Here is a 55422-nt window from a genome sequence, read left to right as displayed (position 1 = left end):
GACCCCGATGCTGCGCGCGAGCTCGCGCGCACCTTCAAGGCCCTGGCGGACCCGACGCGGGTCCAGCTCCTCGCGATCGTCGCTGCCCAGGAGGGGCACGAGGCGTGCGTGTGCGACCTCACCGGGCCGGTCGGGCTCTCCCAGCCGACCGTCAGCCACCACCTCAAGATCCTGGTCGACGCCGGCCTGCTGACCCGCGAGCAGCGCGGCCGCTGGGCGTACTACTCGCTCGTCCCGGGCGCCCTCGCCCGCGTCGCACGGTCGCTCACGGAGACCGCGGGGAGCTGAGCGCCGCTTCGCCGCGCGCTCCCGTCCTCCTGTCCCTACGCTCGCCCCTGTCGGTGGCGCCGTCCGCACCGACCGGCCGTCGGCGACGGTCGTCCGACGACGAGCGAGGCACACGATGACCGAGCTGACCGGATCGATCGAGGAGGCCGGCCCCCGGTCCGGCTGGCAACGGTTCTGGGACCGCGGCGGCTGGTGGCGGGCCTTCCTGTTCGCGGTCCTCTACATCGCGGTGTATCTGGGGGTCGGGTGGCTCGTCGGGCTCACCCGGCTGGGGCCGGGCAGCGGCGAGGAGCTCCTCGACTCGTCCGGCACCGTGTTCTTCGGGCTGCTGCTGCCGATCCTCGTCATGGGCCTGCTGCTCGTCGTCTTCCTGCGGACCGTCCGGTGGCGACGCGAGGTGTTCGGGCCGCAGCCGGTCGCGGGCCGACCGTGGATGTGGGTCGCGGTCGTCCTCGTGCTCGTCCCGGTCGCGCTCCATCTCGCGGCGACGGACTGGGGCGCCTACGACGTCACAGTCGTCCTCACCGTCCTCGCGCTCGGCCTGTGCGTCGGGTTCGCCGAGGAGGTCCTGACGCGCGGCGTCGCCGTCACGATGCTCCGCCGGGCCGGGTACGGCGAGAAGGCGGTGATGGTGCTGTCGTCCCTGCTGTTCGGCCTCCTGCACACGACGAACCTCGTCTCGGGGCAGAACCTCCTGCTCGTGGGCACCACGGTGGTCTACGCGTTCGGCTTCGGCACGATGATGTACCTCTCCATGCGTGTCACCGGCAGCATCGTGCCCGCGATCCTCCTGCACGCGGCCACCGACCCGACGACGTTCCTCGCGACGGACGGCGTCGACGCACACGGCGCGAGCTCCGGCTCCGAGGCGCTGAACGCGATCGCGGGCACCTTCAACGTCGTGTTCGTCCTCGTCGGGATCCTCGCGATCTTCCTCGTCTCCGGCCGTGCGCGGGGCACCGCCCCGGCCGAGGGGTGACTCCCGCTCGTCAGGACCGTCGGCCGCGCAGCGCGATCGCAGGGCCGGAGAAGAGCGCGATGCCCAGCACGAACCCGACGTCGTACCAGGTCCCGTTGTTGTCGACCTCGTAGATGCTCACCGTGTCCGTGAAGAGGGACACGATGAACGTCACCGGCAGGATCGCGCCCTGCCACAGGCCCCACCAGAACCCGTAGCCCCCGGGGTTCGCGGCGACGTTCGGCCCGGCCGCGCACGCCCCCAGGAGCAGGAGCACCGCGAGGGCGACGGCCGTGCCGGCTGCTCGTCGCGTCGTCGTGGACATGTCGCTCACCTCCGAGCACCAGTGAACCGCTCGCGCCGCCCGACGGCCAGGCCGGGCAGGCGCGACGCTCCCCGGGGAGACCGGTGTCGGGGCCGTGCGGCAGGATGACCGCATGACGCAGAGCACGGACGAGGGCGCCCCCGCGCGCAGCGAAGCCACCCCCGGCGGCGAGCTCATGCTGCTCGACACCGCGAGCCTGTACTTCCGGGCGTTCTTCGGGGTGCCGGACTCGATCAAGGCGCCGGACGGCACGCCCGTCAACGCGGTGCGCGGCCTGCTCGACATGATCGCGACGCTCGTCACGGACCGTCGTCCGACGCGCCTCGTCGCGTGCTGGGACGTGGACTGGCGCCCGGCCTTCCGGGTGGAGGCGATCCCCTCGTACAAGGCGCACCGCGTCGCGGAGGTCGTCCCGGGCACGACGGGCGTCGAGGAGGTCCCGGAGAAGCTCGTCGCGCAGGTGCCGGTCATCGTCGACGTGCTCGCGGCGCTGGGCATCGCCCGCGTCGGGGCGGCGGGCTACGAGGCGGACGACATCATCGGCACCCTCACCGCGCGCGAGGTCGCGCGCCGTGCGGCGGCGGGCGCGACGCCGGACCCGTCGGGCCGGGCGGCGGTCGAGGTCGTCACGGGCGACCGCGACCTGTTCCAGCTCGTCGACGACGCCGCGGGCGTGCGCGTCCTCTACCCGACGAAGGGCGTGAAGAACCTCGACGTCGTCGACCAGGCGCGCCTGCGCGAGCGGTACGGCGTCCCGACGGGGGCGGCCTACGCGGACATGGCGGTGCTGCGCGGCGACCCGAGCGACGGCCTGCCGGGCGTCCCCGGCATCGGCGAGAAGACGGCGGTCGCGCTCCTCGAGAGGTACGGCGACCTCGCGGGCGTGCTCGCGGCGCGCGACGCGGGCGACCCGGGTCTGACGGCGACCCAGCGGCGCCGGCTGACCGAGGCGGCCCCGTACCTGGAGGTCGCCCCGCTCGTCGTGCGCGTCGCGCCCGACGCCCCGCTGGGCGACGTCGACGACGCGCTGCCCACCGCCCCGGCCGACCCGGACGCGCTCGCCGAGCTCGGCGAGCGCTGGGGTCTGGGGTCGTCCGTGCAGCGCCTCCTGGACGCGCTGCGCGGCTGAGCGGCCGCCGCCCGTCCGGAGGGCAGACTGGGTCCGCCGCCGCGGACCGCCGGCGGCCCGTCCGACCCCGCCGGGAGGCGACCCGTGGCTCTCGTCCGCTGCAGCTTCTACTCCGACGTGCTCGAGGTGAGCACGTCGATGACCGTCGTGCTCCCCCAGGCCACGACGACCCAGATCGGCATGGCCGGGTCGGCGAGCGCCCGCGCCGAGGGCGCCCCGGTGCTCTACCTGCTCCACGGCATGAGCGACGACGAGACGATCTGGACGCGCCGGACGTCGATCGAGCGGTACGTCGCCGACCGCGGGCTGGCCGTCGTCATGCCGCGCGTGGAGCGCAGCTTCTACGCCGACGAGGTGCACGGGCACCGCTACTGGACGTTCCTGTCCGAGGAGCTGCCGAGCCTCGTCGACCAGTTCTTCCGCGTGTCGACGCGCCGCGAGGACACGTTCGTCGCGGGGCTGTCGATGGGCGGGTACGGCGCGTTCCGCTGGGCCCTGCGGCACCCCGAGCGGTTCGCGGCGGCGGCGAGCCTGTCCGGCGTGCTCGACCTCGCCGACGAGTCGTACCGCGAGCGGCGCCTGCCGGACATCGAGCGCGTGTTCGGCGACCGCGAGATCGCCGGGTCGGACGACGACCTGCTCGCCCTGCTGCGGCGCGCCGCGGCCGAGGGCCGCACGGCCGACCTCCCCGAGCTGTTCCTCGCGTGCGGGACGGAGGACTTCCTCGTCGACGGCAACCGGGCGTTCGAGCGGGTGGCCGATGAGTCCGGCGTGGCGCTGCGGTCGGAGTTCTCGCCCGGGACGCACGAGTGGGGCTTCTGGGACCGCACCATCCAGGACGTCCTCGACTGGCTGCCGCTGGCCGGGACGCCACGAACCTGAGGCGGCACCCTCCCTACCCCTCGGGCACGTCACAGACCGTGCCCGCGCGTCGTCGTCCAGGTGACCTGACCGCACCTCCGGCCGTGCAGCGCGCACACCGCGACGAAGGGGACCAGCACCATGACCGCCTCCACCACGCTCTCGCCCACCGACGTCGCCGCGCTGCGGGACCGCGTCACGGGTCGCGTCCTCGCGCGGGGCGACCTGCCCGACGGCGGCCCGACCGCCGCGGAGGCCGTCGCCGCGCACAGCACGCTCGTCGCGCACGACCCCGACGTCGCGGTGCTCGCGGAGACGGAGGCCGACGTCGTGGAGGCCGTGCGGTTCGCGGCCCACCACGGGCTGCGCGTGCGGTCGCACGCGACGGGCCACGGCGAGTCGTCGCCGATCACGGACGGCGTCGTCCTCGGGACGAGCGGTCTCGCGGGCGTCGAGGTCGACCCGGCGTCGCGCGTCGCGCGCATCGGTGCCGGGACGCGCTGGAACGCGGTCGTCGACGCGGCGGCGGAGCACGGGCTCGCGCCCGTCACGGGCTCGTCGACGTCCGTCGGGGTCGTCGGGTACACGCTCGGCGGTGGGTACGGGCCCCTGACGCGCAGCCACGGCCTGACGTCGGACCGGGTGCGCGGCTTCCGGGTCGTGCTCGCCGACGGGTCGGTCGTCGAGGCGGGCCCGGACAGCGAGCCGGACCTGTTCTGGGCGCTGCGCGGCGGCAAGGGCGGGCTCGGTGTCGTGACGCGGCTCGACCTCGAGCTCGTGCCGCTGCGCACGCTGTACGCGGGGTCGCTCACGTTCGACGCCCCGCACGTCGAGGACGTCCTGCGCGGCTGGGCGGCATGGACCGCGACCGCGCCCGACGACGTCACGACCTCGGTCGCGGTGCTCGCCCTCCCGGACCTGCCGTTCGTCGCGGAGCACCTGCGCGGCCGCACGGTGCTCGCCCTGCGCTTCGCCTACCCGGGCGACCCCGCGGAGGGCGAGCGCCTCGCCGCGCCGCTGCGGGCGCTCGCGCCCGCCCTCGCCGACACGGTGGGCGAGCTGCCCGTGAGGGCCGTCGCGACGATCCACGCGGACCCGGAGGACGCCGGGCCGTCGTGGGTCTACGGCGCGGGCCTGCGGGAGGTGGACGAGGAGTTCCTCGACCGGTTCCTCGCCGAGCTCGGGCCGGGCAGCGGGTCGCCGTTCGTCGCGGCCGAGCTGCGGCACGTCGGCGGCGCCGGGGCGCGCGACGTCGAGGGCGGGTCCGCCGCGGGCGGCCGCACCGCCGGGTTCCTGCTGAGCCTCGTGGGCGTCAACCCGCCGCGGCTGCCGGACATGGTCGCCGCCGCGGCCTCTCTCGCGCAGTGGTCGCAGCCGTGGGCCGCGACGGAGACGAACATCAACTTCCTGCCCGGGCCCTGGACGGACGACGCGCTCGCCCGGGCGTGGTCGCCCGAGACCTCCGCGCGCCTCGCGTCGGTGCGCGCGGCGTACGACCCGACGGGCCTGTTCGCCTGGCGCGTGTGACCCGGTCCGCCCCCGGTTCCCCGGGGGCGGACCGCCCTCACACGGCGAACAGGGCGGTGAGCCGCGGGAGGCGGCGCGCGTTCTCCTCGTCGTCGTCGAAGTCCCACTGCTCGCCGGCGGGCTCGTTGCGCGCCCGCACCGACGACGTCCGCTCGCGCGCCGCGTAGTACGCCTCGTCGTCCTCGCCGGTCGCGCGGGACCACGCGTCCCCCACGAGCGAGTCCAGCGACTCGAACCCGAACCAGGGCGACCCGCCGTCGGCCATCGCGGCGACGACGGGGTGGTCGGCGAGCGAGTCCGGGTCGGCCAGGGTGCGCTCGAGCACCGCCCGGCCGGCGAGGACGAGCCCGTCGCGGAAGTCCATGAACCCGTCGTCGCTGCACCCGCCCTCGACGAGGTAGGCCGCACCCCACACCGGCCAGGCGTAGGCGTCGTTCGCCACGTCCCCTGCCACGTCGACGAACGCCAGCATCTCGTCCGCGGTGAGGCGCTCGACGAGGAGGTCGGTGAGGGCGCCGGGCAGCGGGTCGTCCTCGGCACCGCGGTCGTCGGCACCCGCGCCCGCCCGCTCGCGTGCCGTCTCGACGATGCCCCAGAAGGTCTCTCGGTCCATGGCGCGGACGGTACGGCGAGGCACCCACAGCCGACCAGGCACCCGCTCCTCCTCACCCGGCGAGGCGGTAGACCTGCTCGACGACGTCCGCACCCACGCCCGCGGCGTACGAGGTCTCGCTCCCCACTTCGACGAACCCCGCGCGGGCCAGCACCCGCGCGGAGCCCGGATTGTGCGCCGCGACGCGCGCCACGAGCGGACGCTCGCGCTCGACGGCGAGGAACGCCGCGAGCGCGGCCGACGCGATCCCCTGCCCCCAGCGCGCGGGGTCGACCCAGTAGGTCACCTCGCGCTCGCCGTCCATCGTGAAGCTCCCGATCGTGGCGACGAGCTCGCCGTCGTGCTCGACGGCGAGGACCGTGCACGTCGGGTCGCTGCGGATCCGCGCGTAGTGCCGGTCGAACGCCTCGCGGTCGGCGGGATCAGGGCGCGTGAAGGCCGCCAGCGCGACGGCGGCGGGGTCGCGCTCCCAGGCGTAGACGCGGTCCAGGTCCCGGTCCGCGAGCTCCCGGAGGCTGACATCCATGCGCGCGACAGTAGCCTCGGCGACCGACACCGCCCGACCGACCGACCGGACGCGGCGCCACCCGGCGCCGCACGACCCGACCCGGCGCGACCCGGGCACGGGCCGGCGTCGCGCGGGCGGGGTCCGCTCACCAGCCCGGGGCGATCCCGAGGTGCGTGTGCCGCGCGAGGATCGCGTGCGCGTCGGTGCCGCGCGGCAGGACGCCGTACCCGTGCCCGCGGTCCTCGCCGAGCCGCGCGGCGACGAACGCGTCGGCCGTGCCCGACGGCGCGTGCCGCACCACGAGCGACGCCTGGAGCGCGAGGGCGAGCGACTCCACGACGCGACGGGCCTGCGCCTGCTGCGCCCCGGCGTCGGCCCCCGCGACCTCCGCGAGCAGACGGCGCGTGCGCGCGACGTGCGCGTCGAGGACGGGGTGCGCGCCCGCCGTCGTGGCGAGCTCCGCCTCGAACGCCGCGACGGACGCGGGCTCGCGGCCCATGGCGCGGAGCACGTCGAGCGCGATGACGTTGCCCGACCCCTCCCAGATCGCCATGACCGGCTGCTCGCGGTAGCGGCGCGCGAGCGGGAACGCCTCCGTGTAGCCGTTGCCGCCCAGGCACTCCATCGCCTCGTACGCGTGGTGCGGCCCGCGCTTGCACACCCAGTACTTGCTCACGGCCGTCGCGAGGCGGCGGAACGCGCGGTCGTGCTCGGACTCGCCGTCGTGCGCGGCGGCGAGGCGCACCGACGTGAGCGTCGCGGCCTCGGACTCGAGCGCGAGGTCGGCGAGCACCGCGGTCATCGCGGGCTGGTCCACGAGCGCCGCGCCGAACGCGGTGCGGTGCCGCGCGTGCCACAGCGCCTCGGTGACCGCCTGGCGCATGCCCGCGGCCGAGCCGTGCACGCAGTCGAGCCGCGTGCGCGACACCATCTCGATGATCGTCCGCACGCCGCGCCCGGGCTCCCCGACGAGGAAACCGACGGTGCCGTCGAGCTCGATCTCCGACGACGCGTTCGACCGGTTGCCCAGCTTCTCCTTGAGTCGCTGGATGCGGAACACGTTGCGCGTGCCGTCCTCCAGCACGCGCGGCACGAGGAAGCACGAGGGCGCGGCGTCCCCGCCGCGCGCGGTCCCGCCCGGGACCTGCGCGAGCACGAGGAACGCGTCGGACATCGGCGCCGAGCAGAACCACTTGTGCCCGGTCAGCAGGTAGGCCCCGTCCGCCCCGGCGGGCACGGCCGTCGTCGCGTTCGCGCGCACGTCCGAGCCGCCCTGCTTCTCCGTCATCGCCATCCCGACGAGCACGCCGGGCTTGCTGCCCGGGGCCGCGAGGGCGCCGTCGTACCCGCGGGAGAGCAGGCGCGGCTCCCACATGGCGGCGAGCGACGGCGCGTGCCGCAGCGAGGGCACGGCCGCGTGCGTCATGGAGACCGGGCACGCGTGGCCCGGCTCGACCTGCGCGAACAGCGAGAACACCGCACCCCGCACGACGTTCGCCCCCGGCCCGGGCTCCGCCCACGCGCTCGTGTGCGCGCCGTGCGCGACGGCCGCCCCGATCACCTCGTGGTACGCCGGGTGGTACTCCACCTCGTCGATGCGGTGGCCCCGGCGGTCGTGCGTGCGCAGCACGGGCTCGTGGACGTTCGCGAGCTCGGCCGCGCGCTGGAAGTCCCCCGTCCCGACGAGCGCGCCGACCTCGACGAGCCGGTCCTCGCCCCACGCCCCGCCGTACGCGCGCACCGCCTCGCGCAGCACGGGGTCGTCGAGGTACTCGTTGACCCCCTCGCGCTCCGGCGGCTGGTTGGTCACGCGGTGGGTCGTGCGGGGTGCCGGGTGCGGGACGGCGGTCGTGGCGTCGGTGACGCTTGCGGTCCCGCTGGTGCCGGCGGCCCGGGTGGGGGTGTCGCTGCGGGTGTCGGTCGGGGTCATTGTGTCCTCCTGCGGCTCTGCGGGTGGCTCGGGGTCGGTGCGGCGGTGCTCGGGGGCGGCCCGGACGGGCGGGTCAGGCGCGTGGTTCGGGCGGGTGGGTCGGGCGCGTGGTTCGGGCGGGCAGGTCAGGCGGGGGCGGGCGCCACCGCCCGGGCGCCCACGGCACCCAGGCAGAAGCGCTGGATCGTGGCGACGACGGCGTCCCGCTCGCCGGGGGTCGGCCCGGGGCCCGTGGACCCGCCGTCGCGCACCGCGGCGAGCGGCGACAGCGGACCGGTGAGCGACTCCCCGATCGCCCCGACGAGCGCGGTCGCGACGACCGCGACGTCCTGGTCGGGGATCTCGCCCGCCGCGACGCCGTCGCGCACGACGTCCGCGAACGTCGTCGCGTACGCGCGGCGGTACTCGAGGCGCGCGGCGTCGACGGCCGGGTCGACGGGCTCGAGCAGGAGCGCCCACGCGAGCGTCGGGCCGCGCAGCGCGCGCCGCGCGAACGTGTCGACGGCGCGGGCGAGGCGCACCGCGGTGCCGCCGCCGGGCGGGTCTTCCGGACGCGCGGCGGCGGCCGCGCGCACCGCATCGAGCTCGACGTCGGCCGCCTGGCGGAACACCGCGACGAGCAGGTCGGCCTTGGTCGGGAAGTAGGAGTAGACGCCGCCGGTGCTCACCCCGGCGCGCGCCGCGAGCGCCTGCACGCTCGCGCCGGCGAACCCGTGCTCGGCGACGATCGTCCGCGCTGCGTCGAGCAGGGCGTCGCGCTTGCGCTCGCGGGCGGCGCGCGTCGCCGGGGTCTCGCGGTAGGGCACGGGTCCTCCGTCGTCGTCGGGTGAACCGCCTCGGGGCGGCTTCCACGAAGAATTGAAGCATGATTCAATTCATCGCGGTACCGGCCGCCGGGCCGGAGGCGTCGAGGACGACGCCGCGCACGACGTCGAGGAGGACGACATGCACCTGGGCAGCATGCTCGAGAGCACGGCACGCAAGGTCCCGACCAAGGAGGCGCTCGTGCTGGGCGAGCGCCGGCTCACGTACGCCGAGCTCGACGCGGCCGCGCGCCGCGCGGCGGCCGTCTTCCGGGACGCCGGCGTGCGCCCCGGCGACCGCGTCACGGTCATGACCTACAACACGCCGGGGTTCGTCGTGGCGGCGTTCGGCCTGTGGCGCGCGGGCGCCGTGCTCGTCCCCGTCAACCACAAGCTCCAGGCGCCCGAGGTCGCGCGGCTCGTCGCCCACAGCGGCGCCGTGCTGGGCGTCGCGGACGCGAGCCTGGCCCCCGTCGCGACCGCCGCCGCGCCCGCGGTGCGCTGGCTGTGGACGGAGGCGGACGCCGTCGGGCAGGACGCGGAGGGGACGCCGGGGCGCGACGACTTCGACGCGCTCGTCGCGGCCGCCGCGCCGTGGGACGGCGTGCCGCCGGACCAGGACACGATCGCCCAGGTGCTCTACACCTCCGGCACGACGGCGGCCCCCAAGGGCTGCGAGCACACCCACCGCGGGCTGAGCTCGGTCGCGGCCTACACGACGGCCGCCGTCGGGCTGCGCGCGGACGACCGCTTCCTCCTCGCGATGCCGATCTGGCACGCCTCGCCCCTCAACAACTGGTTCCTGTCGATGGTGTTCCTCGGCGGGACGACCGTGCTGCTGCGCGAGTACCACCCGATCGAGATGCTGCGGACGGTCGAGGCCGAGCGCACGACCGCGTTCTTCGGCGCGCCCATCGCGTACGTCGCGCCGCTCCAGGTCGCCGCCGCGCAGGGCATCGATCTGTCGACGTTCGACCTGTCGAGCGCGCGGCTGTGGCTCGCCGGGGGCGCGCCCGTCGGTGCCGACACCGTGCGCGCGATCCGCGCCGCCTACCCGGGCGAGCTGCACCAGGTCTACGGCATGAGCGAGATGGGGCCGGTCGGCACCGCGCTCGGCCCGGCCGACCAGGAGCGCAAGGCGGGCTCGATCGGGCACGCGGGCATGCCCGGCGTCGACGTCCGGGTCGTGGACCTCGACGGGGACGACGTCGGCCCGGGCGGGACCGGGGAGATCTGGCTGCGGTCGGACACCCGGATGGTCGGCTACCTCGACGACCCGGAGGCGACCGAGGCCGTGCTGGTCGGCGACTGGTACCGCACCGGCGACGTCGTGCGCGTCGACGAGGACGGGTACCTGTTCATCGTCGACCGGCTCAAGGACGTCATCATCACGGGCGGCGAGAACGTCTACTCCCAGGAGGTCGAGGAGGCGCTGCGCGGCTCCCCGGAGGTCGCGGACGTCGCCGTCGTCGGGCGGCCGCACGCCGACTGGGGCGAGACGGTCGTCGCGTTCGTCGTCCCCGCTCCCGGCGCCGAGCCGACGCTCGACTCGCTGCGCGCCTTCCTCGCCGACCGGCTCGCGCGCTACAAGGTGCCGCGCGACGTCGCGCTCGTGACCGAGCTCCCCCGGAACCCCTCCGGCAAGCTCACCAAGCACGTCCTGCGGTCGCGCGTGCGGGAGGGGACGACGGTGGCGTGAGGCCGGGGACGCCGCTCCCTGGGCGCACGGCCCGGGAGCGGACGGCACCGGGGCGGACGCCCTGAGAGGCGGACGACCTCAGGGGCGCGCGTGCTCGAAGATCACGGTCGTGCTCGTCCCGGCCACCTCGGGGCGCACGCTGAGCGTCCGGGACACCAGGTCGCGCAGCGCGTCCGAGTCGGCGACCGCGACGTGCAGCAGGAAGTCGCGGTCGCCGGTGACGAAGAAGACGCCCTCGACGTCGGGCAGCGTCAGCAGGTAGTCGCGGAACGCCTCCAGGCCCTTGCGCGCCCCGGCCTGGAGGCGGATCGCGATGAGCGCCTCGAGCCCCCGGCCGAGCGCCGCGGGGTCGACGTCGGCCCGGAAGCCCCGGATCACGCCGCGGTCCACGAGGGCCCGGACGCGCGCGTGGCACGTCGAGGCGGCGATCCCGACACGGGCGGCGACGGCCGCGTTCGTGGCGCGCGCGTCGGTCGCGAGGACGTCGAGGATGCGGCGGTCGACGTCGTCCAGCGCGGGCGGTCGAAGATCCTTCGGCACGGTGGGCCTCCCCTGGTCGGTGGGCGAACGTCGGGACGGCGGTGGCAGCCCGGAGCGACGATCCTTCGGCACATCTTGCCGCACACCGAAGGATCCACCACGCTGTGAGTCGTGCGGCACCATCCCGCCGCACACCAGCCACGCGCCCGCCTCGCCACCCGCGGGGCGGGCGTCGGTCGAAGGAGCCCGGCGTGAGCACGACCTCTCGTCCCCGTCCCCGTTCCCGCGACGCCCGGTCGGCACCCCCCGGCCGCGCCCCTCGCACGGCCGTCGTCGTCGGCGCCGGCATGGTGGGGCTCGCGACCGCGTGGCATCTCCAGGAGCAAGGCGTCGAGGTGACCGTCGTCGACCGCGAGGGCGTCGCCGCGGGCTCCTCGTGGGGCAACGCCGGGTGGCTCACCCCCGGCATGGCGATGCCGCTCGCCGACCCGTCCCTGTGGACGTACGGGCCGCGCGCCCTCCTCGACCCGGCCGCTCCCCTGCACGTCCCGCTGCGGTTCGACCCGCGCCTGTGGACGTTCTTCGCGCGCTTCATGGCGCACGCGACGCAGGCCCGCTGGGACCGCGCGATGGCGGCCCTCACCCCGATCGACCGCGTCGCGCTCGACGCGTTCGACGAGCTCGCCGCGGGCGGCAGCCTCGGCCACGGCGTCGAGGCCGGCACGACGCCCGGCCCGTTCACCGTCGCGTTCGAGCACGTGCGCGAGGCCCGACCCTTCCTGCGCGAGCTCGAGCACGTCGCCGCCGCCGGGCAGACCGTCCCGGTCCGGCGCGTCGAGGCCGGGGAGCGCGCCCACCAGCTCACCGACCGCGTCTCCACCGTCTACGCGCTCGAGGGCCAGCGCTTCCTCGAGCCCGGACCGTACGTCCATGCCCTCGCCGACTCCGTGCGCGCCCGCGGCGGCACCATCCTCACCGGCCTCGACGTGCTCGACGTCGAGCCCGGCCGCCTCGGCGCGTGCGTCTTCGCGCGCGCCGTGCACCCCGACGCCGCCCGGCACCCCGCCCTCGTGGGCGCCGGGGCGAGCGACGGGCCCGGGGTGACCGACGGCATCGGACCGGACGCCGGGGCGCCGCGCCGGGCCGGCTCCCCCGCCGACCGCGAGGAGGGCGTCGTGCTGCGCGGCGACGCCGTCGTGCTCGCGACCGGCGCGTGGCTGCCCTCGCTCGCGGCGCCGCTCGGCGTGCGCACGCGCGTGCAGGCCGGACGCGGCTACTCGTTCACCGTGAAGACCGACGAGCCCGTCGAGACGCCGATCTACCTGCCCGCGCGCCGCGTCGCGTGCACGCCCTACCAGGGCCGGTTCCGCATCGCGGGGACCATGGAGTTCCGCGGCCCGGACGAGCCGCTCCAGCCTCGGCGGATCGACGCGATCCTCGCGTCCGTGCGGCACCTGTTCCAGGGCGTCGACCTCGACGACCGGCACGACGAGTGGGTCGGCTCGCGCCCCGTCACGCCCGACGGCCTGCCGCTCGTCGGCGCGACGCGCACGCGCGGCGTCTACGTCGCGGGCGGCCACGGCATGTGGGGCATGGTGCTCGGGCCCGCGACCGGCCGGGCGCTCGCCCACCTCGTGACGACCGGCGAGACCCCCGAGGAGATCCGGGCGTTCGACCCGCTGCGCTGAGCCCGGCGGCAGGCGCTCTCGGGCGGCTCCCGGATCGTGGCTCGCGGCCGGCCGAGCCCGGCCGAAAGACCCTGTCGGACGGGGGCGCAGCGTCCTAGCGTGGTCGGCATGACCGTGCGAGAGGAGCACCGGGCCGCGCTGCGCGCGCTCGACGGCGACCCGGCGGCGGTGCGCGCGCACCTCACCGCGGGGTCGGGGCTGCCGGGTCCGCGCGCGAACCTCGAGCTCCTGGGCGCGTTCGCCGACGTCGCGCCCGCCGACCTCGTGCGCGCCCTGGCCGACGACCCCGACGAGTACCTCCGGTGCTGCGGGACGTGCGGGCTGGGCCGGCTCGTCGTCGAGGCCCCCGCCGACGCGCGCGCGGAGCCGACCGACCAGCTGCGCGCCCGCGCGTCGGACGGGTCGTGGCGCGTCCGCGAGGCCGCCGCGATGGCGCTCCAACGGATCGGCGACGCCGAGCCCGCCACGCTCCGCGCGCTCGTCGCGTCGTGGGTCGCCGACCCCGACCCGCTGGTCCGCCGCGCCGCCGTCGCCGGGATCTGCGAGCCGCGCCTCCTGCGGGACCCCGCGACCGCGATCGCCGCCCTGGACGCGTGCGCGGCCGCGACCGCGTCGATCGGCGCGCTCCCCGCCGACGCGCGCCGCGACCCCGACGTGCGCACGCTGCGCCAGGCCCTCGGGTACTGCTGGAGCGTCGCCGTCGTCGGGGACCCGTCCACCGGGGTGCCGCGGTTCGCGGCGCTGCGCGGGTCGTCGGACCCGGACGTGGCGTGGGTCGTGCGCGAGAACGAGAAGAAGGCGCGCCTGCGCCGCGTGCTCGACCCCGCGTCCTGACCGGGCGCCGGGAGCCGCCCCGGTCACGGCGTTCCGGCGGCGGCGGCCCGGCGACGGCGGCCCGGCGACGGCGGCCCAGAGAGGTCGAGCCCGAGGAGTCTTGCGTCCCTTCGCGCACACCTATATGTTTAACCGAAATACTAATCACGACGAGGGAGTCCGATGAGCAGCACGACCGAGCCGACGACGAGGATGGCCGAGCTGGCCGCCACGGACGAGGACCTCCGCAGCCTGCTCTCCGGCGGGTGGCTGCGCTACCGCACGTCGCCCGCGCTGCAGGAGCTGACCCGCGACGCGCACGCGACGTGCGACCGCATCGGGCGCGTGTACTTCGAGGACGTCGACGAGGCACGCCGCCTCTTCCACCGGCTCGTCCCCGGCGCCGAGGAGGGGATCGACTTCCGCCCGCCGCTGACGATCGACTACGGCGACCGGCTGCTGATCGGCGCGCGCACCTTCATCAACGCCGACTTCATGGTCATCGGCGGCGGCCTCGTCACGATCGGCCCGGACTGCCTCATCGGCCCGCGCTGCTCGATCTACACGCCGAACCACGCCGAGGACGTCGTCCGTCGCCGCGAGGGCTGGGAGCGCCCCGAGCCCGTCACGATCGGGAGCAACGTGTGGATCGGCGGCTCGGTCACCATCACGCCCGGCGTGACGATCGGCGACGACAGCATCATCGGAGCAGGGTCCGTGGTCACGCGGGACATCCCCGCGGGCGTCGTCGCGGTGGGGAACCCGTGCCGACCCGTCCGCACGATCGTGACGGACCCCGCGGACGTCACCGCCCGCTGAGCCGCGCGCCCCTACGCTGGCGCGCATGGACCTCGCGCGCTCGATCCCGCTGTTCGTGCTCGCCGCGCTGCTCGAGATCGGCGGGGCGTGGCTCGTGTGGCAAGGACTCCGCGAGCACCGGGGCTGGCTGTGGATCGGGGCGGGCGTCGTCGCGCTCGGGCTCTACGGCGTCGTCGCGACGCTCCAGCCGGACGCGAACTTCGGGCGCATCCTCGCCGCGTACGGCGGCGTGTTCGTCGCCGGCTCGCTCGCGTGGGGCATGGTCGTGGACGACTTCCGTCCGGACCGCTGGGACGTGGCCGGCGCGCTGCTGTGCCTCGCCGGCGTCGCCGTCATCATGTACGCCCCGCGCCCCGAGTGACCGAGGCCCCCCGTCCACGCCCCTGCCCATCCCCCGCCGAGCACGACGTTGCCGTCGTTATCCGGCGGACGACGACAGCAACGTCGTGCTCGACGAGGCGCTCCCGGCGACGCGGTCCTCCGGGCGCTGGGCGAACGGGCGGATGCGCTCGAGGTAGTCGGCGATCGCCTCGCGGTTCTTCTCGAGGATGCGGATGCGGTCCTCCAGGCGCGCGAGCTCGGTCTCGAGGAGCGCGATCTTGTCCGGGTAGGCGTTGTGCAGGTGGATCTCCGGCGCGTTGCCGAGGCACGGCAGGAACTCCTTGATGATCTTCGTCGTGAACCCCACCTCGAGGAGCCCGCGGATCTGCAGCACGCGGTCGACGAGGTGCTCGCCGTACTCGCGGTAGCCGTTCTCTGCCCGCTCGGGCGTGAACAGGCCCTGCTCCTCGTAGTACCGCAGGAGTCGCGTCGGGGTCCCGGTGCGCCGGGACAGCTCGCCGATCCGCACGTGATCCTCCTCACCGGGTCGTGTCGCTTGACCTTCACATCAATGTCAGACATCGATGCTAACCCCATGTCCACGACGAGCACACCCACCACCGGTCCCACGGCCGCCGCCGGCCCGGGCCCCGTCCCGGCCGACGCCCCGGCAACCCCGGTGACGCCGGCGACCCCGGTGACCCGCAGCCCCGGCGCCCTGCCCGTCGCCGCGCTCCTCGCGCTCGCGGCGTCGGGGTTCCTCACGCTCCTCACAGAGATCCTCCCTGCGGGCGTGCTGCCCGCCATGGCCGCCGACCTCGGCGTCGGGGCGGGCGCGGCCGGGCAGACCGTCACCGCGTTCGCCGTCGGGGCGATCGTCGCCGCGATCCCGCTCACGCGCGCCACCGCGCGGTGGGACCGCCGCACGCTTCTCCTCGTGGCGGTCGCGGGGTTCGTCGTCGCGAACACCGTCACCGCGGTGTCGTCGTCGTTCGCGCTGACGCTCGTCGCGCGCTTCGTCGCCGGGCTCGTCGCGGGGCTGACGTGGGCGCTCCTGCCCGGGTACGTGCGCCGGATCGTGCCCGCGGACCGCGTCGGCCGCGCGATGACGATCGCCATGGCGGGCGGCCCGCTCGCCCTGACGCTCGGCGTCCCCGCCGGGGCCGTGCTGGGCGCCGCCGTCGGGTGGCGCTGGACGTTCGGCGTCCTCTCCGTCGTCGGGGTCGCGCTGCTCGCCTGGATCCGGCTCGGCGTCCCCGGCGCCGCGGGTACCCCCCGCGGCGCGCAGCTCGCGATCCGCGCCGTCCTCCCCCGCCCCGGCCTGCGGCCGGTGCTGCTCGTCGCCGGGCTCAACGTGCTCGCCAACACGACCCTGTACACGTACGTCGCGGTCCACCTCGCGCACCTCGGCCAGGGCTCGCGCACGAGCGCGCTGCTGCTCGTCCTCGGCGCCGCGTCCGCGGGGGCGCTCGTGCTCGTCGGGGCGCTCATCGACCACCGCCTGCGCGCCCTCACCCTCGGGTCGGTCGTCGTCTTCGCCCTCGCGATGCTCGTGCTCGGCCTCGCCCCGACGTCGACCGTCGTCGTCGTGCTCGCCGTCGCCGCCTGGGGTGCGGCGTTCGGCGGCGCCGGGACGCTCTACACGACCGCCGCCGCCCGGGCCGCGGGGGACGGCGCCGACGTCGCGCAGTCCGCGCTCGTCACCGTGTGGAACACGTCCGTCGCGCTCGGCGGTGCCGTCGGCGGCGCGGCGCTCGCCGTCGCCGGGCCGGGCGGCCTCCCGTGGGTCTCCCTCGCGCTCATGGTCCCGGTGCTCGCGACCGTCGCCCGGGGTCGGCGGCACTCCTTCCGCTGAGACGGCCGCCGAGCACGAGGTCGCTCCGGGTCGAGCACGAGGTTCCCGGCGTTCCCGGCATGAGAACGCCGGGAACGTCGTGCTCGGCGGGAGGGTGTGGTCAGCGGGGGCGCGCTGTGCCAGGATGCGCGCGTGGCCATCGACGCCCCGACCGGCAGGGGGCCGACGCACGCCGTCGGAGCCGGAGACCTCGACGACACGCTGCCGGAGCTCGAACCCGCGCACGGCCCCTACGCGAGCTGGTCGCGCCGGGTCGTCGCGTCGCTGCTCGACACCGCGATCGCCGCGACGGTGCTGTTCCTCGCCGTCGGGCCGGCCTACGAGGTCGCCTGGATCCCGACGATCAGCTTCGGCGTGAGCACGGAGGCACCGGTGCCCGGCGGGGGCTGGTGGGCCTTCGGCACCGTGGCCGCGCTCCTCGCCCTCCAGGCCTGGACGGGCGCGACCCCCGGCAAGCGGACGGTGGGGATCGTCGTCGTGCACGACACCACGGGTCGCCCCGCGGGTCTCGTGCGCACCGTCCTGCGGAGCGTGGCGCACATCCTCGACGCGCTGCTCTACATCGGCTTCCTCCGCCCCCTGTGGAACGCGCAGCGCCGCACGTTCGCCGACTCGCTGTGCAGCACCGTCGTGCTCCGGCGCGTGCGACCGCCCGTCCCGTTCCTCGGCCCGGGCACCGGCCTCGGCGGCCCGACGCCGTCGCGCGTCGTGACCGGCGCGGCGACGGTCCTCGCTGTGGGCAGCGCCGTCTTCATGCTCGGCCCTGCCACGTCCACCACCGGCGACCCGGAGATGCAGTCGTGCACGCCCGAGGTGGCGGCCGGGTCCCCGCTGACGGTCAGCGACATCCACGTCTCCGGCTGGTCGGAGGCGGGCACCATGACCCGCTGGGGCGTGACCCGCACGGACCCGCTCCCCGCGTGGGCCGGCGAGGAGGCGGGCCTCGAGGCGGCGTTCACCGTCGACGTCGCCCCGGGGGTGACGCTCGACGGGCCGCTGGACGGCGCGCTCGTCGTGCGCCTCACGACGTGGCAGGGCGACGAGCTGGGCGAGTACCGGTCGTCCTTCCGCGTGGAGCAGACGCCGGACAGCGGGCCAGAGTGGGAGTCGGTCGAGCCCACGACGCCGGGCTCCGGTCTCGGCACGGTCCACGTCCCGGCGGGGACGGTCGATCTTCTGCCGGAGGCCTGGCGCTGGGAGGCCTCGGTGGTTGTCGACGGCGAGGAAGGCTCGCAGACGATCGCCACGTGCGGAGCCCGCGGCCCCGCCTGACCTGACCGGCCGCCGTCGAGCACGGGGTCGGCGACCGGGATCGGTCTCGGGCGGTCGGGAACCCCGTGCTCGGCGGCCGGGTGGGGCCGCAACATGGCCGAAACGTTGAGGACGACCGGGGGAAACGTCGCGGTCGCACGATGAGGGGGCGCCGGGCGGCGAGCCCGGCGCACCAGCATCGTCCCGACCCTCCGCCGCCCCGCGCGACGGAGTCCCCGAGGAGGCTCCCGTGCCGGACAACCGCCCGCTCTTCTCCGCACCGTCCGCTCCGACGTCGGCCGGCCCGGCGACCACGACGGCGCACCGCGCGGCCGACCACGGCGCCGCGCCCGACCTCAACGTCCACGGCGAGCCGCGGCGTCGGGCGAACCCCGGCGACGAGCTCACGGTCGACCCGACCGACCGCCGTCGGCGCGCCCGCGCGGCACTGCTCGACCTGCGCCGTGACGTCATCCGGAGGAGCTCGACCGGCTGGTGACGAGCGGCCGCGCGCGTGGGCGGCGCCGCGTAGGTTGGTCCCCATGCGGATCGGAGCCCACCTCGACCAGTCGGACGTCATCGCGCAGGCAGCGAGCATCGGCGCGGACGTCGCCCAGATCTTTCTCGGCGACCCCCAGTCGTGGAAGGGTCCGGAGTTCACGTTCCCGGGTGGCGCGGAGGCCCTGAAGGACGCCGCCGCGGCGGCGGACCTCGAGCTCGTCGTGCACGCGCCGTACGTCATCAACGTCGCGAGCCCCAACAACCGCATCCGCATCCCGAGCCGCAAGCTGCTCCAGCAGATCGTGGACGGCGCGGCGGCGGTCGGCGCGACGGGCGTCGTGGTCCACGGCGGGCACGTCACCGCGAAGGAGGACCCGGCGAAGGGCTTCGACAACTGGCGCAAGGCGATCGACGCGCTCCAGACGGACGTCACCGTGTACATCGAGAACACCGCCGGCGGCGACTTCTCGATGGCCCGCCGCCTCGACCGCATCGAGGGCCTGTGGGCGGCCGTGCAGCAGGCCGACGGCGCCGAGAACGTCGGGTTCTGCCTCGACACGTGCCACGCGTGGGCGGGCGGCATCGACCTCACGACGGCGGTCGACGACGTGCGCACGATCACCGGCCGCGTCGACCTCGTCCACCTCAACAACAGCCGCGACACCGCGGGCTCCGGCGCCGACCGCCACGCCGGCCTCACGGCCGGGACGATCGACCCGGAGCTCCTGCTCGGGGTCGTGCGCGCGGCGGGCACGTCGGTCGTCTGCGAGACGCACGCCGACGTCCCGGCCGACGTCGCGTGGCTGCGCGAGCAGGTCGGCTGAGCCGTGGCAGACCCCCGCCCGCTGCGGCTCCGCAACGTCACCGTCGACGCACGCGACCCGCGCGCGCTCGCGGAGTTCTACCGGCGCCTGACCGGCTGGGCGTACACGCCGGGCCACGAGGTCGCCGACCCGGCGGGCGACGACTGGCTCTCGCTCCAGGTCCCGGGCGGCGCATCGCGCCTCGCGTTCCAGCGGTCCGACGCCGAGGTACGACCCTGGCCCGGCGGGGCGCGCGTGCACATCGACCTCGACGTCCCCGACCTCGACGCGGCGCACGAGCACGCGCTCGCGTGCGGCGCGCGCCCGCTCACGGGCACGCCGGAGGACGAGGGCCACCCCGACGACCTGTTCCGCGTCTACGCGGACCCGGAGGGCCACCCGTTCTGCCTGAGCTCGCCGCCGCTCGACCACCCGTGAGCGGCCGGTGCAGGGCCGCCCGGCGCGAGGCCGGTCCCCGCAGGACCAGCCCGCGCGCGTCCGGTCGGCGCACCGGTCAGTAGCCCGACCCGGCGGCGGGGGCCGCGTCCATGATCTCGGTCCCGTCGGGAGCCACGACGTGCCAGACGCCGTTCACGCCCTGGCCGGTGACGTCGCCGGGGCCGGTGTCGGCCGCGTACGTGTAGACCGGGCGGCCGTCGACGGTGACCTGGAGCTCGCCGTCGACCGCGGTGATGGTGCCGACCTCGCCCGTCACGCCGTCGACCTCGGGGTCCGCGCTCGCCGCGTGGACGGCGGGCCACGCGGCGGCGCACTCGCCCTCGCACGCGCTCGTGCCCGAGCCCTTCGTGTCCTTGTCGTAGTAGTAGACGGTCATGCCCTGGCCGTCGACCACGACGGTCCCGAGCGAGGAGTCCGCCGTGCCGAGCGCGACGTCCGACGAGCCGCCGCCCGTCGAGCCGTCGGAGGTCGATTCCGACGGGCTGGAGCCACCGCCCCCGTACAGGCCGCCTCCCCCGCCGGAGCACCCGGCGAGGGTGGCGGCGAGCAGGGCGGTGACGGCCCAGGTGGTGGCGGCCGGGACACCGGTGGTCAGGGTGCGTCGCATGTCGACTCCTCGGAAGGACGGTCGGGGTCGCGAGCACGGCCCCTACTCTCACGACGGCGCGGCGCGCCGCGAGGTTCACCGGCCCGCCCGCGCGTCGGCCCGCACACCGCACGCCCGTCCGACGGCCCGTCCGACCGTCGGGCCCACCGCCCGACCGCGCACCGTCGACGGCCCGGGTGAACCGATCAGGACGCTGCCTCGTCTCCCAGGTGACGGAGTCGCAGAGGATGATCGGAAGGGGCAGACGTGCGCAGGAGGACGAAGGTGCTCGTGGGGGTCGGGGTCGGTGTCGTGGTGCTCGGCGGTGCGGCCGTCGCGTTCGGCCCGGGCCTGTACGCGGACTGGTCCAACCGCGCGGCGGCCGAGGAGCCGACGCTCGACGCGTCGTCGGGCGACGGCGCCACGCTCGACCCGGCGGACCTGGCCGGTGCGTGGACGGTCGGGGACGGCTCGTACGCGGGGTACCGCGTGCACGAGGTGCTGCAGGGCGAGGACGTCACGGTGACCGGCCGGACCGAGGAGGTCACGGGGTCGTTCACCGTCGCGGACGGCGCGCTCACCGCGGCGACGATCGAGGTCGACATGGCGAGCGTCGCGACCGACGAGCCGCCGCGCGACGCGTACTTCCGGGGCGACGCGCTCGAGGTCGGGACGTACCCGACCGCGACGTTCGAGCTGACGAGCCCCGTGGACCTGCCGACCGGGTCGGGCGACGTCGAGCTCGCGGGCGACCTGACGATCCACGGCGTGACGCAGGCCGTCACGGTCGAGGCGCAGGTCGGCCCGACCACCGACGGCGTCCAGGTCGTCGGGAGCGTGCCGATCACGTTCTCCGACTTCGACGTGGAGGCGCCGAGCCTCGGGTTCGTCACGGTCGACGACGCGGGCAGCGTCGAGTTCGGCCTCGACCTCGTGCGGTCGGCCGGGTCGTGACCGACGGGGAGGTGCCGCGCGTGCGCGCCGACGCCGACGACCTGCTGCGGGCGGTCCACGCCGCGCACGGGCCGGCGCTGGAGCGCTACGTCGCGCGCCTCACCGACGACCCGGCGCAGGCGCAGGACGTGGTGCAGGAGACGCTGCTGCGCGCGTGGCGCCACCCCGAGGTGCTGGAGCGACCGGAGGGCTCGGTGCGCGCGTGGCTCTTCACGGTGGCGCGCAACCTCGTCGTCGACGAGCTGCGCAGCGCCCACCACCGCCGCGAGCTCGCGAGCGCCGACGTGCCCGACCGCGGCGAGGCCGACGCGACCCAGGCCGTGCTCGACGCGTGGCTCGTCGCGGACGCGCTGGTCTCGCTCTCGCCCGAGCACCGGGCGGTCGTCGTCGACGCGTACTACCACGGGCGCTCCGTGGCCGAGATGGCGTCGGCGCACGGCGTCCCGCCCGGGACGGTGAAGTCCCGCATGCACTACGCGCTCCGCGCGCTGAGGCTCGCGCTGCAGGAGAAGGGAGTCTCGTCATGACCGCCACGCCGGACCCGTACCGCGAGTGGGACGCCGCCTACGTGCTGGGCGCGCTCAGCCCGCGCGACCGGCGCGCGTTCGAGCAGCACCTCGCGACGTGCGCGGCGTGCCGCGAGGCCGTCGCGGAGCTCGCGGGCATGCCGGGCATCCTCGGCATGCTCACGGCCGAGCACGCGGACGCGCTCGTCGACGACGCGCGCGCCGACGTCCCGGCCGAGGCGTCCGGCGGAGCGGGGGGCGCCGTCGTGCCCCTCGCGGTGGTGGCCGCGAGCGCCCGGCGGCGCCGAACCCGACGGCGGTCGCTCCTGTCCGTGGCGGCGGTGGGCCTGGTCGTCGCGGGCGCCGCGGGCGGCGCGGCGGTGACGCGGCCCGACGACGTCCCGCCCCCCGCGACGACCGGCACGACCCAGGTCGCGCTCGAGCCGGTCGGCGGCGCGGACGTGCGCGCCGAGCTCACGCTCACGCCGGCCTCGTGGGGCACGCGCCTCGACTGGTCGTGCTCGTACCCGGCCGGGGTCTGGGAGGACGGCGCGACGTACGAGCTCGTGCTCGTGGACGACGACGGCACGCGCTCGGTCGTGGCTACGTGGTCCTCGACGGAGGCGGGGAGCTCGTCGGGCCTGGGTGCGTCGTCGGCGGTGCCGGTGGACGGGATCGCGCGCCTCGAGCTCGGGGTCGTGGGGGTGGACGGCGCGCTCGCGGCCGCCGACGTCTGAGCCCGGCGCGGCCGGACCCTCAGGAAATCCTCGGGTCGAACCACACCACCGGGCTTCCGCAACGCTGAGCCAGACCTCGCGGACCCCCGCGCCGCCCCCGCGGGAACGCTGAGGCGACCGCCGGAGGCTCCTTGTCGACAGCACTCGTCGACCTGGAGCCTCCGGTGAACACCACTGCCCCGCACACCCCCCGCCACCGCGCCGAGGCGGCCGCCCGTCCCGCGGACGGGCCCGCCGTGCGCGTCGTCGTCGTCATCCCCGCCCACGACGAGGAGCAGGCGCTCCCCGCCACCGTCGCCTCGCTCGCGGCCCAGACGCGCCGCCCCGACCGGATGCTCGTCGTCTCGGACAACAGCACGGACGCGACCGTCGCGGTCGCCCGCGCCGCCGGCGCGGACGTCATGGAGACCGTGGGCAACACGGCCCGCAAGGCGGGCGCGCTCAACCAGGCGATCGCGACCACGACGGAGGACGTCGTCATGGTCCTCGACGCGGACACGACGATCGCCCCGACCTTCGTCGAGGAAGGGCTCGCCGTGCTCGCCTCGGAGCCCGAGGTCGCCGCGGTCGGCGGCGTGTTCCGCGGGCGTCCGCCCCAGGGCTACCTGCAGCACTGCCAGGCCAACGAGTACACGCGCTACGGCGTGCAGGTGGACCTCACCGGCCGCACGGCCGTGCTCACCGGGACCGCCGCGCTCGTGCGCCGCACCGCGCTCCAGGAGGTCGCCGACGCCCGCGGCTCGGTCCTCCCCGGGGAGCGCGGCGACGTGTACGACCGGCACGCGATCACCGAGGACTCCGAGCTCACCCTCGCGCTGCGCACGCTCGGCCACGAGCTGCGCTCCCCCGTCACGATGAGCTGCACGACCGAGCTCATGCCGACGGCCGGCGACCTCCACCGGCAGCGCGTCCGCTGGTACAAGGGGATGCTCGACAACCTCGCCGAGTACGGGCTCACGCGCACCACGTGGCGCTACGTCGGCCAGCAGGTGATGCTCGCCGTCGGCACGCTCATGATGGCGGCCTACCTGCTCCTCACGGTCGTCACCCTCGTGACGGGGACCTTCACGCTGTCCCCGCTGTGGGCGGCTGTCGGGCTCGTCTTCGTCGCGGAGCGCCTCGTCACCGTCTGGGGTGCCGGGCGGCGCGCACGGCTGCTGGCCGCGCTCGTGCTGCCGGAGCTCCTCTACGACCTCGCCCTGCAGCGCGCGTTCCTGCACGCCGCAGCGCTGTTCGTCACGCGGCGCCAGACGACGTGGAACCACGTCGCCGCCACCGCCTGACCCTCACCCCTCCCCTCGCCGGCCCGCCCCGTCGCGCACGCGACCGGGACGTCCTCGGCATGCCCTCACCCGTCCCGGAAGGACAGAAGCCATGTACAACTCGACCCTCGCCCAGACCGCCCCCGTCCTCGCCGTCACCGGCGTCGCGACCGCGTTCCACGTCGTCGCGGCCTGGACGCTCCTCGTCGCCGGCCTCGCGCTCGTCACGACGGCGCGCGTCCTGCGCCGTCGGGCCGCCGCCCGCCGCGCTGAGCAGGCCTGATCTCAGGGACCGGGGGCGGGCGCGACCGGCACGGCGACCTCCATCACCGGGCCGGGACCGCCTGCCTCCCAGGTCGGCAGGTAGACCTCCCGGTCGTCCCCCGCGGGCACCCCGCCCGCGAGCGCCCGCCCGGACGCCAGGTAGTCGTGCACGAGGACCAGGCGCTCCTGGTCGCGGGCCTCCGCGGCCGTCAGCGCGACGTACGCCTCCTCGTGCGCCGCGTCCGTCGTGAGGGCGAAGCCCGACGGCGGTCGCACGGCCACGGGGACCGGCACCCGGAGCGTGAGGCGGGCGGCGTACCCCTCGGTCGCGCGCTCGTGGAGCTCGACGTAGGGGTGGCCGGCGAGGGGCACGTCGGCGGCGCGCAGCACGGCGAAGACCGCTCCGGTCGCCTCGGGCAGCACGGACGGCAGCTCGGCGAGCGTCGCGCGGCGCTCCGTCCCGAGCACGAGCCGCTCCGGCACGTGCCGTCGGTGCACCACGACGTCCAGCCGTGGCGCGCCGACGAGCGCGGACCGGACGTACTCCGCCGCCGTCAGCGACGCCGCGAGCGCCGAGCGGCGGTCGCTCCACACGGCGTCGAACGCGGGGACCGGGTCGGGGGCGGCGAGCACGTCGCCCACCTCGGCGAGCGACAGCCCGACGCCCCGCAGGAGCCGGACGAGGCGGGCGCGCTCCACCTGGCCGCCGTCGAGCAGCCGTGGGCCGTCCGCGGAGGTGCGGCGCGCGTCGAGGAGCCCGCGGTCGACGTACATCCGGACGGCCTTCTCGCTCAGGCCCGTCGCGCGCGCCACCTGACCCGTCGTGTACTCGTCCATGCCCGCGACGCTAGGGCCTTCCCCTGGGGCAGCCGCAAGGGGTCGGCTCAGTCGTCGTCGCCGGGCACGTAGGGTCCGCGGCGGAGCTCGAGGTCGATCTGCTCGGCGTCCAGCAGGTCGAGCGCGTGCCGCAGCGCCTGCGAGCTGTACGCGCCGGACGTGCGCGCGTCGAGCAGCGCGACGCGCTGCGCGGCGATCGCCCGGAGCCGCAGCTCCTTGTACTGCGCGAACAGGTCGGCCGACGTCGCGGCGTCGGTGTCGCGGTTCTCGAGCTCGCGCACGACGTCGCGGCGCACGCGGGCGACGACGGCGCCGTCGTAGGTGGTGCCGTCGGCGCGGCGGAGGTCGGGCGCGTCGATCACGGCCACGGCCGCGCCGTCGAGCTCGGCGCGCACGGCGCCGCGGTCCTCGTCGGCGCGCGTGGACCCGCCCGAGAGGCCGAGCCGGCGCACGACCCACGGGAGCGTGCCGCCCTGCACGACGAGCGTCCCGGCGGCGACCCCGAAGGCGACGAGCACGAGGAACGAGCGCTGCGGGGTGTCGAGCGGGAGCGTCTGCGCCGCGGCGAGCGTCACGACGCCCCGCATGCCCGCCCACACGAGGAGCGTGCCCTCGCGCCACCCGAGCCGCTCGGCCGTCAGGTAGTCGATGTCGGCGGCACGACGACGCAGCGAGGTGCGGATGCGCCCGACGCGGGCCTGCGGCACCTCCTTCGGGCCGCCCGTTCGCGCGACCTCGCGGTGCCGTCCCGACGGCTCGACCGTGGCGAGCGGTGACTCCGCCGGCCCGAACCGCGCGTCGAGCTTCTCCTGCATGCCCTCGATCACGTCGCGCATCGACTCTCCCCGCCGCGCGCGCCGCGCGAGCGACCGCAGGAGCGTCGCGACGTACGCGGAGCGCACGACGAGGATGACGACGGCAGCGAGCGCCGCCACGCCGACCGCGCGCCACAGGCTGCCGTGGGCCTCCTGCACGTCGGTGACCAGCGCGAACAGCTCGAGCCCCATGAGGAGGAAGACGGTGCCCTCGAGCAGCAGCTCGACGGTCCGCCAGTTCGACTCCTCGGCGAGCCGGTGCTGGGGCCGCAGGTACTTGGCGGCGCCGTTGCCGGTGACGAGGCCCGCGGTGACGACGGCGACGAGGCCCGACGCGCCGAGCTCCTCCGACGGCAGGTAGGCGAGGAACGGCACGACGAAGGACACCGCGGTGCTCAGCGCGGGGTTGGCGAGGCGGCGCCGGACGAAGAGGCCGAGGAACCCGACGAGGAACCCGACGAGCACGGCGACGACGACGGCGAACACGAAGTCGCCCGCGACCGACCACAGCGACACGCGGGTGGCGGACTCCCCGGTCGCGACGGCGATCCCGATGCCGGCGATGGCGGAGCGCAGGAGCACGAGGGCGGACGCGTCGTTGAGCAGGCTCTCGCCCTCGAGCAGCGTGACGACGCGGGGTGACGCGCCGATCCGTTTGACGATGGACGTCGCGACGGCGTCGGTCGGGCTGACGATGGCGCCGAGCGCGAAGCCCGCCGCGAGCGGGATGCCGGGGATGAGCCACGTGAAGAGGTAGCCGAGGAGCGCGGTGCTGAGCAGGACGAGGACGACGGAGAGCCCGCTGATCGCGGTGAAGTCCCGCCGGAAGTCCATGGTGGGCAGGCCGACGGCCGCCGAGTACAGCAGCGGCGGCAGGATCCCGGCGAGGATCCACTCGGGCTCGAACTCGATCTCGGGGACGGCGGGCACGAAGCTCACGACGACGCCGACCGCGACGAGCACGAGGGGCGCGGCCACGCCCGCCTTCGGCGCCAGGGCGTTGACCCCGACGATCGCGACGACCGCGAGCGTCCCGACGACGATGAGGGAGAGGATCTGCTCCTCGGTCAGGCTGAACGGGAACTCCATCTGCACCTCCGGCTACCGGCGCCGCGCCCGGGTCGGCGCGCGCGGGACGCCCCCACGCTAGCCGCCGGGGCCGTCTCCGGCGGTGCGCACGCGGCGTTCGAGGCGCCACTCGTTGCCCGAGGTCCCCGCGACCCAGCGGTGCTCGAGCCGGTCGACGCACGCCCGCGCGAGCGCGAGCCCCCGCCCGGACTCGGCCTCGGGGGGCGGCATCGTGCGGTCGAGGTCGACGTCGGCGGCGGGTGCGGTGTCGCGCAGCACGACGACGACGCGTCCCGCCCCGGCGTCGAGCTCGGCCCGGACCTCGACCGTCTCGGGTGCGGGCGAGTGCCGCACGATGTTCGCGGCGATCTCCGTCGTGGCGAGCTCGACGGCGAGCCGGTCGTCGGCGGGCACCCACGGCGCCTGGCCCCAGAGCGCGGCGAACGCGTCCGGGAGGGCGTCGAGCCACGGCGGGGACGCGGTCGCGCTCAGCACGACGAGCGGGGCGTCGTCCGGCGGGGTCACGCGGGGGTCACCCGTCGGCGAACGCGCTCGCCGCGTCGTCGTGCACGCGCAGCACGCGGTCGAGGTTCGTGAGGCGCAGGACCGTCGCCACGGAGGGCGCGGCGTTCGCGAGCCGCAGGTCTCCGCCGGCGGCGCGCGTCGTGCGCAGCCCGCCGACGAGGGCGCCGAGGCCCGAGGAGTCGACGAACTCGAGGCTCCCGAGGTCGACGACGAGCCGGGTCCGGCCCGCCTCGACGAGGTCGGTGACCGCGTCGCGCAGCTGGGGTGCCGTGGTGAGCGTGAGCCGCCCCCGCGGCACGATCACCGCCCCCGTCTCCTCGAGCGGTGTCACGTCGAGCTTCACTGGTCCTCCGTCCGTCGTCCGGTCATCGTCGTCTCCGGCACGGGCTCGCGCGGCGGGCGCGGGCCGGAGTACCGCGCGGCGGGGACGAGCACCCCGAGCACCGCGAGGTCGTACGCCACCCAGGCGAGGGTGACGAGGGTCGCGCCGAGGTCGGCGTCGAACGCGACGAGGCGCACCGTCCCGACGACGGCCGAGACCACGAGCAGCACCATGGCCGTGAGCTGGGGCCAGATGGTGCGCCAGGCCGGCCGGTGCTCGCCGGTCCGCGTCTTGGGCGTCACGACGAACCCGAGCGGGCGGCCGAGGACGACGTTCGCGAACGCCGTCCAGCAGGCCCGGATCCACACCGGGAAGAGCGCGAGCGAGTACTGCTGCCCCCGCCAGGTCCGCACCCCGCGCGCCACGACGAGGAACAAGAGCTGGTTGAGCACGAAGTACGGCACGAAGCGCACGAAGAAGTCCGTCCCGAACGCCTGGACCGGGAGGATGCCGAAGCACAGGTACACCATGGGCGCCGCGAGGTACGCGAGGGCGGCGAAGCCCGCGAGGTAGCTCCACATCGTCGCGAAGTACATGAGCCGCTGCCCCACGCGCAGCCCGCGCAGCGTGAGCGGGTTCTCCCGGAGCATCACCTGCACCGTGCCCTGCGCCCAGCGCAGGCGCTGCTGGAGCATCGTCGGCATGTCCTCGGGCGCCAGGCCGTGGGCGAGGACCTCGTGGTGGTAGACCGACCGCCACCCGAGCGCGTGCAGCCGCATCGCGGTGGCCATGTCCTCCGTGACGGAGATCGTCGCCATCGGCATGACGGCCTGCGCCTCGTCGCTGCGCCCGACGTCGACCGCGTCCGCGAGGCGGCGCACCGCCTCGACGGCCACGAGCGGCGAGAGGTCGCGCCGGGCGAGCCGGTCGAGCGCCTCCTCGTCGACGACGAGCTGGCCGATCTCCTCGTCGACCTGGAACGGGCCGCCGGACACGAGCTCGGGCTCCACCGTCGCGAGCTCTGCCCGCAGCGCCTCCACCTGGCCGGCGACGACGCTGCGCGACGCCTCGTCGACGCGGCGCTGGAACCGGTAGGTGACGTCGGCGGCGGGCTCCCCCGCGGCGAGGGCCCGGCGGGCCTCGTCGGCCTCCGCGCGGAGCCGCTCGACGGCGGTCCGCACCGCCGGGTCGGCCGCCTCCGGCGAGCGCGCCGCCCGGGCGAGCACCGAGCCCGCGGTGCGCAGCGCGCGCCGCACGCCGACCGTCACGCCCTGCACGTACCCGACGACGCCCAGCTGCATGAGCGCCTCGCGCCGCAGCACCGCGTTGGAGCCGCAGAAGAACGCGGCGTTCCACCCGTCCTTCCCCTGCTGGATCGGCCCGTAGAAGAGCGGCGCCTGGCTCCCGAGGGGGTCGGCGTCGTCGACGTTGACGAACCACTGCGGGGTCTGGACGATCGCGACGCGCTCGTCCGCGGTGAAGTACCCGACCGTCCGGTCGAGGATCGCCGGGTCGGGCACCTGGTCGGCGTCGAGCACGAGCAGCAGCTCGCCGTCCGTCTGGAACAGCGCGTTGTTGAGGTTGCCGGCCTTCGCGTGCCGCGGCTTGCCCGCCCAGCTCGCGCTGCGCGTGAGGTACCCGACGCCCGCCTCCGCGGCGGCGGCCCGCATGCTCTCGCGCGCGCCGTCGTCGAGGATCCACGTGCGGTGCGGGTACCGGATGGCCCGGGCCGCGCGGGCGGTCGCGAGGACGAGCTCCTCGGGCTCGTCGTACGTCGTGACGAAGACGTCGACCGTGACGCCCTCCGGGGCGGGCGGCGGCTCGCCCCGCTCGCGCACGCGCCACATCGTCACGCCGAAGAGGGCGGTGTCCACGAGGCTGTAAGTCTCGGCCAGCACGAGCGGGACGGCGATCCACCAGTGCGACCACGCCACGGATTCGAGCCACCGCCAGGCGACGTAGTTGACGCCCGTGACCAGCGCCAGCACGACGAGCACGCGGATCAGCACGAGCCGCCGCGCGGAGCCCCTCATCCCGCGACCCGCTCGACCACGAGGACCGTGAGGTCGTCCCCGACGTACCGCCCCTCGGCGAGCCCGACCAGCACGTCGAGCGTCGCCGCGGCGTCCCCGGCCTGCCGGACCTCGCGCGCGGCACGCGCGAGGGCCGGCCCGTCCGGGACGGGCAGCGGGACGTCCGGGTCGAGGAGGCGCGGGTCCCCGCCCGGGACCCCGAGGTCGGCGAGCAGGTCGACGAGCCCGTCGCTCACGACGACGAGCCGGTCGCCCGGTTCGAGGGTCACGTGGTGGACGGTGCGCGCGGTGCCCGGCGCGACGCCGAGCGGCAGGCCGTCCGCCTCCAGGCGGTGGATGCCGCCGTCGGGCCGCAGCACGCTCGCGAGGCCGTGCCCCGCGTCGACGTACGCGAGCCGGCCGCTGTCGCGCTCGAGCGTGGCGCACCAGGCCGTGACGAACGAGCCGACCTCCTCCAGGTCCGGGGCGAGCAGGTCGTCGGCCGTCTCGACGCCCGCCGCGAGCGACGGTGACCGGAGCGCGGGCCGCAGCGCGGCGCGCGCCGACGCCGCGACGATCGCGGCGGGCATGCCCTTGCCCATGACGTCCGCGACGACGAACCCGGCGCCGTCGGCCGTCGTCGTCCAGTCGTAGAAGTCGCCCCCGACGCCGCGGGCCGGCAGGCAGCGCGCGGCCACCCGGTAGCCCTCGAGCTCCGGGGCGCGGCGCGGGAGGAGCCCGCGCTGCACCGCGCCCGCCCGGTCGAGCTCGACGTCGTGCTGGAGCTCCCCCTGGACCCACAGCGCGAGGTCGCGCAGCAGGGAGCGGTCGGCGTCGTCGAACCGGCGCGGCCGGGTGTCGATGACGCACAGCGTGCCGACCAGCTCGCCGCCCGGCGCCGCGATGGGGTGCCCGGCGTAGAACCGCAGGTGCGGGTCGCCGACCACGAAGGGGTTGTCGGCGAACGTGGCGTCCTGCGCCGCGTCCTCGACGACGAGCGTGCGGTCCGCACGGATCGTCACGTCGCAGAACGCGCCCTCGCGCTGCGCGACCGGGCCGTCGAGGCCGACGAACGCCTTGCGCCACTGCCGGTCCGCGTCCACGAGCGTGATGCTCACCGTCGGGACGCCGAACAGGCGCTGCGCGAGCCGCGTCACGCGGTCGAACCGTTCCTCGGGCGAGCTGTCGAGCACGCCGAGCCGCTGGAGCGCCAGGACCCGCGTGCGTTCGTCCTGGAGCGCGTCGGTCGTCGTCAAAGTCTCTTCCCCCTGCTCGTGCCTCTCCGTCGTGACGCGACCTCCCGACATCTATCACGGAGTGCTGCGCGTCGCAGGGGCAGGAGACGGTCCGCACGTCCCGGACCTGGACCTTCGCCCGTGCCTGCCGCGGTGCGTCTCGGGGTGGGGCCGCTCCGGTCGCGAGCGGCCCGCGGTCCGGAGACGCTGCCAGAGGCGACGAACCGCCGGGCACCCGAGGAGAGGGAGGACCGTGGACGCGATCACCGTGCTGGAGGACCTGTTCGGGAGGATCGGGCCGACCGCGACGCGCGCGGTCGACGGCCTCGGCGAGGACGCGCTCACCGCGCGCGTCGACCCGGGCGCCAACACGATCGCGTGGCTCGCGTGGCACCTCGCGCGCGGGCAGGACGCCCAGGTCGCGGGCGCCGTCGGCCGGGACCAGGTGTGGACGCGCGACGGGTGGGCCCGCCGGTTCGACCTGCCGTTCGACGACGGCGCGACCGGCTACGGGCAGTCGGCCGACGACGTCGCGCGCGTCCGCGCGCGCGACGACCTGCTGCTCGGCTACGTCCACGCGGTCCAGGTCGAGTCCCGCGACGTGCTCGCGTCCCTCACCGCCGACGACCTCGACCGGGTCGTCGACGAGGCGTGGGACCCGCCCGTGACGCTGGGCGTCCGGCTCGTGAGCGTCGCGGTGGACGCCCTCGAGCACGCGGGCCAGGCCGCCTACCTCCGAGGGGTGCTCGAGCGCACCGGGCGCGTCTGACGCAGCGCGGGATCGACGAGCGAGGCGCGACCGCCGGGCGCCAGGACCTGCGGTCGTAGGGTCGGACGATGGGGAACCCGATGCACTTCGACGCGCTGGCGGACGCCTACGCGTCCGCCCGTCCGCCGTACCCGGCCGAGCTGTGGGAGCGGGTGCGTCGCACGGGCCTGGTCGCGCCGGGTCGGCGAGCGGTCGACCTCGGCGCGGGCACCGGTGAGGCGACCGGGCCGCTGCTCGCAGCGGGGGTCGACGTGGTCGCCGTCGAACCAGGCACGCAGCTGGCCGCCGTGCTCGCGGCCCGTCACCCGACGGCGGAGGTGGTCGTCGCACGGGCCGAGGACGCCGAGCTCGGCCGAGCGGCGTTCGACCTGGCGGTCGCCGCGACCTCGATCCACTGGATGGACCTCGACGCGCTCCTGCCCCGGCTCCATCGCGCCCTGGTGCCAGCCGGGCGGTTCCTCGTCTGGCGGCACGTCTTCGGTGACCCCGCGGCGGAGCCGACCGCCTTCCGTGACCGGGTCGCGCGGATCGTCGCGCGGCGGAGCAGGCCGCCGCGCGCCGGAAACCCGGAGGCCGTCAGGGAGACCGCGGCACGGCTGACTGCCTCCGGGCTGTTCGCCGTCGAGGACATCGGTGAGTACCGCTGGAGCATCGAGCTCGACCCCGAGCAGGTTCACGGGCTCTTCAGCACGTTCAGCGACTGGAGTCGGGACGAGGTCGACGAGGTCGCAGCGGCCGTCGCGGACCTCGGAGGGCGCGTCGTCGAGCACTACACGTCCTGGTTGATCGTCTGTGCGCCGGTCTCGGGGGCTGGTCGCGAGTAGTTCCGCATACCGTCGAGAGCCTGGCCCGACCCGCCGTGGTGATCGAGAGCTGCTACGGCTGATCGAGTGAGGGATGCGAAGAGATTCTCAGAGAGCCGTTGAACAGCGGTGCGTGACATAAGGGAGGTCATCGGCACTGAACCAGCGCACTTTGCATCAGATGCACGATCTCGCTCCTCACGGCAAAGTCCGCGTCTGTGCAGGTCAGCCCGCCACTCGCCCTCTCGTGTCTGCCGCCGGGTTCTCCCGGTCCTTGCCGTGTTGCCGCAGATCACTGCAGCCGGCCCGTCAGCGCCTGCCTGACGTCACGCTCCGCCAGGCGCTCGATCGGGCCCAGGGGCTCAAGCACGTGCGAAAGATCCTGGTGACGCGAACTGCGGTTCGACAGCACAGGAACATTTGAGAACTAGACCTCAACGAGCCATTCCTGCTTTCCTGGCCAAGGGCTGAATGCTCCTCGATGGGCGGTGACACGTTGAAGGGCCGGTAGCGACCCTAGAACCTCCGCATCCACAATCTGGCCACAGTCGGCAACGAGCAACTCCTCCAACTTCCTGCACTCGGCAAGGGGCGCCAGACTGACAGTCCTTTCTGACCACTGCGCACGAGGAGGCTGGACGCTTAGTCGGCGCAAGCCATGGAGCGGTCGAAAGCAATCAAACGACGCCGCCGCCGCACCCTCAATGTCAACCTCTTCGATACCTTCACTCCCATCCAGGTCAAGTTCAGGGACGACCCCGCCGACCGACTTCTTGAAATCGAGTCGCAGTCGGCGAAGGCTCGGAATTATCGCCAGGTCAAGCCGGCCGCTTGTCGCGATCGCTTCGAGCCCTAGGAACTCAATACGGCGAAGAGCAGAAAGGTGGCCGACGATCGAGGAGGCGGGGATCGAGAGAGAGGTGATTCGCTCGATACCGGACGAGACCACGGGTTCCGCGAGGCGTCCATCCAACCAAAGAACTTCGAGACTTGGAAGCAGACCCTCCGGGAGTGGTCCGATAAGTCGGCGCGTCTGCACCTGCAAGAACCGCAACTTCAGGCGCTCGAGCGCGCCCAATTCAAGAAGCCCGCGCGACTGGCGTTCGGGGAGGACTATTAGGCCATCCACGCCCGCGCGACTCAGCTCGCTTATGTCCTCGCCCGATGGCTGCCCGTAGATCTCAGCGGTCCGGTATGGACCATGGATGCCACCAGCACGAAATTCAAATACGGGAAATCTCATTGCGTCACCTCGCAATTTGGAACCGACTACTCAACAGCCGACTGCTCTTTTTAAAGAATCCGCCGAGGGCGCGGTGCCGAATTCGAATCAACGCGTCCTCAACCGCATCCATCGCGCACCCGTTGCCAATACTGTGCGTGCGAACTGATGCGATACTCTGGACAGTGTATCCCTTCTCTGTGAGCGATCCACGCTTTCTGAAGTGGGCGTGGATTCGCTTGTGCATGTTCTTCGCCTGACCAATGTACTCTTTGCCGTCCTTCGTTGTGATGTGATAGACACCGCTCGCGCGGAACACGATGCAGCGCAAGCGAGCATGCAGCGTTATGGACGAGTTGATCGTCCAGCGTGTTGGACGCGACGAAGTACGTGTGCGGACCGCTGATGTGGACGTTGTGGACGGTCTGGCCTGAGAGCCACCCGCGGTCGTGCATTGCTCGAACGACGGTAATGCCGCCCGAGGATCCAACGAGTCGGTCCCCTGGGGTGAGTTCTACCGCGTCGATCCAACCCTTGCCGTCGACCCAGAAGGGGTGGTTGCCGGTCGCGGTGATCGGCGTGCCTGTACCTTCGATGGTGATGTCGATAAGGTGCTTGGTGCCGGTGCCGGTGATCGGGTAAATCACTTGCTCGACCGTGACGTCGCCCGAAACTGGATCGCCCGCAAGAACGAGGTCACCTGTCTCGAGTGTCTCGATCGGGGCTAGGGAGCCGTCGGAAAGGCGGAAGAGGGTTCCTGCGGCGAAGCTGTTGCCGCAGGCCCGGGCAGCCTTGTTCGCGGCGCGTGACCTACTGCCAGCCTTGGCTGCGACTGAGGCGACCTTGAAGCCTGCGCGTACGCCAGCGCCCGCCCCGACGAGTTGCGCTGCGGCGGTGACGCCCATCTCGAGGGCTTTGCCCTTGTTGCCGGATGCGGCGTAGGCGACCGCGGAGACTCCGGCTGCGGCGGCGCCCACAGGGCCGGGGATCCAGGAGGCGACTTCGCCGACGACGGTGACGGTCCATCGTCCGCTACGCCCTCGCGGGCGCTCCCGCGCCGCTGGCCGTGGCCAACTACACCTACGACAGCCTGCCCCCCGACGAGCAGGCCGCACTCCCCCGGGCCGACGAGCTCACCGCCATCCTCGAACACGACGTCGGCGACGATCCCGCAAACCAGACGTAACAGAAGTTACCGGGGCACAGAGAAGGGGCCCACCCGTTGGGTGGACCCCTTCGAACTCTTCTGTCCGTAGGTGGAGGCCGAAGCCCGCGGATCCTACGACTCGTCCCCCTAGTGTACGTTCTCGCCGTGCCCTACGCCAAGCCCGCCGACCCCCTCGAGATCCAGCGAGTCATGTCCGAGCCGCGCGTCGGCACGTATCTCGCGGCGGCCGAGGGCAACCTCGACAGAGCGCTCGAGCTCTACGCGTGGAACGCACGCGTGTCCGCGGCGTTCATGCTCCCAGCCCACTTCGCGGAGGTCGCAACCCGCAACGCAGTGTCCGAGGCTCTGACCGCGACCTACGGTCAGCGGTGGCCCTGGGACCAGAGCTTCGAACTGAGCGTGCCCGCGGCAGGGAAGTACTACAAGCAGCGGCGCGACCTCCAGGACACCCGCAAGCGACAGCCTACGACGGGGAAGGTCATCGCAGAGCTGAAGTTTGTCTTCTGGCAGAAGATGTTCACCGCACGCCACGACGAGCGGCTCTGGGAGCCCCAGATCCTGACGTTGTTCCCGACGGCACCGCAGACAGGCGCCGCCGCGCTTCGGGACCGCATCTACAACGACCTCGAGGTCATCCGCAAGATGCGCAACCGGCTCGCGCACCACGAGCCCATCATCAACCGAGACCTCGCCCGAGACCTCGCCAAGATGCTCGATCTGATCGAACTACGTTCGTCGAGCACGGCGGCCTGGGTCCGCACCATGGAGCGTGCGAGCTCGCTGCTCAGGGAGAGGCCCTGAGGTATCGGCCTCCGATCAAGCGCTGCGGAATCGACGGCGGTCTCAACCGATCAACGCACCACCTTCACTCCGAGGAACTCTAGCGTCGAGCTCAGCGGGGATCGTGGGTGCGCATGCGCACCGTGGCCCGTGTCCCTTGGGCGGGCTCGAGGACAGAGATCCGGGACGCGAGCCCGTCGATCACCGACGCGGGAGCTGGGATCCTCGCGGACTGCAGCGCGGTTCGGACCTCGTCTTCCGAGTGTCCGGCGTGCTGGTGCGCGATGGTGTTGAGCCGGTCCTCGACGGTGGCGGACTGGCCCTCGTTGATCCAGCGATCGACCTCATCCAGCGGCTTCGGCTTATGACGTCTCCACATGGATCGAGGCTAGGCCTCGCCCGAGCGTGCTGCCAGAGGTCGAGCACGTCCGACGGCGCGGTAGACGGTCGCGCGGGAGACCCCGAAGAGCTCGGCGATCTCGGCGGAGGTGTGGTTGCCGGCGTGGTGGAGGTCGACGAGGTGACGCTCCTGGGCAGGAGTGAGCTTGGGCTTGCGGCCCTTGAGCTTGCCCTTTGCCTTCGCGATGGCCATGCCTTCGCGGGTGCGGGCGCGGATCAGGTCAGCCTCGAACTCGGCGACCATCGCGAGCACGTTGAGCAGCAGCCGGCCAACCGGGTCGTTGGGGTCGTGGACGGTGCCTCCGATCTGCAGCCGGACGCCGTGGGTGGTGAGCTCGTCGACGATGTCGCGCGCGTCGCGGATCGAGCGGGCGAGGCGATCGAGCTTGGTCACCACGAGCGTGTCCCCGGACCGGGTCGCGGCCAGGGCCTCGCGGAGCCCGGGCCGGTCGCGGTGGGTGCCGGTCGCGCCCTGGTCGACGTAGACGCGTCTCGGGTCGACTCCCATCGTCTCGAGCGCTTGGCGTTGGGCGGTGAGGTCTTGTTCGGCGGTCGAGCAGCGTGCGTACCCGATGAGCGTCGCGGTCATGCCGTGAGTGTCGCAGATAGGCAGCCCTCACCGGGCAGATTTTCGAGCGGGTCTATCGAGACAGTCGACATCAAGGTGCTGCCTCGCCGCGTGGGCGTGCGCGGGGTGTCTCGGTAGGGGATCGGCTTACGGCACGGCGGTATGGTCAAGCGGATTTCCGGGTGATGCCGGCCGTAGGTGGTCATGCAGGCCTCGACTCCTACCCGGGCGTCACCGCCTTTGTCCCTCACCTGCGTTGAGCCCGCATAGGGTTGGCTACGTGGACCAGGTCATCCTCATGTGCGGTCCGGCTGGATCGGGGAAGTCGACCTACGCGCGTGGCCTGGAGGCCCGGGGCTATGTCAGGGTCTCGTTCGACGGCGAGGCGTGGGCCCTCGGGCACCGGACCCACCCGATCGGCGACGACGCGCGCCAGGTCGTCAACGGAACGCTCCAGGACAAGCTCGTCGACTGTGTGAAGCAGGGGAAGGGCGTCGTCGTGGACTCCTCGTTCTGGTCCCGTGCCTCGCGCGATGAGTTCAGGCGGCTCTGCGCCCCCCTCGGCGTCGTCCCGGTCGTCTACTACCTGGACACCAGGCGGTCGATCCTCCTGGACAGGTTGGCCCAGCGCGAGAACTCCGGCCCGGACGACATCGCTGTGTCGCGCGAGCGAGCGATCGCGTACATCGACGGGTTCGAGACGCCCACACCTGAAGAAGGCCCACTCAGGATCGTCCACGTGACAAGCCCGATGTGATCGTGGCTGCGCCCAGACCGGCGCCACGCCCACGCTGGTCGCCCTCCTGACTCGAAGGGGTATCCCCGGTGGGCGGTCTCGCAGAGACACATCACAGTCGCCGATTCTCATTGCCTGCCCCGGCTTCATTCCTCAGCTACAGCTCGCACGCCTGCGTCGGATCTGCTCATCGACCGGCGCAATTCTCGAGCCGCCGCTGCGGTCTCAAGAAACCTCTCCGTCGGCGCCGCCCATTCAAGGACCTGCCGAGGCCGTTCGTTCAGGAGCCTCTCGATGCGTTCGAGCTCGTCGTTACTCGTCGCGTTCATGTTCGTGCGCCGCGGGAGGTACTGGCGCAGGAGGCGGTTGGTGTTCTCGTTGGTGCCGCGCTGCCACGGGCTGCGGGGGTCGCAGAAGTAGACCGGGGCGTCGATGAGTGCGCTGAGGAAGGCGTGGTCGGCCATCTCGCGGCCGCGGTCCCAGGTCAGGGACTTGCACATGCCGGGTGGGACGTTGAACAGGGCGCGGGCGACCGCGATGCTGACGTCCTTGGCCTTGATCCCGTCGGGCAGCGGCACGATCTTCAGGTAGCGGGTGGTGCGCTCGACGAGGGTCGCGACCGCGCTCGGGCGCTTGCCCATGACGAGGTCACCTTCCCAATGATCCGGCTCGAGCCGGTCGGTCACGGTGGCGGGGCGGTGGTGGATGGAGACCATGTCGCGCAGATGCCCTCGCCCGTGCGATCGCTTCACGAGCCGGGGCCGGCGCATCGTGCGACCGGACCGCAGCCGCTGGTACGTGCTCTTCGGCAGGTTCCGCGATGCCGGCAGATAGACAGCGCGGTAGATCGTCTCGTGCGAGACCCACATGCCCGGCTCGTGGGGATGTTCGCGGCGCAGCCACGCCGCGATCTGCTGCGGGGACCAGTCCAGCTCGAGCCGCGAGAGCACCACCGCCCGCAGCCGCTCGTCGCTCGCGAGACGCGGCACCCGCGACCGCCGGGCTTCGACGCGGGCACGCTCATCGGCGACCGTCGCACGGTAGGCGTCACGGCCGCCGTTGCGGGCGATCTCGCGCGAGACCGTCGACGCCGACCGCCCCAACCCTTCGGCGATCGCCCGGGCAGAAAGACCAGCAGCGATCCCACGCGAGATCTCTTCCCGCTCACCTGGACTCAGGTGCCGTGGGGAGCGTCTCGGCAACGCGGGTCGCACCCCACCATGACGCAGCAAGTACCGGCGCACGTGATGCGACGGGACGCCGGCCCGATCGGCGATCCGCCGCAGTGACTCGCCCTCGCCCCATGCCTGCCACACGACGTCCTGTACTGCCGCTGGCAGCGACGTCACCACACTCATCCCAGCCTCCACGACCACGCATCATCTACCCTCGTGGTGCGTTGGTGGGTTGAGACCGCCATCGTTTACGGCAATCCGGCCGGTGATGACCTTCATGCGCGCGACACGCCGACCTTGACCCGCCGAAACCCACCGCCGAAACCTCACGGCGCCGAAACGCGTGTGGTACGTATTCGGCGCAGAGTCGGACGAGCGCTCTCGACAATCAGAACGCCCGTCACGAGTACGCCGAGTCACCGGTCGGTAATCGAAAACCCGGGTGCGCTCCCCCGCATCTGCCCTCAGTGCAGGTGGCACCCTCCTCAGGCGTGATGACAGCCGTTCCCGACCGCGACGAGCAGGCTCGACGCCGACCACGTTCACGTCATGATGATCGCCGGCTCCGTGCCGTCCGGCGCGACGAATCGGGCCAGGTGGGTGGCCTCGTCCCGCACAGCTGCTGTCTCGGCATCCGTCAGCGGCCGGAAGGGCGCCATGCGCAACTGATCGCGGGTCAGGCTCCAGCTTCCTTCGACGAAGCCGTCGACGAGGAACAGAGGTACGCCCGCGGACGCCCGGGGTGCGATACGTCGACGATTCTCCTCGCTGATCACCCGGGTCCGGTCCCGGTGCCCGAGAACAGCATTGTCGAAGGCGGGCAGGAACCGGACGGGTGCTGGAGCGTCCGGTTCGCCGAGCGGCGCGTCGGGCAGGTCGAACAACTCTGCTCCCTGTTCATCCCGGAAGACGCGCAGGCGCGGCCGCAGCCCTTCGACGATCTCGCGGAGTCGCGTCATCCCCGACCAGGCCTGGACGTCCATGACAGAGGCCGGACCGAATGCGGCGAGGTAGCGCAGCACCATCGTCTCGGGTTGTGATGCGTCGGCGATCGGTCGGGAGAGCCACTCGTCGGCCAAGGCGACCGGTGTCCCACGGCGATGCCCCCACCCGCCCCAGATGGGGTGAGGGGGTGGATGCACCAGCGCCTCCAGCAGCTCGAAGGCCTCGGCAAGCCGGCCAGGGCTGCGGCCGGGGAAACGGTGGACGAGCAGGTCGCCGAGCTCCCGGCGCTGCAGCGTCCTGCCGGTCAGCATCCCCCGCCCGGCGCTGCCGAGCTCGTCCGGATCGATCCCCTCGATCTGCGCCGCGTAGTATGGCTCGGCCAGTGCGCTCCGCACGAGCGTCGCGACCGTCGCCCGCAGCCAACCGAAGTCCTCGCCGCGGGCCAGATGCTGCGTCCCACGCAACATGGTCGCGTGCACCACGTCCCGGCCCTCCAGCAGGGACGTGAGGTCGTCGCGCCGGAAGTTCTCCAACCGGGCCCACAGCCCCACATAGGGTCCGTTCGGCACCTGCGCCTGCATCGCCACGAGATGCTCGATCGCCTCCCGTGGGGTCCGAGAAACGCGGCGGGTCAGCAGTTGCCGCTCCAGCAGCGTCCGGTTCAGGACTCGCCGCGTGAGTGCGCGCACACCGGCGCTCACGACTCGTCGACCAACCAGTCCATCGGTACTTCCTGCGTGATACCGATCAGGTTGCCGTCGGCCGCCTTCAACACGGCGAGACGGGCGCCGGGCATGTCGACGATCCCGGTGCCCGGATCGATGTTGTCACCCTCGGCGGCCTCGGCGGTGCCGAGCTCGGCGAGGGATCCGTCGGCGACCTCGGTCATCGCCGTGGCCCCGGCGGCGACGAGCGCTCGATGGGCCTGCTCGATGTTCTCGACCGTCCAGAAGACCAGCGGATGATCCACCCACGGCGCCGCGGTCAGCCCGATCTCCACGCCATCTCCGGAGAACGCGGCGAACTCGTCGCTGTGGAATGCGGGTTCTCGACCGAGCAACGCCGTCCAGGCCGCGATGCTCGCGGGCAGATCTCGCGCGGGCAGAACCACATTGCTGAAACCGTTCAACTGCATCATGAACACTCTCCTCTGAGCCGAGTAAATGGCCGGTGGGCGTCACGCTACAGCAGACCTCGGACATTCCATGGGCTGTGCGCTGCGGGCTGCGATCGCCCGGTCCTCGTCCACACTCCCCCGGCCATCGCCCGGCCCACAGGCCGCGCAAGCTACGACGCCGACCCCACATCGTCAATGCCCTCTTCTGCGGCGCCACTTCTCATTAGTGTCGGACCGTCGACCAGTGCGGTCGAGCAGAGGCCGTCCCCGCCACGATCGAGGAGCAGCAGATGACCCCAGCAGCGGTTCCAGCGGATGCGGGATCCGAGCCCGCATCCCATGACCACTCGCTATGAACGTGTGCGTCTGCCGTCAGAGTCATACCGCACACCATAGCGAGGCGGACACCAGACGCCGAGACCAACCCCTTACGCCTGACGTTTACGGCGCATTCTGCCGCCGTCAGCAACGCGGTCGCTGGAAACGATCGTGTATGGCGACCAGGCCGACGATGACCATCAAGTGCGCGACACGCTGAAACGTGACCCGCCGAAAGGGACTGCTGCAGGATCCGTTGACACGGGTTTGGTGGTGATCATGCCGCAAGCGCGGCGTTCTGGGCGGTGAAGGCGAGCTCGTACTCCACGGGGGTGAGTTTGCCGAGGGCGCGCTGGCGTCGGCGCCGGTTGTAGGTGCGTTCGATCCAGAACACGATCGCGTCGTGCAGTTGGTCGCGGGTGGCCCAGCGGCGACGGTTCAGGACGTTCTTTTGCAGCAGTGCGTGCCAGGACTCCATGGCGGCGTTGTCTCCGGCGGAGGCGACCCGTCCCATTGATCCCTGCAGGCCGGCGGCAGCAAGGACGGCCCGAAAGCTGCGCGCTCGAAATTGCGCTCCGCGGTCCGAGTGACCACCACGACGCCGCTCGGGGCGCGACGGGCGACGGCGGTGCGTAGCGCGGCGACGGCGAGCTGGGCGGTCATGCGCTCGTCGATCGCGTAGCCGACGATGCGGTTGGAGAACAGGTCCTTGATCGCGCAGCAGTAGAGCTTGCCCTCGCCGGTGGGGTGCTCGGTGATGTCGGTGACCCAGACCTGGTCCGGCTCGGCCGCGGTGAAGTTGCGTTGGACGTGGTCGTCGTGGACCGCCGGGCCCGGAGTCTTGCCGGTCCCGCGCCTGCCCTTGCGCACGGTCACCGACCACAGCTTCTGCGCCGAGCACAACCGCCAGACCCGCCGCTCGCCGACGTCGTGACCGGCGCGCTCGAGCTCGTCGGCGAGGAACCGGTAGCCGAACTCCGGGTCGTCGCCGTGGGCGTCGATCAACGCGTTGGTCAGGTGAGCGTCTTCCAGGTCGCGGTAACTGACCGGGTTGGCCGCCCAGGCGTAGTAGGCCTGCCTGGAGTGGCCGAGCACCCCGCAGGTCAGCCGCACGGGGATGCCCTCGGCGGCCAGGCCACGGACCAGCGGGTAGCTCATTTTGGGAGCGATCCAGCGGCGAAGTATGCGGCCGCGCGGCGCAGGATCTCGTTCTCCATCTCCAATCGACGCTTCTCCCGGCGCAGCTGGACCAGCTCGTTCTGCTCACTGGTCGTCTGACCATCGGTGACACCGTCGTCGATGTCGGCCTGGCGCACCCAGCGCCTTACCGACTCCACAGAGATGTCGAAGTCGGACGCGACCTCGGCGTGCGTCAGGTCGCCGCGTCGAGCGACCCGCACGACGTCACGCTTGAACTCAGGTGGGAACTTCTTGGGCACAGCGACATCCTTCCAGCAGGACCTCGTCCCGCAGATGGAGTGTCAACCGATCCTGCAGCAGTCCCCTCCACGACAACGCATCATCTACCCTCGTGGTGCGTTGGTGGGTTGAGACCGCCACCGTTTTCGGAGAACGCCGATCTCGCCCTCGCCGAAGGCCGCATGGAGGCGCAGGAGCGTGACGGCTGGTACCGGCTGGCGACCCGCGTACTCGATCGCTTGCCCTCCGCAGGGGACAGCGCGGTGCAGACGGCGATCGGTGAGCTGAAGGAGATCGCGCCGGTGACGTCCGGAGCGTTTGGGGAGTCGACCGGTGTGCGCTCCCCCGAGTGGAACGACGTTCAAGGCGACCTCGGCGACGCGTGCGACGACCTCGGTGCACCGCTGGCGATCACGATGTTCACCGGCGGATGATGCAAGACCAATGCTCAGAGACGTCCACCGATCCGAGCGCGCAGGGCCATAGCGCCTTCACGAGACGCGGGTAGCGTCAAGACGTGCGGAGTCGAAGCGGCAACGGGAACGCGAGCCGTCTGCGTAGCGTCGTGATCCCCGGCCTGTCCCTCCTGGTCTTGACCGCCGCGGCCGCCAGCTTGATAGGGGTTGTGTTCTCCGGTGTCGCGCATCGTGCGACCCCGGTGGCTGAGGATGCGGTGCGGACCGCTCGTGGGGTGACGGAGGCTGACGAGTTGCGCGTGGCGTCGCTCGTCGACCGGGCTGCGAGCTGGCCAGGAGTCGAGACCGTCTCAGGTCCAGAGCGCATTCGCCGCAACTTCATGGAAAGCACGCTCAGCGTTCCTCTGGATGTCGTGATCCGTGACGACGTGTCCAGGGACGACCTGACCACCCTCACGCTGGATCTCTGCAGAGCGTCGCGCGCGGGCCTGGCCTCTCGCGATGCAGTTCGCGCTTCTCTGAGATTCGAATCGGCAGTCGCCGGAGTCACCTGCAGCGCCCCCGCGCACGCCGATGCGATGGGGGCCTTGCTCTACGAGGTGGCGGCTCGAGGAGACGCCGACGAGCTCGAGTGGGTCTCGCTCAGCATCGCCGGAACTGAGGAAGCGTCTCCCCCTCTGGTGCGGATCGGTCTATGGCCCGCCGACCCGGCGAACGGCACCCGACTAGAGACCGAGTGGTCTTCGATGGCGTCAAGGCTTGGCTTCTCACCGGCCGAAGCCGCGGTTCGGGACGATCCGGCACCGCGGACGTCGGCAACTGGGGGCTGATCGTCGCTGACCGCGATCTCCTCCAGGTGTGGCCCAAGTCTCCTTGCCGATCGAGAGCGTGCCGTGCCTTCGTCGCGCCCCCTTGATCGCCGCCGAAGGAGGAATCATCGTCTGGTCGTTTTGATGCCTTGATCTTCCACGTCGACCAGCTGCGCTACGTCGTCGTCGAGCTCAAGATCGGCAAGTTCGACTCAGGACACGTCGGCCAGCTCGGCACCTACGTCGCCCTCGTCGACGACCGGCTGCGCAAACCCGATCGCCACGCCCACACCGTCGGCATCCTCCTCGTCGCCGGCCGCGACGAAGCCATCGTCCGCTACGCCCTCGCCGGCGCACCCGCACCACTCGCCATGGCCAACGACACCTACGACAGCCTGCCTCCCGACGAGCACGCTGCACTTCCCCTGGCCGACGAGCTCACTACGATCCTTGAGCACGACATCGGCGACGAGCCCGCACACGAGACGTAACGCAGGTTCTTGGCGTCGCGCAGGTAGGTCGCGACGGCGTCCATCGCATCCCCGATCCCCCGCAGCGGCGTGAACCAGCCGTCTCGGCTCGTGCCGGGCCACAGGGTGCGGCGTTCGAGGAGCAGCCACCGGTCCGAGCGAGCGTGCTCGTTGCCGCTGTGAAGCCCCTCCTCACAGCGCGCCTAGGCGCACACCGCGTCAGGCGGGCGGCGCCACGGCGTCGACGAACCAGGACGTCAGAGTCGTGGGGTGGGTGATCGCGGTCCCCACGCACACGGCGAACGCACCGCGCGCCATCGCCTCGGCGGCCTGGGCGGGGGTGTGCACGCGACCCTCGACCACGACCGGGAGGGTGCAGGCGGCGACCATCTCGTCGACGAGCGCGAGGTCGGGGCCGTCGGTCCGGGGCCGCTCGCCGGTGTACCCGGAGAGGGTCGTGCCGAGCAGGTCGACGCCCGCGTCCTGGGCGGCGAGCGCGTCGTCGAGCGACCCGCAGTCCGCCATGACGAGCGCGTCGGTCGTCTCGCGCAGGCGCGCGACGGTCTCGGCGAGCGTGAGCCCGTCGGGGCGGGGCCGGCGCGTGCCGTCGAGCGCGACGACGTGCGCGCCCGCGTCCGCGACCGCGACGGCGTGCCGCAGGGTCGGGGTGATGAAGACCCCGCCGTCGCCGTCCTTCCACAGCCCGACGACGGGCACGTCGACCGCCGCGACGACGGCCGCGACGTCGTCCAGGCCCTGCACGCGGACGGCGGCCGCTCCCCCGGCGACGACGGCGCGCGCCATCTGCGCCGTGGTGCGCGGGTCGCGCAGGGGCTCGCCGGGGTAGGCCTGGCAGGACACCGTGAGGCGTCCGCGCATCGCGTCGAGGACGCGCTCGCGCGTCCAGGGGGTCCGGTCGTGCTGCTCCGCGCTCATCGCGCCCCTCCGTCGGTCGTGCGGTCGTCCAGCAGGTTCCACGCGCCGCGCGCCGCGCCGACGACCGCCGCGACGTTCCCGAGCGCGGCGGGCCGCAGCGGCAGGTCGGCGAGCACGTCGACGACCTCCGCGCGCAGCGCGTCCTCGAGCGCGGACCACCACAGGTCGCCCGCGCCGGCCATGCCGCCGCCGACGACGACCACCTCCGGGTCGAGCACGGTGACGACCCCGGCGACGGCGCGGCCCACGGCGCGGGCGGCGTCGCGCACGACCGAGGCCGCGAGCTCGTCGCCCGCGTCGGCCCGGGCGACGACGTCGCGCGTGTCGGGGCTGGTCGCGTCCCCGCCGAGCGCGAGGTAGCGGCGGTGGACGGCCGGGCCCGCCCCGATCGCCTCCAGGTGGCCGGTGCGTCCGCACGGGCAGCGCAGGAGCTCGGCGCCGGGGACGGGCACGTGCCCCAGCTCGCCCGCGACGTGGTGGGCGCCGCGCAGGGGACGCCCGTCGAGCACGACGGCGCCCCCCACCCCGGTCCCGACGGCGACGAGCAGCGCGCTGCGCGCGCCCGCGGCGGCGCCGCGCCACACCTCGCCCGCGGCGTGCGCGTCGACGTCGTTCTCGACGAACACGGGCAGGTCGGGGACCTCAGCGAGGTCGGCGAGCCGGCGGCGCAGGCCACCCGCGACGTCGGTCCCGGGCCAGCCGGGCAGCGTGTCGGTCGCGGAGACGATCACGCCGCGACCGACGTCGACCACGCCGGCCGTGCCGACCCCGAGCGCGCGCAGGCGCGCCGCGCCCGGCAGCGCGGCGACGACCTCGCGCACGACCCCGGCGACGGCGTCGAGCACCGCATCGGGGCCGCCGGCGGCCGGGGTCGGCACGGCGAGCACAGGACCGAGGGTCCCGTCGGCCGCGACGGTCGCCGCGGCCGTCTTGGTGCCGCCGAGGTCGACGCCGACGACGACCGTCGGCGCGGCGGCGTCCGGGGAGGCGTCAGCCACGCAGGAGCCCCGCGGCGCGCGTGATCTCCTCGACCCGCGCGGCGACGTCGTCCGCGAGCGGCTCGACGGGGAACGCGAGTGTCTCGGTCGCGATGAGCCCCTGGCGCTGCGCGGCCACCTTGAACGCCCCGACGCCCGCGGCGTCGCCCGAGCGGCCGCGTGCCTGGAACACGATCTCGAACAGCGCGGCGATACGGTCCTGCTCCACCCGGGCATCGTCCCACTTCCCGGCCTGGGCGAGGTCCCACAGGCGCACGTACCCGCCCGCGTCGACGTTCGCGAGGCCGGGCACGACGCCGTCGGCGCCGAGCAGCAGCATCCCGTCGACCACGACCTCGTGCCCCGTGAAGAGCACGAGGGGCGAGCCGGCCGCCGCGTTGGCGGCGACGAGACGGCGGAACCCGACGTCGTCGCCCGACGAGTCCTTGACACCCGCGAGGACGCCCTCGGTGCCGAGCCGGACGAGGAGGTCCGCGGGCAGCTTCGTCCGCACGCGCACGGGGATGTCGTACGCGAACAGCGGCACGTCCACGGCGGCCGCGACGGCGCGCAGGTGGCGCTCGATCTCGTCGAGGTCGTTGAGCGCGTAGACGGGGGCGGTCGCGACGACCGCGTCCACCCCGCCCGCCACGAGCGCCTTCGCCTGCTCGACGACGCGCGCCGTCGTCAGGTCGATGGCGCCGCCCATGACGGGCACGCGACCGGCGGCAGCGCGCACGACGGTTCGCACGACGACGTCGCGCTGCGCGTCGGTGAGGTAGGCGACCTCGCCGGTCGACCCGAGCACGAACAGGCCGTGCACGCCCTCGGTGACGAGGTGGTCCACGAGACGCTCGAGGGACGCGACGTCGACCTCGCCCTCGGTCGTGAGCGGGGTGAGGACGGGCGGGACGATCCCGCGGAAGGGGGTGGTCACGAGGAGCTCCGGTTCTGGGTTCAGCGGTGTGGTGGTCGGGGTGGTGCCCGGCGTCGGGCAGGGCGCGCCGGCGCTCACAGGAGCGCGGGCGCCGCGCCGAGCAGGGTGCGGGTGTAGTCGTCCTGGGGGTCGTCGAGCACGCGCGCGGCGGGGCCGGACTCGACGATGCGGCCGCCCTGCATGACGACGATCTCGTCGGAGACGTGGCGCACCGTCTGGATGTCGTGCGAGATGAAGACCATCCCCAGGTCGAGCTCGGCCTTGAGGTCGGCGAGCAGGTTGAGGATCTGGGCCCGCACGGACACGTCGAGCGCGGACGTGGGCTCGTCGGCGACGATCACGTCCGGCGCGAGCGCGAGGGCGCGCGCGATGGCGACGCGCTGGCGCTGCCCGCCGGAGAGCTGGCCGGGCAGCGCGTCGAGCGCCGACTCGGGCAGCCCGACGAGGTGCACGAGCTCGCGGACGCGCGCCTCGCGCGACGCGGCGTCGCCGACGCGGTGCACGTCGAGCGGGTCCCGCAGGGCGTCCCGCACGCGCATGCGGGCGTTGAGCGCGGTGGCCGGGTCCTGGAAGACGACGGACACGACCCGCCCGACGTCACGCCGCACGCGCGTCGTGTACTTGTCCACCGGCTGCCCGCGGAAGCGGATCTCGCCGGACGTCGGCGCCTGCAGCCCGACGAGCACCTTCGCCATGGTCGACTTGCCCGAGCCGGACTCGCCGACGATCCCGAGCGTGCTGCCGCGGCGGACCGCGACGCTGACGTCGTTCACGGCGTGCACCCGGTTGGCCTTGAAGAGCGTACCCGTGCGGGCCTTGAAGACGACGTGCACGCCGCGCAGCTCGACGACGGGGGTGTCGCGGTCGGTCGCGGACCCCCGCTCCGCGGCGGTCGGGGTCTGGTCGGTGGCGCTCATCGCGTCCCTCCGGTGGTGATCGGGGCCGGGCCACCGCCCGCGACGGCGCCGACCGGCTCGTCCGGCGGCATCGCGACGAGGTGCTGGCCGCCCGCGTCCACGGCGCGCAGCACGGGCCGCACGTCGAGACCGCGGTCGGGGCGCGACGAGCGCGGCGCGAACCGGTCGCCCGTCGGGAAGTCGCGCGGCGACGGGACGGTGCCGGGGATCTGGTGCAGGCGCGTGGAGCGCTGCTCGATCGAGAGCACCGCGCCGAGCAGGCCCTGCGTGTACTCGTGGCGGGGGTCGGTGAGCAGCTCGCTCGTCGGCGCCTGCTCGACGACCTGGCCCGCGTACATGACCGTGATGCGGTGCGCGATCTGCGCGACGAGCGCGAGGTCGTGGCTGACGAACACCATCGCGAAGCCGAGCTTGACGCGCAGCTCGTCGAGCAGCGCGACCACCTGGGCCTGGACGGTGACGTCGAGCGCCGTCGTCGGCTCGTCCGCGATGACCAGCTTGGGGTCGCGCGTGAGGGCCATGGCGATGAGCACGCGCTGGCGCTGCCCGCCGGAGAGCTCGTGCGGGTAGCTCTTGAGCGTGCGCTCCGGGTCGAGGCCCACGAGCTCGAGGAGCTCCTCGGCCGTGCGGGTCCCGCCGCGGCGCGTGAGCTGCTTCATCTGCGCACGGACGAGCATCGACGGGTTGAGCGAGCTCAGCGCGTCCTGGTAGATCATCGCGATCTCGGTGCCGCGCAGCGCCGCGCGCTCGCGGTTGCCCATCGCGAGCAGGTCCTTGCCGCCGTACCGGATCTCGCCGCTGATCTGCGCGGAGGGGTCCAGCAGGCCCATCACGGCGAGCGACGTGATCGACTTGCCGCAGCCGGACTCGCCGACCAGCGCCATCGTCTCGCCGGGGCGGACCGAGAACGAGACGTCGTCCACGACCGCGACGTCGCCGTGGCGCGGGAACCGGATGGACAGGTTGCGCACCTCGAGCAGGGGCTCGGCGTCGCCGTCGTACACGGGCCGGTCGGTGCGGGCCGACTCGGCCGCGCGCAGCGTGGCGAGACGCGAGGCGAGGGGCACGGCCCGCCCGACGTGCGCGACCTGCGGCTCGACGTCCGGCACGACCGGCTCGGACTCGGCGAGGCGGGCCTCATCCGCCGTCTCGACCGGCTCGTCGGCGTCCATCGCGGTGAGCTCCGCGGCGACGGCCGCGTCGTCGGAGTCGGTCGCGACGGCCTTCGCCGGGGTGGCGCGCGTCGCCCGCGGGGCGGCGACCATGGCGTCCGTCATGCCCTCGGACAGGATGTTGAGGCACAGGACGGTGAGCATGATGGCCAGGCCCGGGAAGAACGTCGCCCACCAGTAGCCGCCCATGACGAGGTCGCGGCCGGCGGCGATGATGTTGCCCCACGAGGGCTCCGGGTCGGGCACGCCCGCCTGGATGAAGGACAGCGACGCCTCGAAGACGATCGCGTCGGCCACGAGCACGGTGGTGAACACCAGCACGGGCGCCGCGCAGTTGCGGGCGACGTGCTTCGCGAGGATCCAGGCCGTGCGCGCGCCCATGACGCGGGTCGCGGCGACGTAGTCCTCGCCGTACTGGTCGAGGATGTTGGCCCGCACGACGCGCGTGAGCTGCGGCGTGTAGAGGAACGCGATCGTCAGCACGAGCACGGGCAGCGAGCGGCCGAAGACCGAGACGAACACGGCGGCCAGCGCGATGCCAGGGAACGACATGATGATGTCGAGCACGCGCATGAGGGTCTCGGAGACGCTCTTGCGGGCCGTCGCGGCGACGGCGCCGAGCACGGCGGCCGCGGCGAGCGCGATGGCGGTGGCCCCGAGGCCGATGACGAGCGAGTACCGCGCGCCGTAGACGACGCGGGAGAAGATGTCGCGCCCCTGGCGGTCGGTGCCGAACCAGTTCTCCGCGCCCGGGGGCTGGACGGGCGTGCCGGTGGCGAGCGGGTCGTGGCTCGCGACGAGCGGCGCGAAGACGGCCGCGAGCGCCACGAGGAGCACGAACGCGAGGGAGATCTTGGACCCGAGGGGCAGCGCGCGCAGGCGCAGCCCGGGGGTCGAGAGTCGTTCGGTGAGCTGTCGGCGCACGTCACACCGTCCTGATCCGCGGGTTGACGAGCACGTAGAGCATGTCGACCACGATGTTGATGAGCACGAACGCGAGCGCCACGGTGAGGGTCACGCCCTGCACGAGGTTGGGCTCGTTGTTGGTGACGCCGTTGAGGATGAGCGTGCCCATGCCGGGCAGCGCGAAGATGATCTCGATGACGACGGCGCCGCCGATGAGGTAGCCGACGCGCAGGCCGAGGACCGTGATCGGGGTGATGAGCGCGTTGCGCAGCACGTTGCGCCCGACGACGACGTGGCGTGGGATGCCCGCGCCGATCGCGGTGCGGACGTAGTCCTTGTCGAGCTCCTCGACGACGGACGTGCGCACGACGCGCGTGAGCTGGCCGACGACGGGGATCGCGAGCGCGAGCGCGGGCAGCGTCATGCGCGCGAGGTAGCCGCCGAGGTCCTCGGACGGGTCGGGCAGGGGGCCGCTCGCGGGCAGCCACCCGGCGCTCAGCGTGACGACCTGGATGAGCAGCACCGCGAGCCAGAACGACGGCGTCGCGAGGGACGCGACGGACACGACGCGGATCGCCTTGTCGGGCCAGCGGTCGCGGTAGAGCGCGGCGAGGATGCCCATGACGAGCGCGGCCACGACGGCGATGACGAGGCCCATGAGCGTGAGCTGCAGGGTGATCGGCAGGGCGCGCGCGACCTCGTCGGCCACGGGCACCCGGCGGGCGCTGAACGTGCCGAGGTCCCCGTGCAGGAGGCCGCCGAGGAACGCGACGTACCGGACGAGGAGCGGGTCGTTGAGCCCGTTGGCCTCGCGGTACGCCTCGCGCGCCTCGACCGAGGCGCCCTCGCCGAGGGCCTGGATCGCGGGGTCGACCTGCGAGAACGACATCACGAGGAACACGAGGAACGTGATGCCGAGGATCATGATCGGCAGCTGCAGGAGGCGGCGTCCGACGAGTCGCAGCAGCGCGCTCATGGTCGACCTCCTGGTGCGTCGGGGGTGCGGTGCATGGTCTGTCCGTTCTGGGTGCCGGGCGGGTACCGGGCCCCTCGCCGGGGCGGGCGAGGGGCCCGGGGTCGGTCGGCGCCGAGGGCTACGCGCCCGCGGCTACTTGACGAGGCCGGCGTCGAGGAACGACAGGCCCGTGATGGGCAGCGGCTTGAAGCCGGAGAGCGTGTCGCCGTCCCACGCGGTCGGCAGCTTGCGGTGCAGCAGCGGGTAGAGCGGCACCTCGGTGGAGATCAGGTCGAACGCCTGGTTCCACAGCTCCTGCTGCTCGTCGCCCGACGTGCGGACGGCGGCGTCGAGGATGCCCTGGAGCTCGGCGAACTTCGGGTCGTCGTTCCAGCGGTAGCGCGACTGCGACCACACGTTGTCGCCGTACCACCAGCGCATGAGCAGGTCGGGGTCGTTGCCGAAGACGGACGGGTCGCCGGGCGCCACCATGACCTGCAGGTCGCCGTTGTCGACCTTGGTGTACTGGCCGCCGGACTGGCCGATGTCGAGCGTCGTGTCGACGCCGATCGCGTCGAGGTTCTCCTTGATGAGCGGCGCGATGTCCGCGACCCAGCCGGTGTCGGTGGTGAGGAGCGTGATGGACAGGTCGCTCACGCCGGCCTCGGCGAGCAGCGACTTCGCCTTCTCCGGGTCGTACGAGTAGACGGTCGACGCCTCGTGGTAGTTCGGGTGGCTCTGCGGCAGGAAGCTCGTGGCCGCGGCACCGTTGCCGAGGAGCCCGTTGTCGATGATCTTGTCCATGTCGAGCGCGTAGAAGAACGCCTGGCGCACGCGGACGTCGTCGAACGGGGGCAGGTCGGTGTTGAACATCATGAAGAGCGTGCCGAACGACTGGACCGACTCGACGTCCACGGCGCCCTCGAGCGTCGGGACGTCGATGTAGGGGACGTCCTCGATCGCGCTGACCGTGCCGGAGCTCATCGCGGTGACGCGCGCCGCGGGGTCGGACAGCAGGTTCCACACGAGACCGGCGGCCAGCGCGGGACGACGGCCGTTGTAGTCGTCGAAGCGCTCGAACGTGATCTTGTCGTCGGGCGTCGCCTGGGTCATCTTGAACGGGCCGGTGCCGACGGGCAGGGCGTTGAACGCCTCGTAGTCGGACTCGACGAGCGCCTTGGGGACGACCTTGACGACCGAGAGACGCTCGGGGACGAGGCTGAACGGGTACTTGAGGTTGATCGAGACCGTGTCGTCGTCGACGGGGGTGACGGACTCGATGAAGTCGATGAAGCCGGCGTAGAGCGACTCGCTCGCCGGGTCGAGCACGCGCTCGAAGCTGAAGACGACGTCGTCGACGGTGACGGGCGTGCCGTCGTGGAAGACCGCGCCCTCGCGGATGTCCACCTCGTAGTGGGTGTCGTCGACCTGCGCCGGGAGGTCGGTGCCGAGCGCCGCGTAGACCTCGCGCGTCGCGGGGTCGAGCTCGGTGAGTCCCTCGAACACGTGCCAGTTCGCGGCTACTGTCACGGCACCGGTGGTGATCATCGGGTCGAACCCACCGGAGAGGGAGTACGAGATGCCCGCCTCGATCACGGCGTCCTGGTCGATCTCGCCCTGGGCGGCGGTGTCCTCGGTCGGGTCGTCCTGCGCGGCGTCGCCACCCGAGCACGCCGCGAGGCCGAGCGCGAGCACGACGCCCGCGGCGACCGCAGCGACTCCCCGGCGACGGGGAGGTGAGCTGACGTGAAGCTTCATTGGTTCTCCTGACATGAGACCGACACTCTTCCGGAGAGAAGATGTCTGATGTCTGACGTTGTGTAGCATGACACTAGGACCAGAAACCGAAGGGGTCAAGATGGCGACACCACGGCGGAGGAGCTTCGCGACGCTCGACGCCTCCAGAGCCGGCAGCACCGGTGCGACCGCACCGCGGCGGACCACCACCGCCGACCGGATCAAGGACTTCATCCTCGGCGAGGGGCTGCGGCCCGGGGACCCGCTCCCCACCGAGGCCGAGCTGTGCGAGCACCTCGGCGTCTCCCGGTCGAGCGTGCGCGAGGCGATCCGCACCCTGTCGACCCTCGACATCGTCGAGGTCCGCCACGGGCACGGCACGTTCGTCGGCAGCATGTCGCTCGACGCGCTCGTCGAGGCGCTCGTCTTCCGCGGCGTCCTCTCCCCCGGCGACGACCTGCGGGCGCTGCGCGACGTCGTCGAGGTGCGCCAGTCCCTCGACCTCGCCATGGCGGAGCGCATCGTCGCGAGCCTCACCGGGACCTCGAACCCCGAGCTGCACGCCCTCGTCGACGAGATGGTCGCCGCGGCGTCGCAGGGCCAGTCGTTCCCCACCCAGGACCGGGCGTTCCACACCGGCCTGCTCGCGCGGCTCGACAACTCGCTCGTCGGGCAGCTCGTCGCCGCGTTCTGGGACGTGCACACCGCCGTGATCCCCAAGCTCGGGCTCTCCGTCGCCGCCGACCTCGACCAGACCGCCCGCGCGCACGGCGCGATGCTCGACGCCGCCGAGGCCGGCGACGTCGACGCGTTCCGGGCCGCCGTCGCCTCGCACTACCAGCCGATCGACCGGGCCCTCGGGGTGACGACCGCGTGAGACCCCAGCACCTCCCAACGGCCGGGCGACCGTCGAGCCGCCGCCCCGTCGGGATCGCCGTCGTAGGCATCGGGGCGTTCGCGCGCGAGCACCTCACGGCCCTCGCGGCGCTCGACGGCGCGGACGTGCGCTGGGTCGTCGGGCACGACCTGGAGCGCACCCGCGCGCTCGCGGCGCTCGTCCCCGGTGCCCGGGCGACGACCGCCCTCGACGAGGCGCTCGCGGACGACGCCGTGCACGCCGTGGACGTCGTCACCGCGACGCCCACGCACGCGCGCGACACGATCGCCGCGGGCGAGGCCGGCAAGCACGTCCAGGTCGAGAAGCCGGCGGCGCTGTCGCTGCCCGAGCTCGACGCGATGGTCGCGGCGACCGAGGGCCGGGGCAGGACGCTCGTCGTCGGGCAGACCGTGCGCTTCCAGCCCGCCGTGACGGCGCTCGCCGCCGCGGCCCGCCGGGGCGAGATCGGCACCCCGCGGCTCGCGCACATCTCCTGGTACACGGGACACGCGTGGCCCGCCGGGTGGCGCGGCTGGCAGCTCGACCCGGAGCTCTCGGGCGGGCACCCCGTGCACAACGGCACCCACATCATGGACGCCGCGACGTGGCTGCTCGACGACGAGCCGGTCGAGGTCTTCGCGCGCGGCTTCCGCACGTTCTCGCCCGACATGGAGTCGCCCGACTCGTTCCACGTGCAGCTCCGCACGGCGTCGGGCGCGCTCGCGACGCTCGAGCTCTGCTACGCGCTGCGCCGCCGCGGCGAGCTCGTGCGCCGGGTCGTGCTCGTGGGGACCGAGGGGACGCTCGCGCACTCGACCACCGAGGAGGACGGCCTGCACTCCGACGCCACGACCGCCCCGCCCGTCTCCGTCGAGGGCGCGCTGGGGATCCAGCTCGCGCACTGGCTCGACGTGGTGCGCGGCGACGCGACGCCCGTCGTCACGACGCCGCAGGTGCGGGCCGCGCTCGCGACCGCGCTCGCCGCGCAGCGCTCGCTCGTCTCCGGGCGGCGCGAGCGCGTCGCCGACGTCCCCGGCTACGCGACCGCGGGGGTGGCCGCATGAGCACGACCCTGCGCGTCGCGTTCGCGTCGGCCGTGCGCCACGCGGCCGACTACCTGCGGATCCTCGGCGCCGACGACCGCGTCGAGCTCGTCGGCGTCGTCGAGGAGGCGGACGCGCCCGGCTGGGCGCGCGACGACTCGCGTGCCGTCGCCGAGCGTGCCGGGGTGCCCTACGCCGAGGTCGCCGACGTGGCCGCGGTCGCGGAGGCCCTGGGCAGCGCGGTCGACCTCGTCGTCGTGTGCGCCGAGCCGACCCGGCACGCGCGCCTGGCAGCGGCGCTGCTGGAGGCGGGCCTCGACGTGCTCGTCGACAAGCCCGTCGCGACGACCCTCGCCGACGCCGACCACCTCGTCGCCGTCGCCGCCCGCACGGGGCGGACGTGCGCCGTCGTGAACCGCACGCACGCGCCCGCGCTGCGCCGCCTGCGCGCGTGGGTCGACGCCGGCCACGTGGGCCTGCCGCGCCACCTGGACCTCGAGTTCCTCGCGTCCGGCGCCCACTTCGCGACGTCGGTCGAGCGCCCGGGCCTCGTCGTCGACCGCACGCTCTCCGGGGGTGGCGAGCTGCTGAACTTCCTCGGCTACTGCGCCGACGCGGCGCACCACCTCACCGGGCTGCGCACCGTCGAGGTGCACGCGTTCGCGGGGTCGCTGTTCCTGGAGCCGCACCGCGAGGCCGGGGTCGAGGACACGGCGGTCGTCACGCTCGAGCTGGAGCGCGGCGTGACCGCGACGATCACCCTCGGGCGCGTCCCGTTCGCGCCCGGCGGGACGCCCACCACGTCGTCGGTGCGGCTGCTCGGGTCGCACGGCCACGCCGTCGCGGACGACGACACCCCGGCCGTCGCGCGGTTCGGCGCGGACGGTCGGACGACGATCGCCGCCGACGCGGGCCAGGTCGCCGCGGCGGCGTACCTGCGGCACGTGGTCGGGGCGGTGCTGGCCGGCGGACGGCCGGACTACGGGATCGAGGAGGCGCGCGCGTCGCTCGCCGTGATCGACGCGGCCTACCGCTCGCTCGAGACGCGCGACGTGGTCGCGGTGGAGCACCGGACGGTGCCCGAGGAGGCGAGGGTC

58 protein-coding genes and 2 pseudogenes (1 of these 60 only partly in view) are annotated in these 55422 nt (G+C 73.6%); 30 read left to right on the top strand and 30 right to left on the bottom strand.

Annotation, left to right across the window (positions count from 1 at the left end; genetic code table 11):
• A protein-coding gene (locus ACPCUX_RS13700) for an ArsR/SmtB family transcription factor (protein ID WP_137279969.1) crosses the window boundary here: on the top strand, positions 1 to 288 show its 3' portion. Its footprint begins 78 nt before the window's first position; 288 of the gene's 366 nt are visible here — the last part of the coding sequence; its start codon lies off the left edge, out of view; the stop codon is at positions 286 to 288.
• A 115-nt stretch (positions 289 to 403) separates the two neighbouring features.
• Positions 404 to 1267: a CPBP family intramembrane glutamic endopeptidase gene (locus tag ACPCUX_RS13695; RefSeq protein WP_251177365.1), complete on the top strand. Its 864-nt coding sequence runs from the start codon at positions 404 to 406 to the stop codon at positions 1265 to 1267.
• A gap of 10 nt (positions 1268 to 1277) precedes the next feature.
• On the opposite strand, the gene ACPCUX_RS13690 is transcribed toward ACPCUX_RS13695, so the two are convergent.
• Positions 1278 to 1571, bottom strand: a complete 294-nt coding sequence (locus ACPCUX_RS13690; protein WP_043656410.1) for a hypothetical protein — start codon at positions 1569 to 1571, stop codon at positions 1278 to 1280.
• A 112-nt stretch (positions 1572 to 1683) separates the two neighbouring features.
• Between ACPCUX_RS13690 and ACPCUX_RS13685 the strand changes: the two genes are divergently transcribed.
• The 3 genes from ACPCUX_RS13685 (at position 1684) to ACPCUX_RS13675 (ending at position 5088) form a co-directional block, all read left to right on the top strand.
• A complete protein-coding gene (locus tag ACPCUX_RS13685; protein ID WP_423388982.1) occupies positions 1684 to 2700 on the top strand; it encodes a 5'-3' exonuclease in 1017 nt (338 codons plus the stop codon).
• Between the two features lie 84 nt (positions 2701 to 2784).
• Positions 2785 to 3582, top strand: coding sequence for an alpha/beta hydrolase (locus ACPCUX_RS13680; protein ID WP_021482104.1), 798 nt, complete (start codon positions 2785 to 2787; stop codon positions 3580 to 3582).
• Between the two features lie 120 nt (positions 3583 to 3702).
• Positions 3703 to 5088 (top strand): FAD-binding oxidoreductase, encoded by a 1386-nt coding sequence (locus ACPCUX_RS13675; protein WP_423388981.1) that lies wholly within the window; start codon positions 3703 to 3705, stop codon positions 5086 to 5088.
• Between the two features lie 37 nt (positions 5089 to 5125).
• On the opposite strand, the gene ACPCUX_RS13670 is transcribed toward ACPCUX_RS13675, so the two are convergent.
• The 4 genes from ACPCUX_RS13670 to ACPCUX_RS13655 all read right to left on the bottom strand — a co-directional run bounded on the left by ACPCUX_RS13670 (position 5126) and on the right by ACPCUX_RS13655 (position 8945).
• Complete coding sequence (locus ACPCUX_RS13670; RefSeq protein WP_423388980.1) at positions 5126 to 5701, bottom strand: DUF4240 domain-containing protein; 576 nt, start codon at positions 5699 to 5701, stop codon at positions 5126 to 5128.
• 52 nt (positions 5702 to 5753) lie between these two features.
• Complete coding sequence (locus ACPCUX_RS13665) at positions 5754 to 6227, bottom strand: GNAT family N-acetyltransferase (RefSeq protein ID WP_061268423.1); 474 nt, start codon at positions 6225 to 6227, stop codon at positions 5754 to 5756.
• Positions 6228 to 6354: 127 nt separating this feature from the next.
• Complete coding sequence (locus ACPCUX_RS13660) at positions 6355 to 8139, bottom strand: acyl-CoA dehydrogenase family protein (RefSeq protein WP_423388979.1); 1785 nt, start codon at positions 8137 to 8139, stop codon at positions 6355 to 6357.
• A gap of 125 nt (positions 8140 to 8264) precedes the next feature.
• Entirely contained in the window at positions 8265 to 8945 is a 681-nt protein-coding gene (locus ACPCUX_RS13655) for a TetR/AcrR family transcriptional regulator (protein WP_423388978.1), read from the bottom strand.
• Positions 8946 to 9084: 139 nt separating this feature from the next.
• Here ACPCUX_RS13655 and ACPCUX_RS13650 point away from each other — a divergent pair, with 139 nt between their 5' ends.
• Positions 9085 to 10641 carry a class I adenylate-forming enzyme family protein gene (locus tag ACPCUX_RS13650; protein ID WP_354806180.1) on the top strand — a complete coding sequence of 519 codons (1557 nt, stop codon included), beginning with the start codon at positions 9085 to 9087 and terminating at the stop codon, positions 10639 to 10641.
• Positions 10642 to 10719: 78 nt separating this feature from the next.
• On the opposite strand, the gene ACPCUX_RS13645 is transcribed toward ACPCUX_RS13650, so the two are convergent.
• A complete protein-coding gene (locus ACPCUX_RS13645; protein WP_021482652.1) occupies positions 10720 to 11181 on the bottom strand; it encodes an Lrp/AsnC family transcriptional regulator in 462 nt (153 codons plus the stop codon).
• Positions 11182 to 11372: 191 nt separating this feature from the next.
• Here ACPCUX_RS13645 and ACPCUX_RS13640 point away from each other — a divergent pair, with 191 nt between their 5' ends.
• From ACPCUX_RS13640 to ACPCUX_RS13625, 4 genes are all read left to right on the top strand, one after another.
• A complete protein-coding gene (locus ACPCUX_RS13640; protein WP_423388977.1) occupies positions 11373 to 12809 on the top strand; it encodes an NAD(P)/FAD-dependent oxidoreductase in 1437 nt (478 codons plus the stop codon).
• Between the two features lie 108 nt (positions 12810 to 12917).
• Positions 12918 to 13643 carry a HEAT repeat domain-containing protein gene (locus tag ACPCUX_RS13635; RefSeq protein WP_114552922.1) on the top strand — a complete coding sequence of 242 codons (726 nt, stop codon included), beginning with the start codon at positions 12918 to 12920 and terminating at the stop codon, positions 13641 to 13643.
• A 162-nt stretch (positions 13644 to 13805) separates the two neighbouring features.
• Positions 13806 to 14441, top strand: a complete 636-nt coding sequence (locus ACPCUX_RS13630) for a sugar O-acetyltransferase (protein ID WP_114552923.1) — start codon at positions 13806 to 13808, stop codon at positions 14439 to 14441.
• Positions 14442 to 14466: 25 nt separating this feature from the next.
• Positions 14467 to 14802 (top strand): YnfA family protein, encoded by a 336-nt coding sequence (locus ACPCUX_RS13625; protein ID WP_423388976.1) that lies wholly within the window; start codon positions 14467 to 14469, stop codon positions 14800 to 14802.
• A 57-nt stretch (positions 14803 to 14859) separates the two neighbouring features.
• On the opposite strand, the gene ACPCUX_RS13620 is transcribed toward ACPCUX_RS13625, so the two are convergent.
• Positions 14860 to 15291, bottom strand: a complete 432-nt coding sequence (locus ACPCUX_RS13620; RefSeq protein WP_144681303.1) for a MerR family transcriptional regulator — start codon at positions 15289 to 15291, stop codon at positions 14860 to 14862.
• 66 nt (positions 15292 to 15357) lie between these two features.
• On the opposite strand from ACPCUX_RS13620, the gene ACPCUX_RS13615 reads away from it, so the two are divergent.
• The 5 genes from ACPCUX_RS13615 to ACPCUX_RS13595 all read left to right on the top strand — a co-directional run bounded on the left by ACPCUX_RS13615 (position 15358) and on the right by ACPCUX_RS13595 (position 19610).
• Positions 15358 to 16617, top strand: coding sequence for an MFS transporter (locus ACPCUX_RS13615; protein WP_423388975.1), 1260 nt, complete (start codon positions 15358 to 15360; stop codon positions 16615 to 16617).
• A 132-nt stretch (positions 16618 to 16749) separates the two neighbouring features.
• Complete coding sequence (locus tag ACPCUX_RS13610; RefSeq protein ID WP_415297640.1) at positions 16750 to 17889, top strand: RDD family protein; 1140 nt, start codon at positions 16750 to 16752, stop codon at positions 17887 to 17889.
• A gap of 229 nt (positions 17890 to 18118) precedes the next feature.
• The gene (locus ACPCUX_RS13605; protein WP_034650959.1) at positions 18119 to 18367 is read left to right on the top strand and encodes a hypothetical protein; all 249 of its coding nucleotides are present in this window, start codon (positions 18119 to 18121) and stop codon (positions 18365 to 18367) included.
• Between the two features lie 43 nt (positions 18368 to 18410).
• Positions 18411 to 19193 carry a deoxyribonuclease IV gene (locus ACPCUX_RS13600; protein ID WP_423388974.1) on the top strand — a complete coding sequence of 261 codons (783 nt, stop codon included), beginning with the start codon at positions 18411 to 18413 and terminating at the stop codon, positions 19191 to 19193.
• A 3-nt stretch (positions 19194 to 19196) separates the two neighbouring features.
• A complete protein-coding gene (locus tag ACPCUX_RS13595; RefSeq protein WP_255180150.1) occupies positions 19197 to 19610 on the top strand; it encodes a VOC family protein in 414 nt (137 codons plus the stop codon).
• A 76-nt stretch (positions 19611 to 19686) separates the two neighbouring features.
• Here the strand turns inward: ACPCUX_RS13595 and ACPCUX_RS13590 are convergent, their stop codons facing one another.
• Positions 19687 to 20238: a COG4315 family predicted lipoprotein gene (locus ACPCUX_RS13590; protein WP_415297639.1), complete on the bottom strand. Its 552-nt coding sequence runs from the start codon at positions 20236 to 20238 to the stop codon at positions 19687 to 19689.
• Positions 20239 to 20484: 246 nt separating this feature from the next.
• Between ACPCUX_RS13590 and ACPCUX_RS13585 the strand changes: the two genes are divergently transcribed.
• From ACPCUX_RS13585 to ACPCUX_RS13565, 5 genes are all read left to right on the top strand, one after another.
• Positions 20485 to 21171: a YceI family protein gene (locus ACPCUX_RS13585; RefSeq protein WP_249355821.1), complete on the top strand. Its 687-nt coding sequence runs from the start codon at positions 20485 to 20487 to the stop codon at positions 21169 to 21171.
• 20 nt (positions 21172 to 21191) lie between these two features.
• Positions 21192 to 21698 carry a sigma-70 family RNA polymerase sigma factor gene (locus tag ACPCUX_RS13580; protein ID WP_269467723.1) on the top strand — a complete coding sequence of 169 codons (507 nt, stop codon included), beginning with the start codon at positions 21192 to 21194 and terminating at the stop codon, positions 21696 to 21698.
• Positions 21695 to 22414, top strand: a complete 720-nt coding sequence (locus ACPCUX_RS13575) for an anti-sigma factor family protein (RefSeq protein WP_171467216.1) — start codon at positions 21695 to 21697, stop codon at positions 22412 to 22414. Before ACPCUX_RS13580 ends, ACPCUX_RS13575 begins: the two co-directional genes overlap by 4 nt.
• Positions 22415 to 22578: 164 nt before the next feature.
• The gene (locus tag ACPCUX_RS13570; protein ID WP_423388973.1) at positions 22579 to 23697 is read left to right on the top strand and encodes a glycosyltransferase family 2 protein; all 1119 of its coding nucleotides are present in this window, start codon (positions 22579 to 22581) and stop codon (positions 23695 to 23697) included.
• Between the two features lie 91 nt (positions 23698 to 23788).
• On the top strand, positions 23789 to 23959 hold the full coding sequence (locus tag ACPCUX_RS13565; protein ID WP_156186415.1) for a hypothetical protein: 171 nt from the start codon (positions 23789 to 23791) through the stop codon (positions 23957 to 23959).
• Between the two features lie 2 nt (positions 23960 to 23961).
• On the opposite strand, the gene ACPCUX_RS13560 is transcribed toward ACPCUX_RS13565, so the two are convergent.
• The 6 genes from ACPCUX_RS13560 to ACPCUX_RS13535 are packed head-to-tail and all read right to left on the bottom strand — an operon-like array spanning position 23962 to position 30775.
• Positions 23962 to 24777 carry a MerR family transcriptional regulator gene (locus ACPCUX_RS13560; RefSeq protein WP_423388972.1) on the bottom strand — a complete coding sequence of 272 codons (816 nt, stop codon included), beginning with the start codon at positions 24775 to 24777 and terminating at the stop codon, positions 23962 to 23964.
• 47 nt (positions 24778 to 24824) lie between these two features.
• A complete protein-coding gene (locus tag ACPCUX_RS13555) occupies positions 24825 to 26681 on the bottom strand; it encodes a cation:proton antiporter (RefSeq protein WP_423388971.1) in 1857 nt (618 codons plus the stop codon).
• A gap of 57 nt (positions 26682 to 26738) precedes the next feature.
• Complete coding sequence (locus ACPCUX_RS13550; protein WP_114553422.1) at positions 26739 to 27185, bottom strand: ATP-binding protein; 447 nt, start codon at positions 27183 to 27185, stop codon at positions 26739 to 26741.
• A 7-nt stretch (positions 27186 to 27192) separates the two neighbouring features.
• Complete coding sequence (locus ACPCUX_RS13545) at positions 27193 to 27528, bottom strand: STAS domain-containing protein (protein WP_051028350.1); 336 nt, start codon at positions 27526 to 27528, stop codon at positions 27193 to 27195.
• Positions 27525 to 29540 carry a glycosyltransferase family 2 protein gene (locus ACPCUX_RS13540; RefSeq protein ID WP_423388970.1) on the bottom strand — a complete coding sequence of 672 codons (2016 nt, stop codon included), beginning with the start codon at positions 29538 to 29540 and terminating at the stop codon, positions 27525 to 27527. The genes ACPCUX_RS13545 and ACPCUX_RS13540 overlap by 4 nt, the downstream gene beginning before the upstream one ends.
• A complete protein-coding gene (locus tag ACPCUX_RS13535) occupies positions 29537 to 30775 on the bottom strand; it encodes a PP2C family protein-serine/threonine phosphatase (protein WP_423388969.1) in 1239 nt (412 codons plus the stop codon). The genes ACPCUX_RS13540 and ACPCUX_RS13535 overlap by 4 nt, the downstream gene beginning before the upstream one ends.
• A 232-nt stretch (positions 30776 to 31007) precedes the next feature.
• Here ACPCUX_RS13535 and ACPCUX_RS13530 point away from each other — a divergent pair, with 232 nt between their 5' ends.
• Both ACPCUX_RS13530 and ACPCUX_RS13525 read left to right on the top strand, forming a co-directional pair.
• A complete protein-coding gene (locus ACPCUX_RS13530) occupies positions 31008 to 31523 on the top strand; it encodes a mycothiol transferase (RefSeq protein ID WP_034650952.1) in 516 nt (171 codons plus the stop codon).
• Between the two features lie 68 nt (positions 31524 to 31591).
• Positions 31592 to 32347 (top strand): class I SAM-dependent methyltransferase, encoded by a 756-nt coding sequence (locus ACPCUX_RS13525; protein ID WP_114553698.1) that lies wholly within the window; start codon positions 31592 to 31594, stop codon positions 32345 to 32347.
• Positions 32348 to 32753: 406 nt separating this feature from the next.
• Here ACPCUX_RS13525 and ACPCUX_RS13520 read toward each other — a convergent pair whose 3' ends face one another.
• From ACPCUX_RS13520 to ACPCUX_RS13510, 3 genes and pseudogenes are all read right to left on the bottom strand, one after another.
• Positions 32754 to 33569: a hypothetical protein gene (locus ACPCUX_RS13520; protein WP_423388968.1), complete on the bottom strand. Its 816-nt coding sequence runs from the start codon at positions 33567 to 33569 to the stop codon at positions 32754 to 32756.
• Between the two features lie 4 nt (positions 33570 to 33573).
• Positions 33574 to 33867 (bottom strand): GIY-YIG nuclease family protein, encoded by a 294-nt coding sequence (locus ACPCUX_RS13515; protein WP_371810572.1) that lies wholly within the window; start codon positions 33865 to 33867, stop codon positions 33574 to 33576.
• 37 nt (positions 33868 to 33904) lie between these two features.
• Positions 33905 to 34453, bottom strand: a pseudogene (locus ACPCUX_RS13510) (polymorphic toxin-type HINT domain-containing protein); the annotation flags it as partial.
• A gap of 407 nt (positions 34454 to 34860) precedes the next feature.
• Here ACPCUX_RS13510 and ACPCUX_RS13505 point away from each other — a divergent pair.
• Complete coding sequence (locus ACPCUX_RS13505) at positions 34861 to 35517, top strand: hypothetical protein (RefSeq protein ID WP_216608029.1); 657 nt, start codon at positions 34861 to 34863, stop codon at positions 35515 to 35517.
• Positions 35518 to 35608: 91 nt separating this feature from the next.
• Here the strand turns inward: ACPCUX_RS13505 and ACPCUX_RS13500 are convergent, their stop codons facing one another.
• Both ACPCUX_RS13500 and ACPCUX_RS13495 read right to left on the bottom strand, forming a co-directional pair.
• Positions 35609 to 35875, bottom strand: a complete 267-nt coding sequence (locus tag ACPCUX_RS13500) for a hypothetical protein (RefSeq protein ID WP_114552731.1) — start codon at positions 35873 to 35875, stop codon at positions 35609 to 35611.
• Positions 35876 to 35884: 9 nt separating this feature from the next.
• Positions 35885 to 36484: a recombinase family protein gene (locus ACPCUX_RS13495; RefSeq protein ID WP_171467210.1), complete on the bottom strand. Its 600-nt coding sequence runs from the start codon at positions 36482 to 36484 to the stop codon at positions 35885 to 35887.
• 259 nt (positions 36485 to 36743) lie between these two features.
• Here ACPCUX_RS13495 and ACPCUX_RS13490 point away from each other — a divergent pair, with 259 nt between their 5' ends.
• Positions 36744 to 37220 carry an AAA family ATPase gene (locus ACPCUX_RS13490; protein ID WP_232089073.1) on the top strand — a complete coding sequence of 159 codons (477 nt, stop codon included), beginning with the start codon at positions 36744 to 36746 and terminating at the stop codon, positions 37218 to 37220.
• Positions 37221 to 37345: 125 nt separating this feature from the next.
• Here ACPCUX_RS13490 and ACPCUX_RS13485 read toward each other — a convergent pair whose 3' ends face one another.
• The 4 genes and pseudogenes from ACPCUX_RS13485 to ACPCUX_RS13470 all read right to left on the bottom strand — a co-directional run bounded on the left by ACPCUX_RS13485 (position 37346) and on the right by ACPCUX_RS13470 (position 42193).
• Positions 37346 to 38557, bottom strand: a complete 1212-nt coding sequence (locus ACPCUX_RS13485; protein WP_423388967.1) for an IS30 family transposase — start codon at positions 38555 to 38557, stop codon at positions 37346 to 37348.
• A 359-nt stretch (positions 38558 to 38916) separates the two neighbouring features.
• Entirely contained in the window at positions 38917 to 40020 is a 1104-nt protein-coding gene (locus tag ACPCUX_RS13480; protein WP_114552741.1) for a winged helix DNA-binding domain-containing protein, read from the bottom strand.
• Positions 40017 to 40457, bottom strand: a complete 441-nt coding sequence (locus ACPCUX_RS13475) for a VOC family protein (RefSeq protein WP_114552744.1) — start codon at positions 40455 to 40457, stop codon at positions 40017 to 40019. The genes ACPCUX_RS13480 and ACPCUX_RS13475 overlap by 4 nt, the downstream gene beginning before the upstream one ends.
• Before the next feature lie 574 nt (positions 40458 to 41031).
• Positions 41032 to 42193, bottom strand: a pseudogene (locus tag ACPCUX_RS13470) (IS3 family transposase).
• A gap of 162 nt (positions 42194 to 42355) precedes the next feature.
• Here ACPCUX_RS13470 and ACPCUX_RS13465 point away from each other — a divergent pair.
• The 3 genes from ACPCUX_RS13465 to ACPCUX_RS13455 all read left to right on the top strand — a co-directional run bounded on the left by ACPCUX_RS13465 (position 42356) and on the right by ACPCUX_RS13455 (position 43889).
• A complete protein-coding gene (locus ACPCUX_RS13465; RefSeq protein WP_114553983.1) occupies positions 42356 to 42607 on the top strand; it encodes a hypothetical protein in 252 nt (83 codons plus the stop codon).
• A 131-nt stretch (positions 42608 to 42738) separates the two neighbouring features.
• Entirely contained in the window at positions 42739 to 43419 is a 681-nt protein-coding gene (locus ACPCUX_RS13460; RefSeq protein ID WP_171467205.1) for a hypothetical protein, read from the top strand.
• Between the two features lie 128 nt (positions 43420 to 43547).
• Positions 43548 to 43889: a PDDEXK nuclease domain-containing protein gene (locus tag ACPCUX_RS13455; RefSeq protein WP_114553981.1), complete on the top strand. Its 342-nt coding sequence runs from the start codon at positions 43548 to 43550 to the stop codon at positions 43887 to 43889.
• A gap of 198 nt (positions 43890 to 44087) precedes the next feature.
• Here the strand turns inward: ACPCUX_RS13455 and ACPCUX_RS13450 are convergent, their stop codons facing one another.
• The 7 genes from ACPCUX_RS13450 to ACPCUX_RS13420 all read right to left on the bottom strand — a co-directional run bounded on the left by ACPCUX_RS13450 (position 44088) and on the right by ACPCUX_RS13420 (position 52426).
• Positions 44088 to 44804 (bottom strand): N-acetylmannosamine-6-phosphate 2-epimerase, encoded by a 717-nt coding sequence (locus ACPCUX_RS13450; RefSeq protein ID WP_251177388.1) that lies wholly within the window; start codon positions 44802 to 44804, stop codon positions 44088 to 44090.
• The gene (locus tag ACPCUX_RS13445; protein WP_423388966.1) at positions 44801 to 45802 is read right to left on the bottom strand and encodes an ROK family protein; all 1002 of its coding nucleotides are present in this window, start codon (positions 45800 to 45802) and stop codon (positions 44801 to 44803) included. Before ACPCUX_RS13445 ends, ACPCUX_RS13450 begins: the two co-directional genes overlap by 4 nt.
• Positions 45795 to 46718 (bottom strand): dihydrodipicolinate synthase family protein, encoded by a 924-nt coding sequence (locus ACPCUX_RS13440; protein ID WP_391513432.1) that lies wholly within the window; start codon positions 46716 to 46718, stop codon positions 45795 to 45797. Before ACPCUX_RS13440 ends, ACPCUX_RS13445 begins: the two co-directional genes overlap by 8 nt.
• A 74-nt stretch (positions 46719 to 46792) precedes the next feature.
• Positions 46793 to 47635 carry an ABC transporter ATP-binding protein gene (locus tag ACPCUX_RS13435; RefSeq protein WP_051027941.1) on the bottom strand — a complete coding sequence of 281 codons (843 nt, stop codon included), beginning with the start codon at positions 47633 to 47635 and terminating at the stop codon, positions 46793 to 46795.
• Complete coding sequence (locus ACPCUX_RS13430) at positions 47632 to 49731, bottom strand: oligopeptide/dipeptide ABC transporter ATP-binding protein (protein WP_423388965.1); 2100 nt, start codon at positions 49729 to 49731, stop codon at positions 47632 to 47634. Before ACPCUX_RS13430 ends, ACPCUX_RS13435 begins: the two co-directional genes overlap by 4 nt.
• A gap of 1 nt (position 49732) precedes the next feature.
• Entirely contained in the window at positions 49733 to 50689 is a 957-nt protein-coding gene (locus ACPCUX_RS13425; protein ID WP_423388964.1) for an ABC transporter permease, read from the bottom strand.
• Between the two features lie 132 nt (positions 50690 to 50821).
• Positions 50822 to 52426 carry an ABC transporter substrate-binding protein gene (locus tag ACPCUX_RS13420; RefSeq protein ID WP_423388963.1) on the bottom strand — a complete coding sequence of 535 codons (1605 nt, stop codon included), beginning with the start codon at positions 52424 to 52426 and terminating at the stop codon, positions 50822 to 50824.
• 100 nt (positions 52427 to 52526) lie between these two features.
• On the opposite strand from ACPCUX_RS13420, the gene ACPCUX_RS13415 reads away from it, so the two are divergent.
• The 3 genes from ACPCUX_RS13415 to ACPCUX_RS13405 form a co-directional block, all read left to right on the top strand.
• Positions 52527 to 53282 carry a FadR/GntR family transcriptional regulator gene (locus ACPCUX_RS13415; protein WP_021481961.1) on the top strand — a complete coding sequence of 252 codons (756 nt, stop codon included), beginning with the start codon at positions 52527 to 52529 and terminating at the stop codon, positions 53280 to 53282.
• Positions 53279 to 54346, top strand: coding sequence for a Gfo/Idh/MocA family protein (locus tag ACPCUX_RS13410; protein WP_423388962.1), 1068 nt, complete (start codon positions 53279 to 53281; stop codon positions 54344 to 54346). The genes ACPCUX_RS13415 and ACPCUX_RS13410 overlap by 4 nt, the downstream gene beginning before the upstream one ends.
• The coding region (locus ACPCUX_RS13405) for a Gfo/Idh/MocA family protein (protein ID WP_423388961.1) at positions 54343 to 55422 on the top strand (1080 nt) is incomplete at its 3' end. The genes ACPCUX_RS13410 and ACPCUX_RS13405, both read left to right, overlap by 4 nt.

It is taken from the genome of Cellulosimicrobium sp. AB352 (assembly GCF_049538415.1).
GTDB lineage: Bacteria > Actinomycetota > Actinomycetes > Actinomycetales > Cellulomonadaceae > Cellulosimicrobium > Cellulosimicrobium funkei.
The sequence above is the reverse complement of the archived record's forward strand: the minus strand, read 5'-3'. Positions and strand labels throughout refer to the sequence as shown.

Bases quoted from the DNA above. Each gene is read 5' to 3' on its own strand.
- ACPCUX_RS13525 (WP_114553698.1), top strand. From the start codon at position 31,592: ATGGGGAACCCGATGCACTTCGACGCGCTGGCGGACGCCTACGCGTCC.
- ACPCUX_RS13555 (WP_423388971.1), bottom strand. From the start codon at position 26,681: ATGGAGTTCCCGTTCAGCCTGACCGAGGAGCAGATCCTCTCCCTCATC.
- ACPCUX_RS13625 (WP_423388976.1), top strand. From the start codon at position 14,467: ATGGACCTCGCGCGCTCGATCCCGCTGTTCGTGCTCGCCGCGCTGCTC.
- ACPCUX_RS13520 (WP_423388968.1), bottom strand. From the start codon at position 33,569: ATGAGATTTCCCGTATTTGAATTTCGTGCTGGTGGCATCCATGGTCCA.
- ACPCUX_RS13590 (WP_415297639.1), bottom strand. From the start codon at position 20,238: ATGCGACGCACCCTGACCACCGGTGTCCCGGCCGCCACCACCTGGGCC.
- ACPCUX_RS13500 (WP_114552731.1), bottom strand. From the start codon at position 35,875: ATGTGGAGACGTCATAAGCCGAAGCCGCTGGATGAGGTCGATCGCTGG.
- ACPCUX_RS13450 (WP_251177388.1), bottom strand. From the start codon at position 44,804: ATGAGCGCGGAGCAGCACGACCGGACCCCCTGGACGCGCGAGCGCGTC.
- ACPCUX_RS13695 (WP_251177365.1), top strand. From the start codon at position 404: ATGACCGAGCTGACCGGATCGATCGAGGAGGCCGGCCCCCGGTCCGGC.
- ACPCUX_RS13565 (WP_156186415.1), top strand. From the start codon at position 23,789: ATGTACAACTCGACCCTCGCCCAGACCGCCCCCGTCCTCGCCGTCACC.
- ACPCUX_RS13415 (WP_021481961.1), top strand. From the start codon at position 52,527: ATGGCGACACCACGGCGGAGGAGCTTCGCGACGCTCGACGCCTCCAGA.
- ACPCUX_RS13650 (WP_354806180.1), top strand. From the start codon at position 9,085: ATGCACCTGGGCAGCATGCTCGAGAGCACGGCACGCAAGGTCCCGACC.
- ACPCUX_RS13540 (WP_423388970.1), bottom strand. From the start codon at position 29,540: ATGAGGGGCTCCGCGCGGCGGCTCGTGCTGATCCGCGTGCTCGTCGTG.
- ACPCUX_RS13685 (WP_423388982.1), top strand. From the start codon at position 1,684: ATGACGCAGAGCACGGACGAGGGCGCCCCCGCGCGCAGCGAAGCCACC.
- ACPCUX_RS13420 (WP_423388963.1), bottom strand. From the start codon at position 52,426: ATGAAGCTTCACGTCAGCTCACCTCCCCGTCGCCGGGGAGTCGCTGCG.
- ACPCUX_RS13465 (WP_114553983.1), top strand. From the start codon at position 42,356: ATGGAGGCGCAGGAGCGTGACGGCTGGTACCGGCTGGCGACCCGCGTA.
- ACPCUX_RS13690 (WP_043656410.1), bottom strand. From the start codon at position 1,571: ATGTCCACGACGACGCGACGAGCAGCCGGCACGGCCGTCGCCCTCGCG.
- ACPCUX_RS13600 (WP_423388974.1), top strand. From the start codon at position 18,411: ATGCGGATCGGAGCCCACCTCGACCAGTCGGACGTCATCGCGCAGGCA.
- ACPCUX_RS13635 (WP_114552922.1), top strand. From the start codon at position 12,918: ATGACCGTGCGAGAGGAGCACCGGGCCGCGCTGCGCGCGCTCGACGGC.
- ACPCUX_RS13670 (WP_423388980.1), bottom strand. From the start codon at position 5,701: ATGGACCGAGAGACCTTCTGGGGCATCGTCGAGACGGCACGCGAGCGG.
- ACPCUX_RS13425 (WP_423388964.1), bottom strand. From the start codon at position 50,689: ATGAGCGCGCTGCTGCGACTCGTCGGACGCCGCCTCCTGCAGCTGCCG.
- ACPCUX_RS13575 (WP_171467216.1), top strand. From the start codon at position 21,695: ATGACCGCCACGCCGGACCCGTACCGCGAGTGGGACGCCGCCTACGTG.
- ACPCUX_RS13615 (WP_423388975.1), top strand. From the start codon at position 15,358: ATGTCCACGACGAGCACACCCACCACCGGTCCCACGGCCGCCGCCGGC.
- ACPCUX_RS13630 (WP_114552923.1), top strand. From the start codon at position 13,806: ATGAGCAGCACGACCGAGCCGACGACGAGGATGGCCGAGCTGGCCGCC.
- ACPCUX_RS13435 (WP_051027941.1), bottom strand. From the start codon at position 47,635: ATGAGCGCCACCGACCAGACCCCGACCGCCGCGGAGCGGGGGTCCGCG.
- ACPCUX_RS13560 (WP_423388972.1), bottom strand. From the start codon at position 24,777: ATGGACGAGTACACGACGGGTCAGGTGGCGCGCGCGACGGGCCTGAGC.
- ACPCUX_RS13665 (WP_061268423.1), bottom strand. From the start codon at position 6,227: ATGGATGTCAGCCTCCGGGAGCTCGCGGACCGGGACCTGGACCGCGTC.
- ACPCUX_RS13675 (WP_423388981.1), top strand. From the start codon at position 3,703: ATGACCGCCTCCACCACGCTCTCGCCCACCGACGTCGCCGCGCTGCGG.
- ACPCUX_RS13660 (WP_423388979.1), bottom strand. From the start codon at position 8,139: ATGACCCCGACCGACACCCGCAGCGACACCCCCACCCGGGCCGCCGGC.
- ACPCUX_RS13495 (WP_171467210.1), bottom strand. From the start codon at position 36,484: ATGACCGCGACGCTCATCGGGTACGCACGCTGCTCGACCGCCGAACAA.
- ACPCUX_RS13475 (WP_114552744.1), bottom strand. From the start codon at position 40,457: ATGATGCAGTTGAACGGTTTCAGCAATGTGGTTCTGCCCGCGCGAGAT.
- ACPCUX_RS13485 (WP_423388967.1), bottom strand. From the start codon at position 38,557: ATGAGTGTGGTGACGTCGCTGCCAGCGGCAGTACAGGACGTCGTGTGG.